Below are 55338 nucleotides of genomic sequence, written 5' to 3' on the forward strand. Positions count from 1 at the left end.
CGGGGATACGACTTCGCTGTCGGTCGCTGCCAGCGCCGTGATCAGACGTTCGGCCCGACGCGAAATGGTGCGAGACAAATGCAAATAGGCTGAAGCGGGGGATCCTCCGGGCAGAACAAAACTTTTAAGGGGCTCCAGATCGGCATTCAGGAGATCAATCTGGGTTTCCAACCGGTCCACTTGTTCGCTGGTCATCCGCAGGGGTTCATAGGGTAATTCTTCGCCCGTATCAGGGGTGCAAAGATCCGCGCCCAAATCGAACAGGTCATTTTGGATCTGTGCCAACATGGCATCCAGTTGGGCAAAGTCCGGCGTATGCAAACGGGCAAGGCCCACTGTGGCGTTGGTTTCATCCACTGTGCCATAGGCTTCCACACGTAAGTCATGTTTGACGCGGCGTTCGCCGCTTCCCAACATGGTGGTGCCTTTGTCGCCAGTGCGTGTATAGATTTTGTTGAGGCGAACCATGAGTCGGAGTTTCCTGCTGTTTGATGGAGGCATAAAAAAAGTGCGACTGAATTCAGGCGCACTTTAAACAGATTTGTTACCAATGGAAATTGCGTCCTTAGGCATGGGAGCAATTATTAAGGTGTCTGGATCAGAATTTGTAACCGACGCGGCCACCAACATTGGTCAGACCATGATTCCATGTGCCCAGACCGGCGTTGGACATATGCTCAACGGTGACCATGAAACGGAAGCGGTCATAGTCAAAACCGAGGGATGCGGTCTCGCGGAACAGGGCGCGTGTTCCCAGCGGTTCGCGTTTGGGATCGACATCATTGAGCTTGCCGTTATGCACCATGCCGCCAAAGCTGGTTTCGAAAAAGACGGGACCAAAAATCGGGAATAACCAGCTGGCACCTGCATAGGCGTAGGAGGTGTTCCCTTCGGTATTCACGGATACGCCGATGTGAGGGCTTGGAGCCAGAATGCGGTTCCAGAAGGAAGGCTCTTCGGCTAGGCCACCAAACGGTTGAAACAGCACTTCAGCTTGAATATCCACATTGCCTTTTTCGCGGCGCTCAACGTCGTGGGCCATAACACCCATGCGAAGCTCGCTTAGAAAGCTTGTTCCTGTGTCAGACAAATAGCCGTTGTTATAGTCAGCAGCAAACGCTGTACTGCAAGACAATGCAACGACAAGACTGCAAATCGAAAATGTGGTTTTCATATGAATATCCGTGCGCACCTAAATTACCCGCTGCAAACCTAGCTGAATTGCTGACAATATTCCACCGGAAAAGCCGTCCATTTTAGCATTGTACCACAAGCGTGCTGTTTTGATCACGGTAGGCAACGCGTATTACCCCATGAAATAGAGGCTTGCCATTACCAGAATGATCGCGACAAGTTGCAGAATTATCCGCCAGCGCATCAAAGATTGCGAACGACTGGGGGAGCCGCCACGCAGCATATTGTAAAGGCCAAGGGCCAAAATGATCACCACTGCAACAAGAGCAATAGGAACCAAGGCGGGGAGGATCGCTGTCATGGAGTATTCTGCTTTCATTATTGGGTCGCTGTCACATAGATCACACCCTAACAGCAATGGGGTATAGGCGAAAAGCCATATGGGAGATGAACTTTTGTCGTGCAAGACCCAACGAAGCCTCTAAGCAGCTGCAGCAACAGCAATAGTGGCCTTGCTCCTTGGGTGGTGGTGTCAGTCACCTGATTTACGCAGCAAGGAATCCAGGGGGGTGACGGGTAATATTCGCTTGAGAAATGCCATCAAATGGGTGGGAAATGTAACGGGATAACGGGCCTTTGCCTGTTTTGCATCAAGCGCTTTGATCAGTTTATTCAACACCGCTTCTGGCGGTAGTTCAAAGCGGTCAGGCTTGTCTGATTCCATCTTGGACAGGCGGTTCTGGTAGCGATCTTGAAAAAAGCTGTGTTCGGTATTGATGTGTTTAAGAAATTTTTTGCGTGCAGTTTTGCGAAAATCACTGGTAATCGGCCCCGGTTCGATCAGGCTGACATTTATATTGCTGCCATGCAGCTCCAAGCGCAACGTATCGGTTAATCCTTCCAACGCGTATTTTGATGCGACATAAGCCCCGCGGAACGCCAAGGGAATGATGCCCAGCACGGAAGAGCATTGCACGATCCGGCCATGGCCCTGTGCGCGCATCACCGGGATGATCTGTCGGGTTAGCTCATGCCAGCCGAAAAAATTGGCTTCGAATTGTGCGCGCAGAATGTCGGTGGGTAAGTCTTCAACCGCACCGGGTTGGCCATAGGCCCCGTTGTTGAAGAGCGCATCCAATTTGCCGCCGGTATGGTTGAGCACTGCCTCAACGCAGGCGGATATGGATTGCTGGTCGGTATAGTCCAGATAAACTGCCGTCAGTCCGGCGCTGCGCAAGGATTCAAGGTCTTGCGGACTGCGGGCTGTGGCAAATACCAGCCACCCCATCTCATGCAGGCGTAGGGCACAATGGCGACCAATGCCGGTCGAACAACCGGTAATAAGGATCGAACGCTGTGTCATGACCTGTCCTCTGATATTTATTGTTCGGTTTGATTTAGCAGACACAACAAAAAAGAAAAGGGCGGTCCACGCAGAGCCGCCCTTTTTTTCGATGTGGATTTAATTAATTGCACGTCTTTGAGCCGCGCGGCTGGCTATTTGTCCAGCAAACGTCGTGCGATGACCTGCGCCTGAATTTCGCCCGCGCCTTCAAAGATATTGAGGATACGTGCGTCACACAGCACCCGAGAGATGGGATATTCCAGCGCAAAGCCGTTGCCGCCATGAATTTGCAAGGAATTATCAGCTGCGGCCCAAGCGATCCGAGCACCCAAAAGCTTGGCCATGCCTGCTTCCAGATCGCAGCGTTTGTCGTGGTCTTTTTGGCGGGCCGAGAAATAGCTGAGCTGACGGGCGATCATGATCTCGACGGCCATCATCGCAAGCTTGTCGATGACGCGCGGGAAGTTGATCAAGGACTTGCCAAACTGCACGCGGTCCTGCGCATAGCGCAAACCAAGGTCAAGAGCGCTCTGGGCAACGCCGATGGCGCGGGCCGCGGTTTGAATGCGGGCGCTTTCAAAGGTCTGCATCAATTGTTTGAAGCCTTGCCCTTCGACGCCGCCAAGCAGGTTTTCTTTTTTGACCGCAAAATTGTCGAAAGACATTTCATATTCTTTCATACCGCGATAGCCGAGCACTTCAATTTCACCGCCGTCCATTCCCTCTGCGGGGAACGGGGTGGCGTCATCCCCGCGTGGTTTTTCGGCCAACAACATGGAAAGGCCTTTGTATCCGGGCTCATTTGGATTGGTGCGGACCATCAGTGTCATGACATCGGCACGGACAGGATGGGTGATCCATGTTTTGTTGCCGGTCACCTTGTAGGAAGCGCCATCAAGTACAGCGCGGGTTTTAAGGCTGGCAAGGTCCGAGCCGGTGTTTGGTTCGGTAAAGACTGCCGTGGGCAGTATTTCGCCGGATGCGATGCGTGGTAGCCAGTGTTCTTTTTGTTCTTGGGTGCCGCCGCAAATGATCAATTCAGCGGCAATCTCGGAACGGGTGCCCAGAGAACCGACGCCGATATAGGCGCGGGATAATTCTTCCGACACCACGCACATGGCTTCTTTGCCCAAGCCCATGCCGCCAAACTCTTCAGGGATGGTTAGGCCAAAGACGCCCATCTCTGCCATTTTGTCGACAACATCCATCGGGATATATTCGTTTTTGAGATGCCATTCATGTGCATGGGGGCTGACTTCTGCTTCGGCAAAGCGGCGCATCTCATCGCGGAAGGCTTCCATCGTTTCATCCAACCCTGCATCTCCAAAAGACGCGGTGCCCTCAGCCGCTTCCATCAAGGCGACGAGGCGGGTGCGGATGGCGGGCGTGTTGCCTTGGTCTATTAGATCTGTCACCGTCTGGGTGTAGGCGGTTTTGATGGCTGAGGCGGGTATGCCAAAATCGGACAGGCGGATGATTTCGCCTTGGTTCATGGGAATGCCGCCGAAGATCTGCGCCAGATATTCCGAGAAGGCTATGCGGGTGATCAGGCTTTCCATCTCGCCATAGCGGCCTTCGCTCTGCATCGTCTTTGCGTGGCCGCGCATTTCTTTGAGCGCTTCTACATATGTGGCGACCCACGCTAGCCCGTGAGTGGCGCGCTGTTCTGCCTCGATTTTCTCAGATTTGATGCGGCCATCAACAACGACCTTGGCGCGGACCGATTCAATAAGGACGCTGAGTAAGTCTTGAACCGAGGTTACGGCGGTATCCATATCCGCAAATAGTGTTTTCGGTGCTTGGATGATTTCTGTTGGAATGGTCAGCGACATGGATCTTCCTCCTCTTCCACTTGACGGTTTACAGATGTGTTTGTTTGGGCATGATTTTGGTTTCACGCCTTCTCAGAGCCAGATCTGGACCGTCGAAAATCCGATTTCAACACACATCAAAGGCACGATTGCAGGCACGGGTCCTCTTGCCTGTGGTGTCGTGCTGCTACGCCGGAGTCTGATGACTTGCGCCTGTGATGGTTGTGCTATGTTGCAGTGCACAGTGAGGCCCTTGGCCCTATTTTGCAATAAGCCAATGGATTAAGTCGAGCACTTGCTGCGCTGCATCATTTTATTTTTGATGCGTATGACATCGGAGAGCATGCTTTAGGTGCGGGTTTTGCTGTGGCTTGCACGGCTGGCAATAATCACGCCGGTTGCGGTGATGGCGATGCCGACAATCTGCGAGAGTGTGATCGGTTCGTTGAACAGGAGGTATGAGATAACAGCGGTGACTGCTGGTATCATGTAAAACAGGGCCGCGATGTTGGAGACTGCGCCAAATTCAATCAGCCAGAGCAGCAGGAAGATGGCGCCAATGGAAAGGACCAACACCAACCACGCAAGGGCAAATAAGAATTCGGATGTCCATTCAATGGTTTGAGTTTCTGTCAATAGGCTGAGGCCACCGCATAGCAATGTTGCCGCACAATATTGCCAAACCGTGGCAGCACGCATATCCAGATTTGATGCGAAGCGCTTTTGGTAGATGGTTCCCAACGAGATTGTTATAACCGCGCAAATGGCTGCCGCAATCTGAGTGGGGGTCACGGAAAAAGCGCCGCCCTGTAGACGTGGCAATAAAACAAGTGAAATGCCGATCAATCCCAATATAAAGCCGAAAATGTGGTTGCGGGTGATCGATTCTTTCAAAATGGCGCGTGCAAAAAAGGCGGTTAAAACAGGTTGGAACCCCATTACCAATGCCGCCAAACCGGCAGGCATGCCATCATCAATGGCCCAGAAAACACAGGCCAAATAGATACCGTGAATCATCAAGCCGCTGACAAAGGCATGGAACGCACTTTTGGGGTTTGGCCATCTGGCTTTGGCCAGCAGCGAAAAAGGTAAAAGCAATGCCAGCACGATGCCAAAGCGCAAGGTCAGAAAGGTCATGGGTTCTGAGTATGGAGCACCCATGCGCGCGCCGATAAAGCCGGTTGACCACAAAAGCACAAACAATGCAGGGACAAATTGTCCTATTGAGACACTGGATTTGGGAGACATCGTATGGCCTTTGGCACTTAAGGATGGCAAAGGCTCTGTCTATCGGGTGGCGCTTGTTCTGTCCATCACTTCATTGGGTTTCGTGATTATGTAAGCAAGACCAATCAAATGGTTTGCTCCAGGTGTCCGAGGTGTTGGTTGCTTTTTTACCATCTGGAGCTATATAGGGGGCGTAAATGCAAAGGCGCGTTTCGCCTTTTGGGTCTCGTATCTGGCGTCAGGTTGGCTGAGAATGAACCTTCTTTGGGAATGGGTGATGATGCCGGTCCGTATCTTTTGGCGGTTTTCCGATAATCACGGGTTTGCATTGGCAAGCAACATCGCCTTTTCCATGCTGCTTTCGATTTTTCCTTTTTTGCTGCTGGTCACCGGCATCACCGTTTGGGCCGGTGGTGAGGCTCTGGGTCGATATCTGCAGGATTTGATTAGCCTGCTATTGCCGGATGCGATTGCGGGTATCCTGCAGCCGGATGTGGATGCGGTGATTGCACAAAGCACGGGGAGCTTGTTGTCGCTGACGGCGGTAATCTTCTTGGTCACTTTGACTTCGATGGTAGAGAGTCTGCGTGAGGGGCTCAATCGTGCCTATGGTTATTATGAACGCCGTTCCATTTTGTCGCGTCGCGCGATGGGGCTATTGGGTGTTCTGGGGGCCTGTATCGTGATGATTGCGGTGGCTGCCGGATTGTTTGCGGCTCCGATTGCCTGGAGGCTTGCAAGTCCGCATTTGCCCTGGCTCGATGATTTTAAAGTCACGTTCGACCTTGTGCGGTTTGGTATTGCTTTGCCAATATTGACCGTATTCTTGGTCGCTAGCCATCGCTGGTTGCCTGTGCGGGCGATTGACTGGGCCGATATTTGGCCCGGCGTGGCCTCGACCTTGGTGCTGTGGTGGGCCGTGGCCGAGGGATATTCTTATTATCTCTCTCATTTTGCTCAATATGCGCGGGTTTATGCCGGGCTGGCTGGTGTCGTTGCAACACTGATTTTCCTACAAATTATCTCGATGATTTTTCTCTATGGGGCCGAGGTGAATGCGTGGCGTATTCGCTGGCGACGCATTGAGCAGAATAGAGTGAGCAAACAGGATCTGGAGCGGCCAAAGCCGGTGTCTGAAGTCTCGGCGGACGAGGAATAGATTTGCGATCTGTGGAAGAGTTTGAAAAGGCCGAACATATCCGGCCTTTTGGTTGGTTAAGCGCGATGCAATGCCAACCTTAAACTTCTTCACCGCGGCTGTTCAAGATCACATCTTCAAGCGTACGCAGGCCTGTTTTTGTGGTGCCGACTAAACAAGCCATGTTGCCCGGTTGATGTTTGTTGTCGAGCATGAGCCCATGGGCCTTGGGAATTTGGTCCCAGCTGAAGACCTCGGACATGCAGGGATCAACATGGCGGTCGATGACCATCTGGTTGGCGGCCATGGCTTGCTTGAGATGCGCAAAATGTGATCCTTGGACGCGCTTTTGGTGCATCCAGAGATAACGGGCATCCATGGTCAGGTTGAAGCCGGATGTTCCCGCGCAAATGACCACCATCCCACCACGTTTCACAACAAAGGTAGAAACGGGCATGGTTGCTTCGCCGGGATGCTCGAACACCATATCAACATTGTTGCCTTTGCCGGTGACATCCCAGATGGCTTTGCCGAACTTGCGGACTTCCTTGAACCAAGTGTTGTATTCCTCGGAGTTAACTTTGGGCAGTTGGCCCCAGCAGTCAAAGTCCTTGCGGTTTAAAACCCCCCGAGCGCCGAGACTCATGACAAAGTCACGTTTGGATTCATCGGAAATAACACCCACGGCATTAGCCCCAGCTGCCGCTGCGATCTGCACACCAAATACGCCAAGGCCGCCGGAAGCGCCCCAGATCAGGACATTCTGCCCGGGTTTGAGTTCATGGGGATTGTGTCCAAACAGCATGCGATAGGCCGTGGCCAGGGTCAGCACATAACAGGCGCTTTCTTCCCACGTCAGATGTTTGGGGCGTGGCATGAGCTGTTGGGCCTGAACGCGCGAGAATTGAGCAAATGATCCATCGGGGGTTTCATACCCCCAAATACGCTGGGTAGGTGAGAACATTGGATCGCCACCATTGCATTCTGCGTCGTCGCCGTCGTCCTGATTGCAGTGAATGACAACCTCGTCGCCAACCTTCCAGTTTGTGACCTTGCGCCCCACCGCCCAGACAATGCCGGACGCATCGGATCCTGCAATATGATAAGGGCTTTTGTGGACGTCGAACACGGAAATCGGTTCGCCAAGACCAGCCCAAACGCCATTGTAGTTGACGCCTGCGGCCATGTTCAGAACCAGCACTTCATGGCTGTCCAATTCCCATGTGGGAACGATTTCCACTTGGAAAGATTGCTCTGGCGGTCCGTGCCGCTCGCGGCGGATCGCCCATGCATACATTTCTTTTGGCACATGCCCCAGTGGTGGGATCTCTCCGATTTCATAAAGATCTTTTTTCTCGCCTGTGGTGCCCTGTGTAAGGAGTTCCTCAGCCATTTTTTCTCCTCCGGACATACATGTCCTAAAAATGGATAACTGTTGCACTGCAGCATATTCGAGGTTCAAATTGATGTTTATGACGCAGTTGCGAAACTATCTGAAATTATTTTGGGTAAGGATATACGTCTTATTGCCAATTTGCATTTTGCGTGTGCGAAGGGGACACTTGCCCTTGAACAAGTGTGGCCTCATGGATCGGTGGAGTAAGAGTGTCTGCGGTCCCTTGAGGCGGAAATTCAGAAGCGCTGTAGGGTGTTGCGGCATTTGCTGGTCTTGCAAGGGCAAATTGACGAGCCCTAAGAAGGCCGTGCCAAAGCGGTTGAAGTGGGAGGATGTGCTATGAGTGATCATGGAACCATGAACCAAAGTATGAAGGGGCAGCGTGTGGATGGAGGCCTTGACGTGCGACAAAAGGACCGGCCCTGGATCTTTCGTACCTATGCGGGTCACTCGTCGGCACGGGACTCCAACAGCCTGTATCGCAACAATCTTGCCAAGGGGCAGACGGGGCTCTCCGTAGCGTTCGATTTGCCTACCCAGACCGGTTATGACCCTGATCACTCTCTTGCTCGCGGCGAAGTGGGTAAGGTTGGCGTGCCCATATCGCACATTGGGGATATGCGGGCCCTGTTTGAGCAGATCCCGTTGGAACAGATGAATACCTCGATGACGATCAATGCAACGGCTGCTTGGTTGTTGGCGCTGTATGTTGCTGTTGCGGACGAACAGGGAGCAGACCGTTCCAAACTGGCAGGCACCACGCAGAATGATTTGATCAAGGAATATCTGTCGCGCGGAACCTATGTGTTTCCGCCCAAACCATCTTTGAAATTGACCACCGATATCATTGATTTTACCTACCGCGAAATGCCGAAGTTCAATCCGATGAATGTCTGTTCCTATCATTTGCAGGAAGCGGGCGCGACGCCGGTGCAGGAATTGGCCTATGCACTTTCAACGGCCATTGCTGTGCTTGATGCGGTTAAAGAAACCGGTGCCGTTTCGGAGGATGATTTCCCACAAGCGGTCGGACGTATTTCCTTTTTTGTCAACGCGGGCATGCGGTTTGTGACCGAGATTTGCAAAATGCGCGCCTTCGTTGATTTGTGGGATGAAATTTGTCTGGAGCGCTATGGTGTTACCGAGGAGAAATATCGCCGGTTCCGCTACGGGGTGCAGGTCAACTCCCTCGGGCTGACCGAACAACAGCCAGAAAATAACGTTTATCGGATTTTGATTGAAATGCTGGCGGTCGTTTTGTCTAAAAAAGCCCGGGCGCGGGCTGTGCAACTGCCCGCATGGAATGAAGCGCTCGGTTTGCCGCGGCCTTGGGACCAGCAATGGTCGTTGCGTATGCAGCAGATTATGGCGTTTGAATCCGACCTGCTGGAATATGGCGATATTTTTGACGGCTCCAAAGAGATCGACGCCAAAGTGGAAGCCTTGAAAGCCGAAGCGCGCGATGAGATGGCCCGCATCGAAGAGATGGGGGGAGCGATTTCAGCGATAGAATCAAGCTATATGAAACAAAGGCTTGTTGAATCCAACGCCAAACGCCTTGAGGGCATTGAGGTGGGGGATCAGACCTTGGTGGGTGTGAATAAATATTGCCAAAGTGAAGCGTCCCCTCTTGCTGCTGGTGAAGACAGTGGCATTTTAACGGTTGACCCTGATGTTGAAAGCGAGGCCGTCACCAAGATCAAGGCGTGGCGAGAGGCGCGTGATCAAACCGCAGTCGAAGCAGCGCTGTCGGCCTTGCGCTCGGCTGCTCAGTCTGGTGCCAATATCATGGAGCCGTCCATTGTTTGCGCCAAAGTTGGTGCAACGACAGGAGAATGGGGGCAGGTTTTACGCGATGTTTACGGAGAATATCGCGCGCCAACCGGTGTTGGAAAAGCTGCTCGTGTCGACAATGATGATCTGTCCGATGTGCGTGCGGCGGTCAATGCAGCGTCTGAAAAACTGGGGCGCCGATTGAAAATTCTGGTTGGCAAACCCGGTTTAGACGGTCATTCCAATGGAGCCGAACAGATCGCGGTGCGGGCGCGCGATAGTGGCATGGAAGTCGTCTATCAGGGCATTCGGCTGACACCGGCACAGATCGTCAACACCGCTTTGGAAGAAGGGGTGCATGTGGTGGGGCTATCCATCTTGTCTGGCTCGCATTTGGCGTTGGTCGGTGATGTGATGGCGCAGATGAAAGCGGCCGGGCTTGATGATGTGCCATTGGTTGTTGGTGGCATTATACCACCTGCCGATGAGGCGGTTTTGAAGGGCTATGGTGTCGCTGCGGTTTACACACCCAAGGACTTTCAGCTTAACGAAATTATGAAAAACATCGCTGGGCTCGTGGCTTAGTTAGCTTTTGTTTGGCCAAGCAATTGATAGAGTCTGGCTGGGGCGAGGGGGCGCTGGACCCAATCATCGAATGGTGCGATCTGGGCTGGAATAGGATCTGATGACAGGGCGATGAGTGGAAAGTCTCCATAAGAGTCTGTGTTGCGTATCCGCGTCGCAAGCTCCCAACCGTCCATCTGCGCCATTCTGATGTCAATGATTGCCAGATCCGGTCTCGTTTGGCGCAACAACTGCAAAGCTTGGTGCCCGCTTGAGGCGTGGAGGCATTCGCAATCCATCGCCTCAAGCATCTCTCCCAGAATGAGATGATTGGTCTGATTGTCATCCACCAGCAATATGTGCAGCGGTTTGCTGGTGGATGCTTGCTCTTTTGCAGAGGGGCCGTCAGGAGCTGTCTGTTCGGTTTCGAATGGCAGATCTATGGTGATCTTGGCCCCCGAAGGTGTGTTCTCCTGCGCTTGGATTTTTCCTCCCAGAACAGAAATGATGTTTCGTACGCTCCAAAGACCCAAACCGGAGCCGGCGATAGAAGGCTCAGCTTTGCCCCGATGATAGGGTTCGAACAACAGCATTGGGTCTTGGTCGCCAAAACCGGCGCCGGTGTCGGAGAATATCAACTCAATTTGGCTCTGTGTTTTGTGATATTTGACAGCTGCGGAGAGCTGAATTGGTGCTCCGTCTGCATATTTGATGCTGTTATCCAAGAGCAGCATGAGCACACGGTGCAGATAGGTCGGTTCGGGAATGGCCGGGGCTTGATCGCGCAACTCATCAGAGATGTGCAACTCAAACCGAGTGTTGTGGGCTTGGGCCAATCCTTTTGCCAATTGGTCAAAATTACCAAGCAGTCTTAGCAATTGTTCCGGTTGGTGCCCAAGAGGGGATTGCAAATCGGTTCCCCCTTCGACTATGGCCATAGCATTGTCGGCAGCTAAATGCAGAGCATCCAACAAGGGTGCACAATCCTGTGGAGACGGCGTCTGCCTGATCAGGTCGGTTAAAGAAACGATCGCGCCCAGATGGGTGCGCAAATCGTGACGAAAACGGTCTGTTTTCTGAGTGTTTTCAGCGATTTCATTGCTGTTCAGTTTCATTTTATATGCTATAGGCACTTTTATGGTGTGCTAATCGGGGCGTCGGTTCTTTTGTATGATGCCTTTTTCCTATCTTTCCCGCCACCTCCAATATTGATTGCATCGGAATTTTCTGTGTTGGGCCAATAGGGTGTTTGTATTGTCCTAATGCTCAAGCTCTTTTCTTCCAATTGATTTTTGCAATTTCTCACTGCCCACTGGAGTCCTGCATGGTTGATATTTTCTCCCTTGTCTTTCCCATTTTTGCTCTGATTGCCCTTGGATATATTCTCGTTGTCAGCGGTTTGATTCCGAAAGAAGTGGGGGCAGCGCTCTCGAAATTTGTATTTTCCGTTCCTTTGCCGCTTCTCATGTTTCGCTCATTGGCGACCAGCAATATCGGGGATCAGGCGCCATGGTCTCTATGGGGTGCCTATTTCCTGTGTGTGTTTTCCATCTGGGCTTTGGGCATGCTGGTTATTCGTTTTGTGTTCGGACGCGAAGGCAGTGTTTTGGCCGTCGCTGGCATTTCATCCGGCTTTTCCAATCTCGTTTTGCTCGGTATCCCCATAATCTCGGGGGTTTTTGGTGAAGATGCGTTGGTTCCTCTGGTGATGCTGTTAACGATACATCTCCCGGTGATGATGCTTGCCAGTTCGCTGATGGTGGAAACCTACGGTCGCGAGAAGGATACAAAACTTGATATTGGTGCTGCCCTGCAAAAGGTATTCAAGGGCTTGGTGCGAAATCCGATTGTCGTGGGGATCTTGGCAGGGGGGCTTTGGGGGCTAATGGGGTTGCCCATCCCCACTTTGGCAGCGGTTGTGATTGACAAAATTGTTCCGGTGACTGTGCCCTTGGCGCTGATCTCTATGGGCATGAGCATGCGTGAATATGGCCTGCGCGGTGACGTTGTCCCTGCTCTTGTCTTGGGACTTCTTAAAACTGTGGCATTTCCTGCGCTTTTCTTGCTCGTCTCCACCACCATCTTTTCACTACCCGCCGAATGGGTTGCCGTTATTATTCTGGGTGCTGCGTGTCCAACAGGGGTCAATGCTTATTTGCTAGCCGATCATTTTGGCGTTGGCCATCGCCTGTCGGCCAATACCATTTCTCTGTCGGTTCTGATGGGCTTTATCACATTGCCCTTCTGGATTTCAGTCGCTAGAGACCTGATGGTGCAATGATAAAGGCCTTGAGATCATCCTCTGACCAGTGAACAAGCTGGCGAATGTCTTGGGGCGATGCACCGCGCGTGCGCAGGCTTGCCAAGCCCAGATCTCCCCGTGATTTTGACAATTTCTGCCCCGAACCATCGGTCAGCAACCGGTGATGATGATAGAGTGGAGCAGGAAGGTCTAAAAGGGTTTGCAACAGCCGGTGCAGGCTAGTGGCACAAAAGAGATCCTGACCGCGCACCACATGCGAGATGTCTTGCGCGGCGTCATCTATCACCACGGACAGGTGATAACTGGTTGGCGTATCCTTGCGCGCCAGAATCACATCACCCCACGCGTTTGGTTGGGCCGGGATGATCTCTGGTTTTGGGTAGGATTGGCTTTTGGGGCCGGTTTCTGTCCAAGTCAAAGACGAGCCTGCAATCTCCAATGCTCTATGCATATCCAAACGCCAAGCGACGGTGCCTTTGCCTATTTCTGTGTCTGGAAGCAATGCACGGGGGAAGAGATGAGCGCCGTCCGGATCGCGCGGCCATTGTTTTTGGGTGTTAGTCTCCCACTTTAAGACAGCTTTCTGGATGTCTTTTCGGCTGGCGCTGGATGGATAGATCAGCCCCTTTTGACGAAGGACTTCGAGCGCGTCTTGATACAGGGAAAGCCGCTGAGATTGGCGCAGAACCGGTTGGTCCCATGTAAGGCCCAGCCAACCGAGATCGTCCAGCATCTGTTCGATCTTGTCTTGGGTGCAGCGCATGGTATCAATATCTTCAATGCGAAGGTAAAAGCGCCCACATGTGCGCTTTGCCGCTTCGAAATTGATTATGGCTGAAAAGGCATGCCCGAGATGCAGGGCGCCGTTTGGACTGGGTGCGAATCGAAAGACTGGCGTCATGGATAAAAGTTCGGTTTAGGGGAAACAGGATTGCATCTGCATTGATAGCCTTTTGAGCTAGGTTTCGTCTACTGGTCCATGTCAGTCTGCATTTCGTTCGAATCCTTAAGGAGCAAGCAATGGTCAAATTGCAGTCTCAAGATGATTTAAATGCAGCCCTTGAGCGCTTGGTGGCGCGCGATCCACGGCTTGCGCATTATGTGGTTTCCTGCCAGCCAATTCCGCTTCGGCAGAGGCAAAGCGGGCTTTCGGGGTTGTTGCAGATTATTTTGGCGCAGCAGGTCTCCGTCGCATCGGCGCGTGCGATCTGGCAGAAGTTTGAAACGCGCTTTCCTGAGTGCGACCCTGCTGAATTGGCCCAAGTGGGCGAGGAAGGCCTGCGCACGTGTTCTCTTTCACGGCCCAAGATTAAAACCGTGCAAAGCATCGCGCAATCCATGTTGGATGGGTTTGATTTGAATGCCCTGGGCGAGCGCAATGCGGGCCATGTTAAAAAAGCCCTTATTGGCTTGCATGGCGTTGGTCCGTGGACTGCGGACGTGTATTTGCTGTTTTGTCTTGGAGAGGGTGATATTTTTCCCGCAGGAGATTTGGCTCTTCAAGTGGCTGTCGCACATGTGTCTAAGATGGATGTGCGTCCCAAAGAAAAGGCTTTGGCCGCTTTGGCGCAAAATCTTTGGGCACCAGAACGCAGCGCAGCTGCACATTTGTTCTGGGCGATTTATCGTGACCTTAAATCGGGTCGCGACGGGGTGATTTAGTGGGCTTGTGCGGGTTTGCTGATGGCAGTCATCCATTGTCCCAAAAATGGCAGGCGTTTGAACAGCGGAGCCAATGCATCTTTGCTAGCAAAAGCACCGATCAGAGCGATGGTGACCAAGCCAGTTGAAAGCACGACGTTCCAGCCGCCAAAGGAAAGGCCGAGGATGCGCATTTGTGCAACGGAGCAATTGATCAATTTGGTGCTCTGCAATTGTGCCATTAGATTGGTGGCGTCTGGTGTAATTGTAACGGAATTGGTGCAATCGTTTGGCCCTAGCCAAAATTCCCATTCAGCTCCGGCCTGATAAAAGCCGACCACAGCACCATAGGCTAGCACACCGGCCAACCCCACAAACAACAGCCGGACCATCGTCGCAGGCGCCCCGCGCATAATGATGATAATGGAGATTGCCGATAACGGTATCATGGCATAATGCACGTGCCGCTGGACGTAGCACAGCTGGCAAGGTTGAAAACCGCCAATATGCTCAAACCCTAGGGAGCAGGCTGAGATAAAGAGTGCACCAAGCAATAGGAGAGAGGCCGCAAGGCTTTGTGTGTTTCCGATAGGGGCTGTCAATTTCATTGATCGTGTCTTTCAATTCAATGCTCTTGCGATGGTCTGTTAAAAGCCAACCGTGACCAAAGTTTGTCAGTGCTGAAAAAGCATGTGCACAAGACCAATCAATAGCGTCATTGCTTTTTTAGATCAAATATTTGACTGCGACAAACCCGCCGACCAAAACCACCATTGCAACCGTGAATACCAGACCAAGGCGTTTTTCGATGAAATCGCGAATGGGAGGGCCAAGCCAGTAGAGCAGCGCGGCTAGAATAAAGAATCTTAGACCGCGGGCCACAACAGAGGCGATCATAAAGACCGGTAGCGCAAGGCCCGTTGCTCCAGAGGCAATGGTGATGACTTTATAGGGGAAAGGCGTTAGCCCCGCGATCAGGACAATCCAGACGCCCCATTCATTGTAGCGTTCTGTGAAAGATGCAAACTTGTCGGCATATCCGTAGAAAGCAAGGATCGGCAAAGCCAGTTGATCAAACAGCAAGGCACCGATTGCGTAACCGAACATGCCTCCCAATACGGACATGATGGTGCACAAGGCGGCATAGATCCATGCCTTTTGACGTTTGGCGATGACCATCGGGATCAGCAAAGTGTCGGGTGGAATCGGGAAAACCGAGCTTTCGATAAAAGAGACAGCCCCTAAGGCCCAGGGCGCGCGGGGACCGGCGGCGAGGTTCATGGTCCAATCATAGAGTTTGCGAAGCATTGGTAACCGTTCTGGTTCGTCGGTGGATAAAGGGTCAATTGTTGTCTCAATCGTGCGATCTTACGTCGGGTCTATGGCAGAACTGTTAAAGAGACCGTCAATTCGTGTTGAAGAGATGGGAATTGTGACGGTTATGTGTTGACGGCAGAAATTTTGCTTCTATATTCCCCCCTTACGTGCCCCCGTGGCGGAACCGGTAGACGCGGTAGATTCAAAATCTGCTGTCCATTGGGCGTGCCCGTTCGAGTCGGGCCGGGGGCACCATTTCTCTTTCCTTTTTTGATGTTTTGAGCGCATGGCCGTAGCAGGCCATTGAAAAACTGTGGTTGTCGGTTTTGTGTTTGAGCCAACTGTTGCCTTGCGCGAGCTATTAAAAAAATGACTGAGCGGCTTTTACAAGCATGAACACCGCCAGTGCCGTCAGGATCAGCTTGAACAACTTGCGGAAAAGTTTTTCATCCATCATATGCAGGATTTTTCCACCGGTGATCGTGCCAATATAGCCCGAAACAATCATGGCGATGATCAGGCCCAGCCATGTTGTGAAAGCAAATCCGACAAAGCCAAACGCCAGAATTTTGAGGCCATGCTGCAAGGTCATGGAAGCCGCGTGTGTAGAGACGACACCCTGACGGTCGTCGGCCTTACCCGCGATCATGGCTGCGACCAGCGGCCCGGTTGCTCCGACAAACATGCCAGCCAAAGACGAAAGTGCACCACCAGTGGCGATTGTGACGTTGCCACCCTTCATGAATTTTGGTTTTGGTGCCCAGACCAGAGAGAGCACAAACAGCGCGAGAATGATTTTCAGCAAAGCATCCGGCAGTGCGATGACCAATTGGGAGCCAACGGCGGTGCCTATGAGGGCTCCAAGGCCAAAGGGCACCAGAAACGACCATTTGATGTGATCGCGTAAATGCCATGCACGGCCTGCGTTGGACCCCATTTGCACCATGCCGTGCAACGGGATCAGTGTTGCGACGGGAATCACCGTGCTCAAGATCGCCAGCAGCGCCACGCCACCACCAATACCAAACGCAGCGGTGAGAGCAGAGGTGAAATAGCTGGCAATGATTAGCCCCCAAAGGGCCCATTCGCTCAGGCCGGTGTCCGCGAAAAAGGGGAGAGTCTCCAACATGATGCTTTGGCTCCTTGTGGCGGCTTGGTTGCGGGCGCACTCGTCAGGTTGGGGGCGCACTAGGCCCGCTATTTTGTGTTAGACGGCCAGTGACGATTCGATCAGTTTGACCCAATAGGACGCGCCAACCGGAATCAGCTCATCATTAAAGTCATACTCTGGATGATGCAGTGAGGCGCTGTCGCCATTTCCGATGAATATAAACGCTCCGGGACGTTCCTGTAGCATGAAAGAAAAATCTTCCGAGCCCATCGATGGCACCATGTCAGTGGTGACATTGCTCTCGCCCGCGATGGTTCTGGCGACTTTGGCGGCCTTTTGTGTTTCTGCTTCGTGATTGACGGTCACGGGATAATCGCGCGTGTAGGTCAATTTCGCTGTTGCGCCATAAACGGCCGCCGTGCCTTCTACCACTTCGCGCAAGCGCTTTTCTGCCATGTCTCGGACATCGGGGGCCAAAGTCCGCACGGTGCCTTCGATAAAGCCTGTTTGCGGAATGACATTGTCGGTAAAGCCCGCTTTGATGTGGCACAGCGATACGACCAGTGATTTTTGTGGGTCAGTGTTGCGACTAACCAGCGTTTGCACAGCTTGGATGATTGCTGCCATGACAACAATGGTATCCACGCCCTCATGGGGTTTGGCTGCATGGCAGCCCTTGCCTTCTATCTCGATGGTAATGGGATCGGCCGATGCCATGATTGGCCCTGAACACAGGGAAAAGGACCCCAGTTGATGGCCGGGCCAATTGTGCATGCCATAGACCTGATCGATTTCCCATCGGGTCATCAACCCATCCTGAACCATGGCACGGGCACCGCCTCCGCCTTCTTCTGCCGGTTGAAAAATGAGGGCAACTCTACCATCAAAGTTACGGGTTTCCTGAAGGTATTTCGCTGCCGCGAGCAACATAGCGGTGTGTCCGTCATGGCCGCAGGCGTGCATTTTTCCGGGCACTTTGGAGGCGTAGGGCTTGTCTGTGGCTTCATGCAGCGGCAGCGCATCCATGTCGGCGCGCAAGCCGATTGTTCTCCCCGACTTATTGGACTTGCCTTCAATAACCGCCACAACACCCGTTTGTCCTACTCCCGATGTGATATCCGAGATGCCATAGGACTGTAATTCTGCAACAACCCGTCCGGCGGTCTGCTGCACATCGAATTGTAACTCCGGATTTTGGTGTAGATCCTGACGCACCTTCTTTATAGCGTCGTGAAAGTCTGCAATTCGATTTATGATTGGCATAAAATCAGGCCTTGTTGATGATGGCTGGGAGGCGCGCGGAACTTTTCTGGTTGAACCTTAGCGGCTTCGAAAATGGCGCTGGGCATCGTTCGCGCTCTGATATGATATTGTGCATGGCAGCATAATCAGGTGGTCGGTGCGGAGCAAGCCGAATTGTGCATAAGGCATGAGGTCTACAGCAGCATTGAATATGTGTTCTGATGAGCAAGTTTGGCGGTTGGCGCTTGTTCCGTCTAACGGCATCGGCTAGAGAGAAGACTGTCGCGTTCAAGCCAAGTGATTTGCTCGGAGGTTCACTTTTTATGATCGATTTGCCCGCTATCAAGCTTTGCCGTTGGTCGGCTGGTCTTGTTGCATCTCGCGTTATCTTTTTGTCTCTTTGTTTTGTTGCATTGGGCGTTGGGTCCGTTGATGCGGCAAAACAAGCGCAGAGCAAGCCCAAGCAAGATCTGGTAATCTCCCCCAATCCTTTACTTTTGATGGATGTCGATACGGGCAAGGTTTTGTATCATCAAGGTGCCAATAAAAAATGGTATCCAGCTTCTCTGACCAAACTTATGACGGCCTATGTGACGTTTCGTGCGATTTCTGCAGGGGAACTATCTGAAGAGTCTGCTCTGAGCATTTCTGCTCATGCCTTGTCCTATCCTCCATCGAAAATGGGCTTTAAGGTTGGGACAAAACTGACCGTCGGCAATGCGCTGAAGATGGTGCTGGTCAAATCTGCCAATGATATTGCGGCAGCGTTGGGCGAACGTGTCGCAGGCAGCGAGCCTGAATTTGCCAAACGCATGAACCATGAAGCTGCGCGCCTTGGCATGAAGGCCAGCCATTTTGTCAATGCCAATGGTCTTTATGCCGAGGGGCAGACCAGTTCTGCGCGTGATATGGCCTTGTTGGCGCGGCAAATCCTTTTGGAATTTCCTCAATATCGCCCCTTGTTTCAAATCCCTGCCATTCGTCACGGCAAACGGGTGCTGCGTTCTTATAATAAACTGCTTGAAACTTTTCATGGCGCGAACGGTATGAAGACCGGGTTTGTCTGTTCATCCGGTTACAATCTTGTGGCTACTGCAACACGTGACGGGCGGCAATTACTGGCTGTTGTCTTGGGAGCGCCCAATACACAGGTGCGTTCGGAAACTGCGGCGTTTCTGCTGACCCAGGGTTTCTCACGCGCTGATATGGCGACCGGAGCGGGAGTTCCTATTCAAGAGGATGTTTTGTTTGGGAGTTATGACGCGCCTACCGATCTGCGTCCTGAAACGTGCCCCCAAGGGCAGCCAAAATGGGTGGCGACTGTTGATTATAAAGTCAGCTATCTGGAGCCGCGCTTTAAACTGATGGAGCCGGTCCGCGTTTATACCGGCATTCCGGAAAAAAAGATCAAGTTGCCAGAGCAGTTGGTTCAATTGCCTTTGCTGGCACCCAAGGCAAAAGAAGTGGTTTCAGTGTCTACCATCCATATAGGCAAAGACACGGGGCCTTCGCGCTTGCCCCGATCCAAACCCTGATGGCCGACTTGTTGGCTTAAATGATTTATTTCTCAATCAAAAACCATAGCGTCGATGGTCCGCGTTGCTGGGTATCGATGAGCAAGTGGTCATGCTCTGAGCAGAAGTGAGGCAAGTCAAGTGCCGCCATCGGGTCGGTGGTAAGGATCGCAATGCGGCTGCCTTTGGGCAGGTCCTTCAATGCCTTTTGTGTGCGAAGAACCGGCAACGGGCATTTGAGGCCGCTTAAATCAAGGTCATGCATCAGCAGTGTATCAGTCCGGTTGGAGTGTCAGGCTTTGGAAGCGCCTTTGCTTTTAAAGCATGGTGCTTTGATTGTTTCATAGCCTCTTCACATTGTTACTTCAACTCGCAGCTGAAGTGTGTGACATTGGTGGAAAATACGTATAAAAAAATTAGTAGCTTAAAGGAGCAAAGCCCATGGTGACGTCACAAGAAGTTCTTGATTTTTGGTTCAGCTCCGAGCCAAAGAAGTGGTTTTCAAAAATTGATGCTTTTGATGCCACCATTCGGTTCCGGTTTGGAATGACGCTGGAAGACGCGCGCCACCGTCGGCTTGCAGAGTGGGAGGGCAGTGCCAAGGGCCTTCTGGCGTTGATTATTGTGCTCGATCAGTTCTCTCGCAACCTTTATCGGGGCATGCCGCAGGCCTTTTCTCACGATGCCGTGGCTTTGTCCTATTCTCATGCTTTGGTAAAACATGCCGATTGGGATGGATTAAGCCCTGATGAAAAAGCGTTTGCTGTGATGCCGATGATGCATGCGGAAGATATCGGCGAACAACAGGCTTGCCTTAAGTGGATGGAGGAAATTGGTGGTGAGGGATATATCGATGCCGCCAAAACGCATAAGAATATCATTGAACGGTTCGCTCGCTTCCCACACCGCAATCGGGTTTTAGGTCGGTATACGACACCGGAAGAAAAAACCTTTCTCGATGAAGGCGGCTTTTCAGGTTAGGCTTGGTCGCGCATTCACTCCCCACCTATTCAATTCTTGGTTAACGAATGATTGATGTGAGGGGAGTGACAAAATGCCGCGAGAAATGCCGGTTTTTCGCCAATTTGTTTGAATCTTTTTGTCGGCGCGGTCTAGCCACATTCAGGTCCCGTGACGCTGCTTTGGTCATTGACTTAAGTTTTACAATCCCATTAACCCAAGCCTGACCAATTTGCCGTTTACTGTTGGCAATGGCTATGTTCGGGCAAAATTCTACTGAAACAATGGTGAGCCGAGGCCTTCGGTTCCCGTAATTGGTCGAATGATTGCGTTGGTTCTATGGGATTGGGTTCTATGTTGCTGAAGTCAGATACGGTAATGGAAGGCAGCACACTGGTCGATCAGTTCGACTCGCCGTTTGTTGACGAGGTTTTTGTAAGGGCCGGAGACGGGCGCATTTGTCAGGGACCTGTGATCACAGTTGCTTCACAAGGCTATCGTCTGCCTTTTGAAACCAGTCGCTCTGTTTTTGCAATGGGTGCCAAGATTGCGACTTACTGGGCGCATGGATACGGCCCTGTTGGAGCCGGTTTCCTTGATAGATACGGGCTGCACAGACGCAGCGAAGGCGGATTTCATGCTGCGCTGGACCAACTTTCGCAAACCGCCGGAGCTGACTTGCTGGTATGGCCCTATTTCCCCATGCAAGCACGTGAATATGAGTGGTTGATCTCGTGGTTAGACATTCAAGGTGGAGCAAGCCACCCCATCCTTCAAGCGCGCGTTCATAACCGTGCCTTTCTGAATTGTTGCGCAGAGAGTGACGATGCGTCCCTGCTACGAGAGGGGCTGTCAATCAGCAAGAACAAACGCAAGACTATGGGGCGACAGATCCGACGTCTTGGTGATCTCGGGCAGGTCGATTATGTTTCAACGCGAAGTGGCTATGATCAAGGCAAAGCGCTTGAGGCCTTTTTTGTCACGGAGGCATCTGGTTGGAAAGCACACAAGGGCACTGCGCTTGCGGTGAATAGCAATCTGAAACAGTTCGTTGAAGGGTTTCTGCCGCAGATGCTGACGGAAGGGACTGCGCAGATCGATCTTATGATGCTGGATGAGCGTTGCATCGGTAGTTTGATTTCGTTCCGTGCAGGACGCGGTTTGTTCACTTGGAAAACCGGCATGGATGAGGTTTACAAACGCTCTTCTCCAGGGGTGCACCTCCTGTTGGAGGTGAGCAAGCAGATGATTGCTGATCCGGATGTTGACTATATCGATTCTCTTGCCGATACCGGCCACCCCGTTGCCGAAAGTCTCTGGGATGGCCGTCGTGATTTTGCACAATTGTTTATTCCGCTCAGCCGGGTTGGAGTGATCGCTTGCTGCAGTTTGCGGGCTGGTTATGAAGGCAAGGCCAAGGCGCGTTATTGGGCAAAAAGAGCGCTTGGACGGGTTTGACTCAAAGGCTGTGCTGGTCTTGGTTCTGCTGGTTTAGCCAGCACCAAGGCCCAGAATACCTTATATTTGGCATTGCCACGAAATTGAGTGGCTATCCCCATTTGCGTCACACCTTTGCGTAGCATGTTTGCATTGTGCCCTTTTGAATCGCGCCAGCCGGAAAAAGCCTCAGCCAATGTCCAGTATCCCGCGCTGATATTTTCAGCGGCGATGGCTGCGTCATAGTTGGCCCGATCAAGGCGTTTTTTGAGCGTCTGGTTCCTTGTAAGCGAGTGGCTTACTTTATCAGCCGCAGCCATGGCATCGGCTTGTTCCTGAGCGGCAGCAGCAAGTTTGCTGTCCAGAGTGAGGGCATTGAGGCCGTTGTTTCGCCTATAGCTATTGATGATGCTGAGCGCTTCTTGCGGGTTTACCGTTACACCGTCCTGATTGAGATTTGTGTAGAGAGCCGGTTCTTGAAACGCTGGTCCCTGGGCACAGCTTGCCAGCGTCAGTGCCAGCAGCGCGAGGGCGAAAAATCGGTTGGGGTGCGCGTTAAACAATGTCGGCGTCTCCTTCTGTGTCGCCAGTCGTGTCTGTCAGCTCGGAGGCATCGGCCAGCTCGATTTCCTCTGCTTTGAGTGTGTCGGACGTCGTTTTGTTTGCGGTTTCTTTGATGTCCGGATTAAACGGTTGTATTGTTGATTCTTGCTGTTTTTCCGGAGTGGCGATAGAGCGGACATAGACATCTTGCTGCGGGAACGGGATTTCGATATTGGCGTCTTTCAGTGCCTTGAAGATGGCAAAGCGCAGCGCACTTTTAGCGGACAGGGAATTATTGATATCCTGAACATAACAGCGCAGCTCGAAATCGAGCGAAGACGCGCCGAAATCCATGAAATAAACGCTCGCCATAGGATAGCTGGTGACCAGATCTGAGTCTTGAGCAACTTTAAGAAGGATTTCGCGGACCTGTTCTGGATCCGCGTCATAGGCCACACCAACGGGGACAATAATCCGGCCCAAAGAGCCATTGTGCATCCAGTTCATTACCCGGTTTGAGATCAGGTCCGAATTGGGAACAATAACGGTTGCGCGATCAAAGGTTTCGATCTTGGTGGCGCGGACCGAGATTTTTTTTACATAGCCCTGATCCGCCCCGACAACCACCCAGTCTCCGGTTTTGATAGGGCGTTCGACCAGCAGGATAAGCCCTGATACGAAGTTGTTGACGATGCTTTGCAAGCCAAAACCGATACCGACAGATAGGGCACCTGCCACTAAGGCAATGTTGGACAGATTGACGCCCATATAAGAGAAGGCCAACATCGCCGCGATAATAAAGCCGACATAGCCCACGCTGGTCTGGATCGAGTTTTTGAGGCCCGTGTCCATGTTTGTCGCGGGCATCAACCGCTTTTCCATCCATCCTTGAATGCTCTTGACCAGGACAAGGGTGACTATGAAAACCACCAACGCCCCCAGAATATTAATTGGGGAGATGCTTAGGTCGCCGATTTGTATATTGAAGAGGGCCTGTTGCATCGCGGTCAAAAAGTCTGTTGATTCAACGCCCCAGGGTGCAAAGATCAACAAAGCTGCGCTGACATAGAGCAATATACGCAGCAGGCCGTTAGAGAGCACACCGATTTGCGCAATGGCTCGTGGAGCAATGCCGAAGGCGCGGGATAATTTCTGGGTGTTGGAATCTTCGGTCTCCAGATTTTCGCTGAGGAAATTGTCTACGAGTGCCGAAAAAATGCCGAGCAGGGCAAGAATGATAAAAGCGCGGCCCATCTGCACAGCAAGGAAGGAGCCCAGAGAGACATATCCCAACACAGGTGCAATGGCGATGACGATGCAGGCCAACCACACCAGCGGCTGTAACAGTTTGACAAAGCCGGGTAGGGAGAACCCCTGATGGGCTGGGCCATCTTTGGTAGCGGTTGTGTCTTGTGTTGATTTGGCTGCGATAATCATACGCATTCCCATCCATACAAGGATAGCGATGAGAATGGCTGCAACACCACGGATCAGAATTGTGGTTTCGAGCGGGATCAGCAAGGTTTCGGAAGTCTGATCAAACAGGGTATCAATCGCATAAACACTGAGCAACGCCAGTGCGATGCCATATAGCTTTCGTGCGGTTGATGTCTCGAAGTTGAGTAGACGATAATTGGATTTGTTGGGCGCTAAAAGAACGCGGATCAGTCCATATCCAAGAGAAACACTAAAAATGACGAAGGATATCTGATCTGCCAATAATTCGATGCGTGTGGGAAGCAGATCGGCGTTGCTCAAAATCAGCACAACAGCTATTAAAATGGCCACCGGTATGAACGTGTAGGAGACCAATGCCCAACAAGCATGCAGGCTGCGTTGCAGCAGTGTGGGTGCCTCTAGGCGGGCCAGTTTTCTCAGGCTGGAAAAGAGGAGATACCGTAAAGGTCCGAAAATAATGATCGCAACGAAGGTTATCATGGCGCTGATTTGCCAAAAGCGATCAGCTGCTTTGGTGGCCAAGAAAGACGCCCAGTCGGACATAAGAAAGTTTAGCGTTTTCCAAGCGGCGATTAGGCCGCTTAAACCGGACAACCAAAGCGCGGGATTGAACAAAGTGCCACTGCGGTCAAACAATTGTTTGGTAAAGCGATCTTGTCGCGCGACCGTGATTTTGTTGCTCAATTGTCTTGCCCGCAACAGGCTTGAGTTGATCAGTTTGACCTGTGCGTCCGTTTCGGCGATTTGCTCTTCAAGCTCCGCTCGGCGCGAAATTAACACCTCAGCTTCCGGATTGACTTCTTCCCCCTCTTTCGCCTGCGCTGGCTTGAGGGCTTCGATGCGGGCTTTGGCTTCGTCGAGGGACGGCTGCAAAAGGTTTTTTTGGGTGAGCGCGTTTTGTTCGATTATCACCAGTTCTGCGCGTAAATCATTGAAGGCTTTGTCGGAAAGGCTCTCCCGATTTAGCGTTGCTTCAATTTGATCGAGGCGGGCAATGAGCGATTCTGCAAGATTGGCGGTTTGCTCTGTTGTTTGATCCTTCGACTGAGCCATGGTGAGGGCACCAAGGACAAGACATATCGCGATAAGCGTTGCGGAGGCCATATGGCGCAAAGAAGGAAAATGGATCACGGCTGCTGTTCTCGCACAAATATTTGAAACCGGAAAAAGGCATAATTCTATAATTGGTCTACTGGAATTTACCTGACAACACAATCATGGTGATTTGCTTCCGTTAAGGTGCCTTTAGATATCCAGCCATTGTGACTTTATGCAGGCAGCTCTCTGGTTTCCCCGTGGTTTTACCGCTAGGCTTGGTGTTAAAAGTTCCTTAAATGGCCAATCAGAGAGAGAATTTCTATGTCCGTGCATTTTGATCTTGAGGATCCCGAGTTTCCGAAAGAACTCGAAGATATAATTATGGAAAGTGGCGGCTATCCATATGATAAAAAGCTTAAACGTTCAAAATATGAAGACGAGCTGGAGCGGCTGCAGATTGAGTTGGTCAAGGTGCAGGAATGGGTGCGCGAGACCGGAGAACGGATTGTGTGTGTCTTTGAGGGGCGTGATGCCGCTGGCAAGGGTGGTTCGATCAAAGTGATCACACAATATACCAATCCGCGCCATGTACGGGTGGTGGCTCTGTCCAAGCCCAGCGATGTGGAGCAAGGGCAATGGTATTTCCAACGATATGCTAAGCAGTTGCCAACAAGTGGCGAGATCGTATTGTTCGATCGCTCATGGTACAACCGCGCCGGTGTTGAACCTGTTATGGGCTTCAGTACCCAAGATCAGACCGATAAATTCCTCAAGGATGCGCCAAGGTTTGAGCAGATGATCCTAGATAGTGGAACGCGATTGTTTAAATTCTGGCTTAATGTTGGCCGCGAAATGCAGCTTCGGCGCTTTCATGACCGCCGCCACAGTTTGCTCAAACACTGGAAACTGTCTCCCATTGATCTCAAGGCTCTCGATAAATGGGACGACTATACCCAGGCGCGGGATAAAATGCTGATTTCAACCCATCGCGATAGATCGCCGTGGGTGGTTATTCGCTCTAACGACAAACGACGGGCGCGCATCAATATGTTGCGCTATTTCCTTGGTGCCTTGGACTATCCGGGCAAAGACCTCTCCGTCCTTGATCCGATCGATCCCAAAATTCTGGGGTTTGGATTGCCATTTCTGCATAAGGGTGAATAAGGCCGACAAGGCACAGAAGCCCAGTACAAGACTGGCAAGAAGGCTGCAGGAACGGCAAGAGAAAAGAGCGGACAGATTTGCCCGCTCTTTTGGAGTTTGAGAAGCGACAGGCTTGCGGTTGGCAAGGCTCAATCGTCAGATAGACAGTCGCTCAGATGGCGCGCGTTGTCCGCGATCAAGTCGGGATAAAGAGACGGGCCAAGTGTCAAAGATTTTCCGATTGGGTCCAACTCTCCCAGTTTGGTGTTGGTTCCTTCGGTCAGGGCTGGCAGGATTGCTGCGGAGAACTGCGGTTCCGATAATAGGCAAGCGGCATCCAGGGCTTTCAGTTTGGTCCTGATTTCCTTGACGCGGGCTGCTCCCGGGGTGGTGCCGGGTTGCAGCATGATTGACCCAATCGCTTCTACGCCAAATCGATTTTCAAAATAGTGATAGGCATCATGAAATACGATAAACGGTTTGTCGGATTTCCCCGCAAGCTGTGTCTTTGCCTGCGCCATGACTTGCTGCACCGAGTCGATGAAGGTTTTTTCATTTTTAGTGTAAAGCTCGGTGTTGTCTGGATCCTGCGCGATGAGTGCATTTTTTATCGCGGACGCCAACAGGATGCCGTTTTGCGGGTCTAGCCAGATGTGATTGTCGATGTGGGCTTCATCATCGTGCCCAGCGTCGTGATCATGATCTTCATGAGCCTCGTGGCTTTTGTGGTCATCATGATCTTCATGAGTCTCATGGCCTTCGTGGTGATCATGCTCTTCATCACCGTGGCTATGTTTTTCCCAGTTTTTCCCTTCGCGCAGGGGAAGGAGAGTCAAGCCTTTGGTTTGTATCAACTCAAGGGAATGCGCATCGCTTGCCAGAGTTTGAATCGGTTTCACCAACATGGGTTCTATGTCGGGACCAACCCAGATGACAAGATCTGCTGCTTGAAGTGTCTTGGCGTTTGAGGGGCGTAACGTGCTGGCGTGTGGAGATGCGGATTGCTCTATCAGTAAGTCCGGGGTGCCGACATTTAGCATAATGGCTGACGCGATCGAATGGATCGGCGCTATTGATGTGACAACTTTGGGAGCGGCTCCCGCAATGCTGGTGCTGCCAAGTGCAGCAAGGGCAATCAGGCTAACGAGGAGGGTTGGCTTTCGGCTGTTTCTGACCATGAAGACATCGCTTTATCTGTGTGTCTGACGACGTGAATAGGAGGCTATTTGCGTTGGAATAACCATTATTACGTTATGTTATAACATGTCAATTATCGACTCGTAAATGGGATGTCAAGCGTTTGACGGCCTCTTAGGAGTGCTGCGTAGTAATCCTGAAGGCAATACTCCTTAGACGAACGGCTGAATTTAGCCGAAAATCGACGAAATCAGTCGAATTTCTGCTGAATTTTTGGATTTGTTAACTTTAAAACTTCAGGCTCACTGCAACTTACATGCGCTGAGGCGCGGCACAGTGCTATATATGCGGGTGGAACCATGTTCAATTTTGCCAAATCAAGCAATAGGTCATTCAACGGATCTGATTTTGTAACGACAGATAAGAACCAACACTCAGATCAATTGACAGTATCGTCTACGACGGGAGAAACCGTGTTAGAGCAGACGGTCATTGATGAGCAAGTTATTACAAAAGTGGTACATGATCTGGGAGGCCTAGGACAGGAGATGGCCGATGTCGCAGGTGAAATCGAGCAGTTGAACGGGGAAGCCGGTGCTTGTTTTCAGTCCCTCTCTCATTTGGTATCTGTCTCGACAGAAGTCCAGACTTCCAACCATGGGATTCTGCAAGCGGCGAGCCATTCCTTTGCTATTGCAGATCAAACTTCGCAAGACGTTGCCCATAGCCGAGATATGGTGGAGGAAACCCTTGTTAAGGTGGCTGACCTGATGCAAGCCGTTTCAGGGATCAATAGCCAGTTGCAAGGATTGAAATCAGCTTTTTCGTCGGTGCGTGATGTTGCCAGTGCGATTGACGCTATTGCTCGGCAGACCAATCTTTTGGCGCTGAATGCGACCATTGAGGCGGCCCGAGCGGGTGATGCGGGTAAAGGTTTTGCCGTTGTTGCCGCTGAAGTGAAGCAGCTTGCATCCCAGACAAGCCAAGCGACTGAAACCATCGGATCTACTCTCACTGACTTGGACAATGAAGCGGAAGCCCTAATTAATTTGGGCGGTGAAGCACAAGTCTCGATGGCCGATGTTGAAACCAGTACATCCTCAATGCATGGCATCATTCAAGGGCTGGATCAGGCTTTTCAGACGATCCGGGATTCTTCACAATCCATTGAGAGAAAAGTGACGGAAAACAGGTCTTCCATTACTGATCTTGTGACTGAAGTCGAGTCGGTGCACAAGGCATTTGATGCGACCAATACAGGCCTGAGTAAAACCAGCAAACGTATGTTGGCAGCGGCAGCTGTCGCCGACCAGATGATCGCCAGCTCATCCGTTGCCGGGGTCGAAACCGAGAATACATTTGCAATCAAAACCATCCAGCAGTTGGGTCAAGACATTGGTCAGGCTTTTGAAGAGGAAGTTCGATCGGGCCGGATCAGCGAGGGTGACTTGTTCGATAGCACCTACACGCCCGTCCCCAATAGCAGTCCCGAGCAAGTCACAACTCCTTTTACTGCGATGACCGATCGTGTGATGCCAGAGTTTCAAGAAACGATCGTCGCAGAAAACGAGGCGATTGCCTTCATTGCTGCCGTTGACAAAAATGGGTATTTGCCGACTCACAACAAGGCTTTCTCAAAACCGCAAGGCCCTGATCCCGTTTGGAACGCTGCCAATTGTCGCAATCGCCGGATCTTTGACGATCGTGTCGGATTAGCGGCTGGCCGCAATACCAAGCCATTCGTGCTGCAGACCTATCGACGCGATATGGGCGGCGGAAAATTTGTTTTGATGAAGGATGTGTCCGCTCCCATCTATGTTAATGGTAAGCATTGGGGCGGCGTGCGTATGGGATATCGGGCCGATTAGAGCAGCACCATAGAGGCAATTGTTATCAGCGGTCCAATTGCCATCAATGGTTCGTGCAAGCAGCTATTGCCGTGGTTGAGGCAATGTATTGATTGTCTCTGACACGTCGGTTTGAGGTAGTATAATCGGCTGCTTTTTTTGACCGAATGGATTTGGGATCGCCGAGGTTAACTTGGAGAAAAAGCCGCCAGATGGCGCTTCAGTTTCAGGTTCTGCCAAGGCAATAGATGCTGAGGGAGCAGACTGTGCGGCTATGCCAGAAACCGGCAGCGCGGCTTGTGAGGCAGCTGTCGGTGCCGGATTACCCTTGATTAAACCGGCCAGAAAACCGTCGGGATTTTTGCCCTCAGATATTTTCTGTTTGCGTTCCAGCAGTTCCAGTTGTGATTCGACCATGGCATCAGCCGTTTCAACTTCTTTTTCCTGAACTTTTTGCTCCAGTTTGAGTGCGGCTTGCTGGAACCGTATATTTTCTTTCTGCCGCAGTGTTTTGAGCGATGCCAAAAGGCTGGGCTCTACCGTATAGTCGGGGCAGGGGCCCGTTGCATCGAAGTGACTTGCACCTTGTGGGTCGAAAATATAAGTCCGGTTACAAACTTCCACTTTGGGTGGTTTGTGTGTGATCTGAAAATGGTCATAGCCGTTTTTCAGATTTTGCCAGAAAGCAAAATGTTCGCTATTGCGATTGCGGGCCATATTTTCCGGCGTCATCCGGAACGGAAAGGCATGGACCTTGAAAGAGCGCTGGCCGCCGGAAAATGCTTCCCGACCAAGCGAATAGATCTCTGCAATTGGTGCATCTTCCATCGCATAACAGCCTCGGGATGAGCAGGACCCATGCACCATCAAATGCTTGCCTGTACGGCCGTAGGAACGGTCAAATTTGTTGGGATATCCCAGATTGAAGGAAAGATAATAGCTCGATTGCGGGTTCATCTGGCCGCGCGTGATGGCGTAAAAGCCTTCGGGCGCCTGACGATCCCCTTCTCTTTTCTTGGGGCCGATTTCGCCAGAATAGGCACAGATCGGATAGGTTTTGAGCAGCGCATAGGTGCCGTCTTTGCGTTCCTTCCAAGCTTCCAATACCGCTTCTTCCTTGAAAATGCGGATGTAGATCGGAGCCTTCTCTGTGGAACCGATCTTGCGGATCTTGTCTTTGATCTTGGCAGGGATAGGCTGCAAATGCTTGCCGTCTTCAAGCATGCCGGGGTTGCAGGCGGTAAGCGCGATGCTTGCCACGGTCAAAGCCAGAAGGGGGCCTAATCGGTTCATTTGCTTGATGTTGCCTGTTCGCACGCTGACGTCTGCCTTACTCATTCAAACCCTTTGATCATCAATCAGTAACCAAGACTTGTTGACAGTCGGTTACCAAACGGCTTTGGGACCATGATTCATAGATATGCGAGATGATGCGGCAAGAATAGGGCTGATAGCGTCGATCAAGTAAAATTGACCATTAACACACGACAATTGCAGAATTGATATTTGGATTTTGGAAGAGGCTGGTTTGCTCCAAGCGGCGGGGCTCCGCCACCTGGGTTGTTGTTCTATCTGTTTTGCGGAAGGCTATATCTTGGACCCGATGGCGAGGAATTTGGCGCGGCGCTGCTGACGAATCTCTTGCGCACTCATGCCATCAAACTCGGCCAAACAGTCTGCAATCATATTGCCGGTGCGCTCGAGCACGGTTTTTGCCGAGCGATGAGCTCCGCCGACAGGCTCGGAGATGATTTTGTCGATGATCTTGAATGCCATCAAATCCTGCGCGGTAATTTTCATGCTTGTTGCTGCATCCTGTGCGCGGGTGGAATCGCGCCAAAGGATGGACGCTGCCCCTTCAGGGGAAATCACACTATAGATGGAGTGCTCAAGCATCAGCACCCGATTGGTTGCGGCGATGGCAATCGCGCCCCCAGATCCACCTTCACCAATGATGGTCGCTACATTTGGCGTTCCCATGGCAAGGCATGCATCGGTGGAGCGCGCTATCGCCTCAGCCTGTCCGCGCTCTTCAGCGCCGATGCCGGGATAAGCGCCTGCTGTATCAACAAAGGTGATCAACGGCATATTGAAACGCTCGGCAAGTTCCATGATGCGGACCGCTTTGCGATAGCCTTCGGGACGCGCCATGCCAAAATTGTGCTTGAGACGGCTTTCGGTGTCGTTGCCTTTTTCTTGGCCAATAACAGCGACCGGTTTGCCGCGGAATCGGCCAAATCCAGCTTGGATGGCTTCGTCTTCTGCAAATTTGCGATCCCCTGCAAGGGGCGTAAATTCTTCGATCAATGCATTGATATAGTCAAAAAAGTGAGGCCGGTCCGGGTGACGAGCGACTTGTGTTTTATGCCATGGTGTCAGATTGGCATAGAGATCTTTCATTGCAGAGTCGGCTTTGGTCTGCAGACGGGAGATTTCGTCGGCTACATCGACGGCCTCACCTTTTTCCTGCATCGAGAGCAATTCTTGAACTTTGCCTTCGAGGTCAGCGACAGGTTTTTCAAATTCCAGATAACTATGCATAAGCGGTCTGATCCAAGTTGTGGTTCTTTTTAGCACTTTTTCGAGCCGGCGGCACGTTGAACTTTTGTGGCTCTTGTGTCAAGCAACGGGCGGCTGGTGTTTCAAGTTTGCTACCTAATCCAAAGCCTAAAGCAAAGGCGTTGTGTTGTTTTAAGTCAGTTGGTCTTTTTGTGTTTATTGGTCTCGAACTGGGCAGAAAGAGGATGGTGCTGTTCAACCAGTTCAATCAGGCGTTCGTCAAGTATATGGGTATAGATTTGCGTGGTTGAAATATCACTATGCCCTAATAATTTTTGAACAGCGCGCAGATTGGCCCCATTTTGCAGCAAATGGCTGGCAAATGCGTGCCGTAGCACATGCGGTGAAATTGCTGTGGCGTCCAATCCGACATCATCGGCAAGAGCCTTGAGTTCCCGCGCGAAAGCCTGACGCGTATAATGCCCGGATTCTCCGAATGAGGGGAATAGCCATTGACGCGCGGCTGTTACACCTTTGGTTCTGGTAACCATATCGGTTGATGTCAGCATCGCTCGATAGTCCTGCATGGCCTGTTTTGCCCGGTCTGACAGAGGAACCAGCCTTTCCTTGCTGCCTTTGCCAATGACACTCAGAAACTGACCGTCTTGATGGGCGGCGGATGCAGGCAAACTGACAAGTTCGGATACGCGCAGGCCCGTGGCGTAGAGCAATTCGAGCAGCACATACAGGCGCATTGCACGGATTTGCCGTTTGGGTGTGGGACCGTCAAGCGACGCATTAAAACGGGCCGCTTCGATCAGGCGGTCGACTTCTTGTTCGGTTAGGACTTTGGGCAAGGGGCGATTGCGTTTAGGGGCCTTGAGCGTGGTGGAGGGGTCTTCTGACCGATAGCCATCACTATAAAGGAAGCGAAACAGCTGACGGATGGAAGAAATCTTGCGGGCGATGGTTGATGCCGCCAGATCGCGTTCAGCCAATTCTGCCAAATAGGTGCGTAAATCATCCGCGATGCAGGTTTCAAACCGGACCTGTTGGGCTGACAGACTGTCCTCCAGATCGTCAAGGTCGCGCCGATAGGCATCCAAAGTATTACCGGAAGCGCCTTTTTCGGCGCTTAGGGAATCGAGGAAAAGATGGAGGGCCTGTTGATTGCTAAGTGGCACGTGTCCCTCACTTGCAGCCCTGCTGAGGGCTTTTGATCAGGTTATTTGAGATCTTTGGCAGGAACGCGAATGACTGTTTCGCGTTGGGTTGGCTCAACAAAATTGGCCAAGGCAAAAATTCCACCTGCAATCAGACCAGCCAAAACAAGGAGAAAGACTAGGGCTTTGATCAGACTAAGCATATATAGATCCCATTAGAAAACTCGGATTACATGAAAGGCAACCTAGCATCCTTTGAATGAGGTTGTCAGTTTTTTGCCGAAATTATAAAAGAATTTTCCAACTAATTCGCCCTATCAAATCTGCAATTGGGGACGGGTTTGGTCCATTTGAGGTCAAAATGCATTGCTGGCTTGACAGTTTGGTCTCAAATGGATCAAACCATGAGCGATATATTAGTGACAAGGACGCATATGGCGGTTTCAAAAAACAGTGAATGCGGCGCGCGTGAAACGCGGCTGGTTGAAGCACTGAACGGACGTCCGATTGTTTTGATCGGACTGATGGGGGCTGGTAAAACAACAGTCGGACGGCGTCTGGCCAATCGTCTTGCTATTCCCTTTCGCGATGCTGACCATGAGATCGAGGCCGCTGCCAATATGTCGGTGGCGGAAATATTTTCTCAACATGGTGAAACGCATTTCCGCGACGGTGAGAAAAAAGTGATTGCGCGGCTTCTGGATAAAGGCAATCAGGTGCTGGCCACAGGCGGTGGTGCGTGGATGAATGCTGAAACGCGAGACTTGATCGGTGGCAAAGGCATTTCCATTTGGTTGAAAGCCGAGTTTGATATTCTTATGGCGCGGGTTCGGCGCCGGTCGCACAGACCATTGTTGCGAGATCCCGATCCGGAAGGCGTGATGCGGCGTCTGATCGACGAGCGTTACCCAGTTTATGCTCTCTCTGATATCACTGTCATGTCTGTGGATTTGCCGCATGAAAGCATTGTTACGTCGGTTGTTGAAGCGCTGGAAACACATTTGAATGTTTCTGAATAGGCGGTGACACTGGCCATCGTTGATATCAAGTGACACCAAAATAGGGACGAAAGGGCAATGGAAGCCAGCAAAAAAGACTTGACCGAGACTGCGCGCCAAGTGCGGGTCGAGCTTGGGGACCGCAGCTACGATATTGTCATTGGTCGCTCTGTTCTTGGATCTTTGGGGACTCGTTTCACGAGCCTCTTTCCTGGTTCCAGAGCGGTGATTATCACGGATTGCACGGTTGCGGGATTTCATCTTGAAGCGGCGGAGGCTTCTTTGCGTGCGCAGGGCATTATTCCATCCGTGGTCGTTATGGAGCCCGGTGAAAAAACCAAAAGCTACAAGGGCTTGATTGAAGCTTGCGACGGCGTGCTTGATACGCGCTTGGAGCGCGGTGATCTGGTCGTGGCTTTGGGCGGTGGTGTGATTGGTGACTTGGCAGGATTCGTTGCTGGGATTATCAGGCGCGGTATGCGGTTTATTCAAGTTCCTACCACACTGTTGGCGCAAGTGGATTCGTCCGTTGGAGGGAAGACCGGAATCAACAGTGCCCACGGTAAAAATCTTATTGGCTTGTTTAATCAACCCCATCTGGTGTTGGCAGATACAGCCGTGCTGGACACGTTAACACCACGCGACTTTCGAGCGGGTTATGCCGAGGTTGCCAAATATGGCTTGATCAATCAGCCTGATTTTTTTGAATGGCTGGAGACTAACTGGCAAGGCATCTTTGATGGCGGCCCCGAAAGGGAAGAGGCGATTGCGCGCTCCTGTCAGGCCAAGGCTGATGTGGTTGCAGCTGATGAAAAAGAGGCCAATCAACGTGCTTTGCTCAATTTGGGGCATACCTTCGGCCACGCGCTCGAGGGCATGGCCGAATATGATTCCGAGCGCATCGTGCATGGGGAAGGTGTTGCCATTGGTATGGTGCTCGCCCATGAATTTTCGGCTCAGCTTGGTCTTTGTGATCCTGCTATAACAGATCGCGTGGTCGCTCACTTGCAAACCGTGGGGTTGCCTACCCATATAGGGGCTATCCCGGGCCAATTGCCGAAGGTCGATTTGTTGATGGATTATATTGCCCAAGACAAGAAAGTGTCTCGCGGCGCTCTCACCTTCATCCTAACGCGTGGATTGGGGCAATCCTTTGTTGAAAAGGATGTTGACCCGTCCGTTTTGCGTGCGTTCCTTGAGGAGAAATTGAACTGATGCTCGCCTCTCTGTGGTTGACTGCGTTGGCTATTTTGTTTTTGATTGCCCTGTCCGGCTTTTTTTCGGGTTCCGAGACCGCGTTGACTGCGGCGTCCCGTGCGCGCATGCATCAAAAAGAAAAAAGCGGCGAACCGGGAGCAAGCGCTGTTAATCAATTGCTGCAATCACGCGAAAGATTGATCGGATCGCTGCTTTTGGGCAACAATCTGGTCAATATTTTAGCCTCGGCGTTGGCGACAACCGCATTCCTTTCCTTGTTTGGCGAAGCCGGTGTGGTCTATGCGACCCTTACGATGACACTGGTTGTGTTGGTGTTTGCTGAAGTGTTGCCCAAGACATGGGCTATTTCCAACCCTGATGGTTTTGCACTCAAGGTGGCGCCCTATGTGCGGGTGGTCACGCTTTTGTTTGGTCCTCTGGTTATTGCTGTCGAGTGGGTCGTTGTTCGGTTGTTGCGTCTATTGGGCGTGGATACCAAAGAAGGGCAATTCCTGTCCGGCCAGGACGAATTGCGCGGTGCCGTTGATTTGTTGCATATGGAAGGCAGCGTGGTCAAAGATGACCGGGATCGCTTTGGCGGGTTGCTGGATCTGGAAGAATTGGATGTGTCAGACGTTATGGTGCATCGGACCAACGTGATGTCTATCAATGCGGATGACAGCTCGACGTCCATTGTGGAACAGGCCCTCAAAAGCCCCTTTACACGCATTCCTCTCTGGAAAGACGAACAGGATAATTTTGTTGGTATCCTGCATGCCAAGGATTTGCTCAGAGCCTTGGCACTGGTCAAAGGGGAGCCCGAGAAGCTGGATATCATGGCGGTTGCGTCAGAGGTTTGGTTCGTCCCTGATACGACAAGCCTGAAAGGTCAGCTCAATGCCTTCCTCAAGCGTAAAAGTCATTTTTCGCTGGTGGTTGATGAGTATGGCGAAGTCATGGGGCTGGTCACACTCGAGGATATTCTTGAAGAAATCGTTGGTGAAATTGCGGATGAGCACGACATCGATGTGAAGGGCGTGAAAAAAGAGCCTGATGGGTCGGTTCTTGTGGACGGTTCCGTGCCGATCCGTGATCTCAATCGTGTGCTTGACTGGAAGCTACCCGATGAGGAAGCAACCACCATAGCCGGGTTGGTGATTCATGAAGCGCGGCAAATCCCTGAGCCGGGGCAAGGCTTTACCTTCTACAATTTCCGCTTCCGGGTTCTGCGTAAAGATAGGAACCGAATCACCTCCCTGCGCATCACCCCTGTGAAATAGAGCGATTTGCTACTGTTTAAGGCTTTATTGTCTCTAGAGATAAAGCATGTATTGGACCTGAGAGCTCATCTTTGATAATATCATGCACCATTCGATGTGCCGCGATCCGAGAGATGTCGTTGAAGGCCGAACTTGCCACGCGTACGCGGAAGTGTGTTTCACCTTCTGGACGTGAATGTGCGTGCCCTGCATGCAGGGCAGATTCGTCAATCACCTCCAACAACGTTGGTTGAAGTTGATTGTTTAGCTTTTTTTCGATGTTTTTCTTGACGGTCATGGCTGAGAATGCTGAATTGTTGCACTTCCAAATTTGAGGTGATTTGAACACGTGTGTGAACCTTGGATCTGATTGCAGATGGGGATTTTGTTCCCAATGCGCAAGAGGATTTTTGCATTGGTATCTCTGATTACGTGAACATGTCCCTTTTTCGAACCCAAACACGCCTTTAAAAGCGTCCGGAGACAAGCGTAGATTCATGAAACTTGACTCGAAACTCTTCGACTCGATTCGCATCAAGCCTGATGTGGAACGTCGCAAAAAGCAACAGCATGGCGGGAAATGTGAATGGCCCGATTGTGACAAGCGTGGCAGCTGCAAGGCTCCCAAGCGTGGCTCAGGTGGTAAAGAATTTCACAATTTCTGCGAGGGCCATGCCCGAGACTTCAATCGCAATTACAACTATTTTAGTGGCATGGACGACGACGCTGCGGATACCGCAAAAGCGAGCACCGCAACTGGTGATCGCCCAACGTGGAAAATGGGCGTGAATGCTTGGGGCAACGAAACCGATAAAGCCGGTGCGACGCGCGGCCGTAGTTGGGAGGCCACCGGGTTTTCTGACGGCCACTCCCAGCGAGCCGCTGAGCGGGCCAAGCGTCGGTCTCGTCATCAAGAGCAAACACGCAAATTGCGCCCTCTTGAAGCCAAGGCCTTCGATACGCTTGGTTTGACGTTGCCAGCAACGGCTGATGACGTGAAAAAAGCCTATAAGCGCCTGCTCAAGGAAAATCACCCCGATCTCAACAAAGGGGATCGTGCCTGTGAAGAACGGCTGCAAGACGTGATCGCAGCTTATAATTCTTTGCGCGCGGGCGGTTATTGTTGAGCTGCTGGTTGATAGCCGTTTGGCTTTTTGCAGTTTGATATGAACTTGAAACGAAAGGCGGAGGGATCCGCCTTTGGTCTTTTTGGCCAAGCCTTTGTTCTGCCGACGATTGTGTCGGGACAAAAAAATCAAATCTTTCTTTCCTTTTCGCCTCGGATTGCTTTAAGTTGCCTTTCCGTAAGACCGAGCCATTCAATCGGGCCTTGATTAAGCGTAGATCGCTCCTCTTCGCACACTGTGTGTATGTGAGACAAGACAAGGCCTCATCCAGAGCAGTGCTATGAATGATATGAGCAACGAGAATTCCAATGTGCCGGATACTGAAGTGTCTGTGCGTGATGTGTTTGGCATAGATGCCGACTTTATGGTTCCGGCTTTCAGCCAGACCAGTGATCATGTCCCTGACTTTGATCCAGATTATCTGTTTGACAGAGAGACAACGCTCGCCATTCTTGCTGGCTTCTCCCACAATCGGCGGGTGATGATTTCGGGCTATCACGGTACGGGCAAGTCATCCCATATCGAGCAGGTTGCTGCGCGGCTGAATTGGCCTTGTGTGCGCGTCAATCTTGATAGTCATATTTCCCGTATTGATCTGATCGGTAAAGACGCCATTGTTCTTAAAGATGGCAAACAGATCACCGAATTTAGGGATGGCATCTTGCCCTGGGCGCTACAGAATAACGTCGCTCTGGTGTTTGACGAATATGACGCGGGCCGGCCCGATGTGATGTTCGTGATCCAGCGCGTGCTCGAGGTGGCTGGTCGTCTGACGCTGCTTGACCAGAATCGGGTGATCAAACCCCATCCTGCGTTTCGTTTGTTCGCCACGGCCAATACAGTTGGACTGGGCGATACTTCGGGGCTGTACCACGGCACCCAACAGATCAACCAAGGCCAGATGGATCGGTGGTCGATCGTTACAACGCTGAATTATCTGCCGCACGACAATGAAGTGGCTATCGTGCTGGCCAAGGTCAAATCGCTGGTTGGTGATGCAGGCAAGGATGTCGCGGACAAAATGGTGCGTGTAGCCGATCTGACCCGCAATGCCTTTATGAATGGCGATTTGTCGACAGTGATGAGCCCGCGCAGTGTTATCACATGGGCAGAGAATGCCGAGATTTTTGGTGATATGGGCTTTGCTTTCCGGGTGACCTTCCTGAATAAATGTGATGAGCTGGAGCAGCCACTGGTCGCTGAGTTCTATCAGCGTTGTTTTGGTAAGGAATTGCCAGAATCTTCTTTGAATATTGCAGTTAGCTAAGGGGCACGCGCGGCCTCTCAATCTCTCAGGCACAGTAGATACGACGGAAATACAGGCAAATGTCGAGCAAACCTCCTTCCAAATTGGGTGGGCATGTGGACCCAAACGAGCGGTTTAAGCATGCAATTGGCGGCACGCTGAAGGCGATTGCCGGTCATGTCGAGCTGGAAGTGCAGTTTTCGTCCGATCGGCCGATGCTGGTGTCGGGCCACGCGCGCTTGCCCGAACCACCCCGTGCGCTGACTCCTGAGAAAGCGGCTGTGTTGCGGGGGCAGGCTGATAGCCTTGCTCTGCGTGTTGCTTGTCATGACCCTCGCGTTCATGCCAAGCATGCCCCCGAAGGGGCACGGGCACGCGGTGTGTTTGATGCAGTGGAGCAGGCGCGGGTTGAATCCATCGGCTCCAAGCGGATGGTTGGACTTGCCGGTAATGTTTCGGCGATGCTTGAGGACCGATATTCAAAGTTTGTAACGGGAGATTCCAGTCGCGTAGAAGAAGCGCCGCTGGACCATGTATTGTCTTTGATTGTCCGTGAAAAACTCACCGGGACAGCCGTTCCTGAGTCTGCACGCCATTTGGTTGAGCAATGGCGTGACTGGGTTGAACAAACCGCCGGCGACAGCCTTGATAACCTTGAAAGTGACATTCAGGATCAGGCTAAGTTTGCCCGCCGTTTGCGCCGGGTCCTCGCCGATCTTGATGTGGCCGACGATATGGGCGGTGAAGCGGAAGACAGCGACGAAAATGCAGATGATAGCGACAGCGGCAACAATGACGATGCCGAAAATGATACGGACTCGGAAGATGCGTCCGGTGGTGAACAGCAGCAAGAGCAAGAAGCCGAACTGAGCGCAGATGAACTGGAAGCGGGAGAGTCCGAATCTGACGAACAGCAAAGTCAGGAAATGCAGGACTTTGATGAGTCGGATGGTGATGATTCTGGCGAGTCAATGTCGCCCAAGGATTACGGGCGTAATGAACCGGATGGTCGTTATCAGGTTTATTCCACCGCTTTTGATGAAGTCGTGCTTGCCGAAGATCTCTGCGATACGGCCGAGCTTGAGCGACTGCGCGGCCATCTGGACAAACAATTGCAGAATTTGCATCAGGTGGTGGCACGATTGGCCAACCGGTTGCAGCGCCGATTGCTGGCGCAGCAAAATCGCGGTTGGGACTTTGATCTTGAAGAAGGCATGTTGGATACCGCGCGTCTGACACGGGTGGTTACCGATCCAATGCGGCCGCTGTCCTTTAAGTGGGAACAGGATACCGAATTCAAGGACACCGTCGTTACTTTGCTGATCGATAATTCGGGGTCCATGCGTGGACGCCCTATTTCGATCGCCGCAACCTGTGCCGATATTCTTGCGCGCACGTTGGAGCGTTGCAATGTGAAGGTCGAAATTCTTGGCTTTACGACCAAAGCATGGAAGGGCGGGCAGGCACGGGAAGCTTGGTTGAAAGCGGATAAACCGGCCAACCCTGGACGACTCAACGACTTGAGGCATATCGTTTATAAGTCGGCAGACAGCCCGTGGCGCCGTTCACGGCGGAATCTTGGCTTGATGATGCGTGAGGGGCTGCTTAAGGAGAATATCGATGGAGAGGCCTTGGATTGGGCGCACAAGCGCTTGCTGGGCCGGCCAGAGCAGCGCAAAATCCTGATGATGATCTCTGATGGGGCACCGGTGGATGATTCTACACTTTCGGTCAACCCGGGTAACTATCTGGAAAAACATCTGCGCGAGGTGATTGAGGAGATCGAGACCCGGTCGCCGGTCAATCTGCTGGCCATTGGCATTGGGCATGATGTGACCCGTTACTATAAACGGGCACTTACAATTATCGATGCTGAAGAATTGGGTGGAGCGATGACAGAAAAACTCGCCGAATTATTCGATGATAATGCTACGCCCGCTCCAGAAAGATCGCAGCGCCGCAAGCTGCGGAGGCGCTAGGTTGGTCAAATTTTTTGACCTTATCGGTAAGGGGTGCTCAATTCGGGGTGACATGTTGCGCCCTGTGGTGTTTGCGTCCTGCCTGTTGCCTATCGGGTTGTTTTCTACGGCTGCTATCAGCGCATCCGAAGCCATCTCGGTCTTGCCACAGCCTGCGCCAAAGTTTCAGTCGATCCGTGTGAAGAGTTCCCCCATCGATAATTTTGCTGGTTTAGGGCCTTCTGGCCATCGACTGGGGAAGCTGATTTGGGTTGGCGGGCTTGAATTGTCCAGCTCTGAGCCGTTGTTCGGCGGGTTCTCTGATCTGGCCTTCCTTGATCAGCAACGCTTTATGGCAGTCGGTGATAAGGGAGCATTGTTTTCTGCGCGGTTGGTTATCGACAATGGCCGCCCTGTGGGGCTTGATGAGGCGCGTTTTCGCTTTATACCCGGTTTTTCCCTGAAGCAGCCCGCATGGCGCCGTGACGCAGAAGGCCTCGCTATTGTCGGCAACTCTGCCTATGTCAGCTTTGAGGGGGCTGCCCGTGTTCTGCGCTATGATATAGTGAACGGCGAACCAAGCCATGTCGGCAAAAAAATTGGTTTGAGTGAGGAAATACGAAAGGCCAATCGAGCCAATTCGGGGCTGGAGGCCATTGCTTTCACTCCTGCAACCAGTGCCCATGCCGGTTCTATGGTTTTAATCAGCGAAGCGGCCCGTAAGGGAAGGGTGCTGGGATGGATCCGGCAGGGGCGTCGATATATCGGCTTCTCCTTGCCTCAGCAAGATGGTCTGTTTGTCACCGCTGCGGCCTTCACCGCTGGCGGAGATCTTGTTATCCTTGAGAGAAAAGTTTCATTGTTGGGCGGTTTGGTCATTCAAATTCGTCGAGTCAGGGCCGTTGATTTCATTGCAGGGGACATCACACGTACCGATGTGCTTTTGCGTGGAACATTTTTGGATGGTTTTGACAATATGGAGGGATTGGCGGTGCAGGATCTGTCCGATGGATCCAGTCTGTTGTCGTTGATTTCGGACGATAATTTCAACTCATTTCAGCGCACTATTTTGCTGCAATTTTTGCTGCCTGCCGGAACATAAAGCATCACAAGTCGGCTTGAGACGTCTCAAGCTGACTTGTGATGCTGTTATGATGGTTGTGTGTGGCGTTTCTAGGCCGATGGCGCGATGGCGTCTTGGCGGCCGCGTAAGGCCTTATATGGGCCAAGCATGGCCAACGAGACACTCATCTTGACCAGATAGTCACCCATTGCCCAACTGACCCAGCGTGGAGCCTCGATATTGGCAAATCCCAGCAGGGGCGCTGCATCGGTCGCAAATGCGTCTGATGCCATGCCGAAGCTTGTGTCTAGAAACGCAAATTGCAGGGCGAAGGAAAGGCTGAAAAAGATCACTGTATCGATGGTCGACCCGAGGAAGGACGAGGTGAGGGGGGCTTTCCACCAGGCGTCATGACGCAATTGGTTGAAGACAAAGACGTCCATCATTTGGGCGACGAGAAAAGCCGAGCCTGAAGCAATAGCGATGCGTGGAGTGGCAAGCCATATGGACAATAGGATCGCGAAAAAGAAACCAACCAGTACGATATGACGCGCGGTTCGTGGGCCAAATTTGCGATTGGTCAAGTCTGTGACCAGAAAAGCCAATGGGTAGGTAAACGCACCCCATGTCAGTAGATCTTGCAATCCGAAAGACCGAAACGGGAATTGGACCAGATAATTGGACGCAACAACGATGCAGATCATGGCCAAGATGGCCAAGCCGAGAGACTTACGAGCAGCAACCATATGTCGCCCTCCTTCTGTATGCCGCAAACGGGAGGATAGCCCATCGCGGTTGTTTGAAACAAAAACAGCGCCCAAAAGGCGCTGCTTGTTATTTTTAAGCATGACTGTTTGGGACCAAGCCCAACCCTGCATTAAGCAGCAGCCTGTGCCTTTTCGATTTTGCGTTTGATCTGCAGCGCATTGGTTGACAGATCAGCGTCTTTGGCTTTGACCAGAAAGGCATCAAGGCCACCACGATGTTCAACAGAACGCAGTGCATGAGCGCTGATGCGCATCTTAACACCGGTGCTGAGAATTTCACTCAGCAGCGTCACTTTTACCAAGTTTGGCAGAAAACGACGGCGGGTTCTGTTTTTAGCGTGGCTGACGTTGTTACCGGACTGGACGCCTTTACCGGTCAGTTCACAGCGACGTGCCATGGAAAATCCCTCACAAATTAATAAGGACGCCGAACAGCGTCCGCTCATTTCAGATTTTGTATACAGCCAGCATGCAGATGCAGCTGGGCTGAAAAGTCGCCTCGGTATAGTGACCCTAGCGCCGCGCGTCAAGCATTTCCGAGACATGAGACCCCTTCTTTTCAGGATTCTCTGCGGAAAATGTGTGATTCAATCGCTTCGATCCCCATGTTCGCAGACTGCAACGCGCAAAGATAGTCGTTTTTACGCCTTATTCGATCTTGGTTGAGGCTGTCTTCAAGGCCCTTAATTTGCCTTAATTCGCCATTGTATATGGGTTGATTGTAGTTTGTTAACCATATTCCGTGAAAGTGACGGAATATGGCGTGCTTGAGAGTAATGCAGAGACTGTGTCTTGCATTGTCTCGGTTGGCGGCTTTTCGATGCGCGTGTTTGCGTATGGGCCAAGCCTTTGTTTGTGTATTAGGGAAAGACGATGCTGACTTGGAAGCATATTACTCCGCAGATATCTAACTTTCTGCCCGGCTTGGCTGGAGCAAACAGGATGCGCCTTGTCTTATTGGGCGCAAGTCTTATCGTCGGGATTGTCGGAGTGATGCCACGGGCGCAAGCCACAGATATCGATGCGCGCTTTGGTATCTCTATTGCTGGCATTCCAGTCGGCAAGGGAACCGTTAAGGCGAGCGTCAAGGGCAGCAAATACACGATCGACGGCTTTGCCAAAACCTCGGGGATTTCCAAGCTGTTTATTGACAGTAAAGGCCGTGCTATCAGCAGTGGTGCTCTGCGGGGTGAAAAACTGTTGCCGTCGATGTATGCGCTCAATTCCAAGGAAGATAAAATCCACAACGTGGTCCAGATTGCTATGCGATCGGGCAATGTGAGTGACTTTTCTGCGTCCCCACCCGTTTCCAGACACGCCGACCGAGTGCCCCTTAAACGGGTTCACACGCGTGGTATTGTTGATCCTCTGAGTGGCTTGATTCTTTCTGTGAAGTCTAACAAAGATAAAGACAGGGTCGGTAAGTCGGTCTGTGATCGCACTATCCGGATGTTTGACGGCCGTTGGCGATATAACATTGAGTTGTTCTACAAAGGCACCAAGCAGGTTCGATCTGGCAACGCCAATCAATATAGCGGTCCTGTGACCCGTTGTGGCGCACGGATGCGCTTTGTTGCGGGCCATCGGCCCAACAAAAAGAGCACAAAATATATGGAGAGCAACAAGGATCTCGAGGCTTGGTTTGTTCCGGTCGGCGACGAGCCAGTGGTTGCGATCTATCGGTTGCAAATCGGGACCATGGTTGGCCGCCTTGTTTTGCAGGCGAGAGAAATGATCGTCAATTGATGGCTTGATTGTTTTCAGAAGTCTTGTTTTTAAGAGAGAGGGTTTTGGCCCTCTCTTTTTTTTCGCTTCCGTTTCAACCTGAAAGCCCTACCTCCGCTCCGTTTGATCTCATCTCATTGAGTTTGGGATGTCGCGGGGTATGGATGGTCTTCATCGTTTGGGGCGGGGGGTATCGCTTGCCATATTGCAAAGGCTGCGCCGACCTACAAACTGTACCCGGTTGAATCTATGATAAATGCTTTGCAGACTGGCTATCTGATTTGAAGTGAAATGTGTTTCATATTGGGGCAATTGGTTAACGCCACGCCCATGGCGCTGTTGCTGCGCTTTTCAGCTGAATTCAGTGTTATCAAAATGTGGGATGCACTGGCAAACAAATGGGCAGATGTAGATGGAACAAAGCGGGAATTCTGTTTGATGTCTGATTCGTGCTGACTTTGTTCCGCCTGTGTTCAAGTGGTTAATGCGGCGCCTATTATTTGACTCTGTCTATTAACGATTTGAAAATCTGACAATGTCTCATATTGGACCGAATTGTTTAAATATTCGACGGATTATATCCATTCTGTGTCTGTTGTGGTTTTTACGGGGAATAGCAAAGCACAAAATATAGTGGCTTTGTGGTGCTCGGCATCAACCTGTGCTGTGAACAAAAGGGGAATATTGAAAAGTCAGCGATTCGGCCATGATTCGTTCTAGACTCGTTCTATTTATTAATGCTGCCGCTCGAACGGATCGGCGAGGGCCCCTGTCGGCTCTGTTGCAAGGATGCCTGTTTTGGCAAGAAATTCAGCATGGCATTTTCATTGGCGCTTGCCAGTGGCCCCATCAATCTGAAATAAAGGTGAGCACGAGGCGCTGAAAAGCGCTTTGATGCATTGATAGACGCTGAGTCGGCACCATTTGGGTTGTTGGCTCCCAGTGATAGGCCATCGGCACGTCCATGACCAAGAAACCCGTTCCTGATTCTCCTTTTGCCTCATTGGCCGGTCTATCGGATTCCCTCAAAGTCGAAGCGGAAAAAAAATCGCAAGCTGAGCAAGCGGCGCGAAAAGCATCAATCAAGGCAAGAAAAGAGGCCTCAGGCGGATTTGCCGGCATCGAGGCAGAGCTGATGCGCCATGCCAAAGCAGAGGCGCGGCCAGGTGCCAAGGCTGTGACTGGCACACATAAACTCCAAAAAGCACCGGAATCTAGCTTGCCGGAGCCTAGCTTGGAAGAGCAATTTCTCGATCGACTGTCACAAAAAGGATATGCCGATTCTCAGAGGCAGTCTTCTGACGTTGCTGCTGGGGAGATCGAAGCAAGGGCCGCCAAGACGCAGTATGGTCGCACCGCATCCAAACTGTCAGAGGCCGCGCCAGGTTGGGCCGATGATTTTGGTGTCACCCCCGGATCGAAGCCTGTGATCGGTCGGGTCAATGCGCTTCTGGGCCCGACCAATACCGGCAAGACCCATATGGCGATCGAGCGAATGGTGCGCCATTCTTCTGGTATCATCGGATTGCCGTTGCGGCTTTTGGCACGCGAGGTCTATGGCAAGCTGGTTGAAAAGGTGGGAAAAGATCTGGTTGCTCTTCATACCGGTGAAGAGCGGATTGTGCCCGCTTCGGCGCGGTATCATGTCTGCACGGTGGAGGCTATGCCCGCCAAGGCTGATGTCGCTTTTGTCGCCATAGACGAGGTCCAGCTGGCCGCAGACTTTGAGCGTGGACATGTGTTCACCGACCGTTTGCTGCATTTGCGCGGTCGTGAAGAGACTTTGTTCTTGGGTGCCGCGACCATGCAGCCAATGATCGAACAATTGTTGCCCAATGCGACGATCACCAGTCGGGTGCGGATGTCGCAACTGACCTATGCTGGCTCCAAGAAACTATCGCGCTTGCCGCGCCGGTCAGCTGTGGTCACCTTTTCGGCCAATGATGTTTATGCCATCGCAGAGTTGGTGAGACGCCAAAAGGGGGGGGCCGCAGTGGTGATGGGCAGTTTGTCCCCTCGTACGCGCAATGCTCAGGTCGAAATGTTTCAAAATGGCGATGTGGATCATTTGATCGCAACCGATGCCATCGGAATGGGGCTCAATCTCGACCTTGATCATGTGGCTTTTGCTGCGGAAAAAAAATTCGATGGTTTTCAACATCGTCGCCTGACGGCGGCAGAATTGGCGCAGATTGCAGGGCGCGCAGGGCGTTATACACGCGATGGTACCTTTGGTGTGACCGGACGGGTGAGCCCATTTGAAGATGAATTGGTCGAGCAGCTGGAATGTCATGTGTTCCAGCCGATCAAAATGTTGCAGTGGCGCAGTCGGTTGCTTGATTTTTCTAGTTATTCGGACTTGATTGCGACGCTTGAAGTCCCACCTGATAGAGCGGGTTTGACCAAGTCTTTGCCAGCAAGTGATCTTCAGGCGCTGGAGTTATTGTTCAAAGACAAGGATATTCAGCGACGGGCCAACAGTCCGGAGCGCCTGAAATTGTTGTGGGAGGTGTGTCAAGTTCCGGACTATCGCAAGATCGCTCCAGCCAATCATGCTGATTTGATTGGGATTATCTTTCAGCAGCTGGATGACTGGGGCGTTTTGTCGCGAGATTGGCTGTCCGCACAAATAGGCTATGCGGATAGAATTGATGGTGATATTGACACACTAGCCAATAGAATTGCACATATCCGCACTTGGACCTTTATTGCTAACAAAAAGGGGTGGCTAGATGATCCTGTTTTGTGGCAAGAGAAGACAAGGGCCGTCGAGGATCGGTTATCCGATGCCTTGCATGAGCGGCTAACCAAGCGCTTTGTTGATAGGCGCACAAGTGTTTTGATGAAACGTCTGAGAGAAAAAGCAATGCTCGAAGCGGAAATAACTGCTACCGGTGACGTACTGGTGGAAGGCCAGCTTGTTGGACAGCTGCAAGGGTTTCGCTTTGCGCCCGATGTGAGTGCTGAAGGCAATGATGCCAAAGCCATTCATGCCGCCGCGCAGAAGGTCCTATCTGTCGAATTCGAAAACAGATCGGAGAAAATAGCGGGGGCCGCCAATGATCAGTTCCTGTTATCTGGCGATGGCTTGTTGCGTTGGCTGGGGGCTCCTATTGCCAAGCTTGTGGCTGGTGATTCGGTGCTGAAACCGAGGCTGATGGTGCTGGCCGACGAGGGCTTGAGCGGACAGGCTTTGGAGTATGTCCAATCCCGAATCAATCTATGGCTCAATAATCACGTCAATCTGCTGTTGCAGCCGCTCGTGGATCTGGCTGAGTCTGAAGAACTAGAGGGTGTCGCCAAGGGTATGGCGTTCCAACTTGTTGAAAACCTTGGGATTTTGGATCGTCGTTCGGTCTCGGAAGACGTGCGATCTCTGGATCAGGACGCCCGTGCTTCTTTGCGCAAATTCGGCGTTCGGTTCGGCGCTTATCACATCTATATTCCCGTTTTGCTCAAACCTGCTCCCAGCTCGATGCTGGTGATGATGTGGGCTTTGCACAACGGTGGTCTCGATCAGGACGGTATCGTTGAAGTGCCTTCCCTGTCTGCTTCAGGGCGCACATCCATTCCTGTGAATGAAGGGATTTCTCCTTCTCTTTACAAAACCGTGGGCTTTGGTGTGTATGGCAAAAGAGCTGTGCGTATCGATATTCTCGAGCGGTTGGCAGATCTCATACGTCCGCTTCTGAGTTGGCGTGCAACCGAAGAATCACCTGAGCCACCGGAAGGTGTTATGGAGCGTGGCTTCACGGTCACCGTTGCTATGACCTCTTTGCTTGGGTGTGCTGGCGAAGACTTTTCAACCATTTTGAAGTCACTCGGTTATCGTGTCGAGCGTCGCAAAATTGAAGCTGAACCTGCTGCGAAAAGTGAAGATTCGGGTGAGACAGCTGCTGTCGAAACACCGGCTTCTGACGCAACAGACGCGGCCAATGCCTCCGAACAGAGCGAAGCGGTTGTGGCTGACGTGACTTCTCCACAGGAAGATGCAAAGGCCGGTGAGGGTGTGGATGCCGACCCTACAGCTGCAGTTGTTGAAGAAGAAAAGTGGCTCGAAATCTGGCGCCCGGGTGGTCGGGGAGATCGTAAACCCAATCGGTCTGGAGCCCGCAACAAGCCGACTCCGAAAGAACCCAAGGCCAACACCGGAAGTCGTCAAGCCCAGCGTCTGGAAGGGGGCTATAAAGGCTCTAACCGTTCAGGCAATGGCAATGAGGGTGGCAATAAAAATGCCAACCGTCAGCGCAATGGCGAAAAGGGACGCGGTAAGCCACGTGAACAGGCTCCTCGCAAGCCGCAGAAAGTGGCGGATCCCGATTCCCCGTTTGCTGCACTTGCGGCTCTTAAGGCAAGTTTAGACAAGGGCAAGTAGCCCTTGTCACTTTCTTTGGCGCGATGATCCATGAACGAAAGAACTGCCAAACTCCGCATAGACAAGTGGTTGTGGTATGCCCGCGTGGCAAAGACACGAAGTTTGGCTGCCAAATTGGTCACTTCTGGCTGTGTGCGGCTGAACAAAGATAAAGTGACCTCGGCCAGCCAAGGGATCAAAGTCGAAGATGTCTTGACTGTGACCCGCGCTTCCCATGTTTTGGTTTATAAGGTTGTTCAGCTTGGTTCGCGTCGGGGGCCTGCTCCCGAAGCGCAGTTGTTGTTTGAAGATTTGACGCCCAAACCCGAGCCAGGGGCAGACAAATCTGCCCCTGTTTCGCTTGAAGCCGGGCACGGTCGTCCAAGCAAGAAAGATCGTCGGGATATCATGCGTCTGAAACGTAGCTTTATGGATGAATGAGACGCGAAATACCCAAAAAGGCAAAATTTTCTCTTGAGTGTCTGGTGAATTTATTAAATAAGTATGTTCTATACCTGTTTCCAATTCGCGTTTGCGATTGATCAATGTCGGCCTGCAAATTGCCCTGATATGAGCAAGATGAGGGGCATTGTGGAGGACAGAGGATAAGAGACGGTTTTGAACGTGTTTCTTGGAAATTTGTTCTGCTTGCCCTACCGAATTTGCAATCTTTACCGCTTGAAACAAATGTGTAAAAGCGATAGCAAACGGTAGTTGAATTCTGGCGGATTAACCGCTTGAACGAAGTCGATGGTCATTGCCGCTTTTTGGGCGGATCGATGATCAAACAAGAGCCGGAGCGCTCGCGGCATTGCTGGACTGGCCCTGATTTGCCAAGGTCCAATGCTGCTGCCTCTACTGCGGAGAACGCAATGACCTATGTCGTGATGGATAATTGCATAAAATGCAAATATACGGACTGCGTGGAAGTATGCCCAGTTGATTGTTTCTATGAGGGTGAGAACTATCTCGTTATCCATCCCGATGAATGTATCGACTGTGGTGTTTGTGAGCCAGAATGTCCTGCTGAAGCAATCAAACCTGACACTGAGCCCGGTCTTGAGAGTTGGATAAAGCTCAATGCGGAATACGCTGAAGTGTGGCCCAATATCACAGTGAAAAAAGATCCATTGCCTGATGCCAAAAAATGGGATGGGGTTGAGAATAAGCTAAAAGATCTCTCTCCTAATCCAGGTACAGGCGACTAAAAATATTGCTATGCAGCATTTGAATGGTGGTCCGGGTGCGTATTTGTGGCGCATGCGGGCCTTTTTTTGTGCCCAAGTTAACCAAAATACGCGTTATAAAAATGGCTAAATTCCGCCACTATCACGATAAATTTTGAATTCTGGGAAGAGGGGAATGCTGTTAGAATGCCATTTGCTGACATTCAAACGTTGGAAATAGTGCAAAAATATGATATGCTCCCTCAATCAGCTGATAAAGGAAGGTTCGCAATGCTCCTATCTAGGAGTTTTTTTATGCGCATTTTGAAGTTCATGCAATGTCAAAGTGCGTAATACACAGGTGCGTGCCTAAATCAGTTTAGATGCATTACGGTATGTTTGGAAGATTAGATCGAGACGGTGTCGATGTCCGATCACATTCTTACTTACCAAAGAACCGATGAATGGGCTTTGCCTTTTATTCATTCGGAAATGGGCGGGCAACAGGTGCCCCCTTCAAATACGTGACGCGGGAGTTTCAAGCGTATGGCCATCAAAAAAGCCACCCAACGTCAGGGCTTTAAGATCAGTGAATTTGTTGTCTATCCGGCTCACGGTGTGGGCCAAATTGTCAATATTGAAGAGCAGGAAGTCGCTGGTCTCAGCCTCGAGCTGTTCGTCATCAATTTCGAACAAGACAAAATGACACTGCGGGTACCAATCGGGAAAATTACGTCTGTAGGTATGCGCAAATTGTCAGATGATGAAAGCGTTGAAAAAGGACTGGTGACGGTAACTGGTCGCGCTCGAATCAAGCGCACTATGTGGAGCCGCCGCGCACAGGAATATGAAGCAAAGATCAATTCTGGTGATTTGCAGTCCATCGCTGAAGTCGTGCGCGATCTCTTTCGTTCCGACACACAGCCGGAACAATCATATTCCGAACGTCAGCTTTATGAAGCAGCTCTTGATCGGATGGCACGTGAAGTGGCGGCAGTGCGTAAACTGTCCGGTACTGAAGCTGTGCAGTTGATTGAGAAAAATCTCGCTAAAGGTCCGCGCCGCGGTGTGGCAAAAGACGAGGAAGCCGCCGCTTAATTGCTGCCGGTTTTCAGTTGCTCTGGCTGATTAGTGATTTAAAACCCCGATAGAGATATTCTCTCTGTCGGGGTTTTTCTTTGGGCGGACTTCCGGGAGCGAATGATCAATGGATCGGACGCTTATTATTGCTGTGCGATGATTTGCTTGACCATCTGTCCGCGCTTGACCTGAGACCCCTCTTTGATGTCATTCAAAATGCTGAACAGTTCGACCTTGTCGGTGGTGCCCTGCATTTGTTTGGCAAGGGATTGAAGCGTATCGCCCCAACCAACCGTGTTGATTTTGATTGTCAGTGGTTTAAAAGCCTGAGCTTGTTGGAAAGACAGGGTCTGGAAACTATTGATGGTTTCTGTAACCGCACTCTCATAGGCAGCGTTCGGCTGTGTCGTGGCAAAAACAAACCGATAGGTGGCTGACTGTACACGAATGACCGCTATGCGGAAGGTCCATCCCTTTGCCTTGGCCGCAGCTATGACGGCTGGTTGTCCATTGATCGTTTGTTCTCGGATGGAGCCGGTCAACAAGCCCGAGACCCAGCCTGATGTGAGATATCGGGTGAGGGGAACATCCGGGCTGACGCTCACCCCATCAAAGCGCATGGCTGTTCCATCTTTGGCGACAGCAAGCACGGCCTTGGAGGTGTTTTCCAGGCGATATCCTTTTGGCAAAGTGAATCTGATCCGCAAATGCGGATGAATATAAGAGCGTTCGCGAACGAACCCTTCATCTGGCGCATCTCCAAACAACATGCCATCGATTGCGGCAAGATAGTCTTCTCGCTCTCTGTCGCCAACATCGGGGCCGCCAAACCGGCGGGCCGTATAGATGGCGGTGTTTATGCGCTGGGGCGTGGTTGGATGCGAAGACAGGAAATTCGCTTTCGGGTCATTATCTGCCTGTCCGGTGAGAAATTGCGCATATTTTCCCATTGTTGCAAGAAAACGGCTCGCAGCGAAGGGATCTAGTCCCGCTCTGAAGGTGGTTCCAATGCCTTCCTTGTCCGCTTCTAGCTCTTGAACTTGGGAGAAGCTGGCCAGAGTGACAAGATTTTTGGCCTTGATGGAGGCGGTCTTGGACGTTTTCCCGACCATATTGTCCATAACTTTGGACATCAGTTGGTTCTTCTGTTGCGCCCGGGCGCGAGCCAGCGCGTGGCGCGCTGTTACATGGGCCATTTCGTGGGATAGAACAGCTGCAAGTTCAGCTTTGTCATTGGCCAGAGCCAGTAAGCCACGGGTGACATAGAGATAGCCACCCGGTAATGCAAAGGCGTTTACGGCGGGAGAATTCAAAATCGTAATGCGATAGGGTCTATTGGGCTCATTAGAGGCGGCGACAAGGCGGCCTGCCAATTTGGCCACCATAAGTTCCAACTTGTCATTGTTATAGATGCCGCCATAGGCTTTGACGATTTTGGGATGCTCTTTGCGCCCGATTTCACGCTCGACCGAGTCAACAGAAGACGTGCCGGAAGGGGCCACACCAGAAATGGTAGGCTTTTCTCCGCTGGTCAGAATACTGTTGCAGCCGGTGAGTAGCGCAGTGGCTAGACACAGAATGGCTGCTGTCATCAAGTGGCTCAGGCGCGTGTTGCTCACACTATTGTCCCCATCTGATTTGCTTGAGCAATGCGGTCATGGTTATTTATCATCTATATGTCTTAACAAGTTTCTATCTGTGCCGGCTTGCAAAGCGTCGGTTTCAATCTGTTTTACCCAAAGTTGTTGCGGGCGGAGCACACGAATCAAAGGTCCTCCACGATCTTCCACCCACCCCCGGACATATATATGGGCTTGTGACAATTCATCCAGCGATTTGTTTTTCTCTTCCCAAGTCGCAAGACTTTTTTTGCTCAAGCTGACGGTGAAGTCTGACTGCCAATTACGGCCAAAATTAAGATAGCTTGTTCGGTCTTTGTTGCGACTGATGGATTTAACTGTTCCGTGGATGATTTGATAACGTGAAACAATATTGGAGAGGTCGAGTTTGGTTGCGTCTTTGGCTTGGTAGCGAGGTATCCGCCATATTCCTTTTTCTGCGTCGCGCGCTTGATTTTCAATAGCAAGCAATCGGTCTGCGCATGCCGCTGATACTGATTGTGGATCAACACGGGCCAAACCATCGTTCAGCAGTGCTTCCTGCAGCAGGGTTGTCTGGCTTTCGTCTTGATTTTCAGGGATGCCAGATTTAGCGATAAAAATACTTTGGCGACCATATCGGTCACGTTTCGCTATTTTTGTGGCAACCATTTCGCTTGTCGTCGTTTGGTCGCTGAGAAACGTCTCGATCCGTTGTTTTTTTGCTTTGGCGAGAGGAGGGGGCGTTAGTCTCTCCACGATCAAGCCATCCAGTTTAAAAGAGCCATCGGGTGCATCAAGATTTGCGGGTGATGTATAGGTCAGTGCTTGATAGGGTATGGTCGAAGTGTTTTGCATGCATGGGTGTAGGGCGCGCGTCGTATCGGCCTGTGCGGCGCTGCCGTATATCCACAGCGTTAGGCCAGCTCCAAATACTCTAAGGACCGATCTCTTATACATGGAATCGCATTGCTCCCTTCGTCATTGGCGATCCGCATGAATTGTTGGGACCGATTTCAGGATGGCCTGTTGATCTGTGATGGGTGAAATGATACAGAGCCTTGACGATTTTTGTCAGTCAAATTTTTCTTTCTTGCTGTCTTTGGTTGAACCGTGTTGGGTTTCCCCTTGGGAGGAAGACAGATTCTCTGGCCCCGTAGCTCAGACGGATAGAGCAACCGCCTCCTAAGCGGTAGGTCGCGCGTTCGACTCGCGCCGGGGTCACCAAACTCATTCGCAATCAATCCTGTCCGGCTTAAGCCTTTGGAAATGGAAACTGGCCTACTCTCATCTTTATGCCTTGGATAGAGGAGAGTGCAATTCATAGCACATCAGGTCCGCTACCATTCACTCGGTCGGCGATAGATAAAGTTGAGGCGGCTTTAGCAAAAGTTGGTGCTCCTAACGGGCATTCAGCAACGACCAGCCATGTCTTTTTTACCCTGATACTGTGTCTTGCGATCACTGTCATTCCCATCGCTGCACATTTTGTGAGTCCAGCATTAGCGATTGCGTGTCACTTTTTGTTGGTGTCCGGCACCGCGCTTTTCTTGACACCAATGGCGCCGCTGGTGGTGGTTTTTTCCCTCATATTTCAGAATATGTTTGTTTCGATTTTCTCGGACTTTCTGGTTGATCAAAATGACTATAATTTTGTCAGGGGCTATAATTTTCTAACGATGATGATCCTTTGGCTCTGGCTGTTTGGGCAGTATGGGCTCAATTGGCGGTCATACGGGCGCACTGTGAATCGTATCATGGGGGCGGGTCTGATCGGTTTTGGCTTGATTGGGGTCTATTTTTTGTTGGGCATGGCAAAAAACCCATCGGGTGCAATCATTTATTTGCGTAACATCATCAGTCCATTGGTGATCTTTCAGATATTTTTCCTTACTTCTTTACGGAGCCGACAGCCTTTAACGCCATTTTTTGTAACGATAACGATATTGGTGATCATTCTCGGGTTCATCGAAATGTTGGATCGAGAGCTGTGGCTTGATATGGTGAATGGGTGGCGTCTTTGGGAAGTTGGCAATAGAGAAGCCGTTTTGGGGTTGGTGGCGGATAAATCGGCGAAGGAAACCGGGCTGATTGTACGCAATATTCTCGATACAATGCGAGTTGCTTTCCTGAATACGCCTTTGTTGGGGGAAAATAGCTTTGTCATCTTGCGTATGAGTGGCCCCAATATTCATGCGATCAGTTATTCCTATGTCTTGGCCTTTCTCTCCATTCTTATGCTGATGAACCGCCGCTGGTATCTGACTTTGCCCATTATCCCTCTGTTGCTCTTGGCCAGTGCCAAAGGCTCTATGATTATGATGCTGCTTGCTTTCAGTGCATTGTTGGCGCGCAAACTCTTTGGCGCGGTGTTTGCTATTGGGGCTTTGCTTTTTGTCCTAGCTGTTTATATCGGCTTAGGAATCATCACGGGGCTCAATATCGGTGATTTTCACGTGCTTGGGTTTATGGGTGGTGTCTATAATTTCATAGGCTATCCATTTGGTAATGGCCTTGGGGACGGTGGTAACCTGGTATCTAACTTTAACAATTTAGATTGGCCTGCATATCAGGCTGCCGGACGAACGCCGATCGCGATGGAGAGCGCTGTCGGTGTTATGTTGCATCAAATGGGGATTGCGACCTTCGGTTTGTTGGCGGTTTACGCTTGGATTGCCGCGCAAACTTACAAAGTCTCTCTGGAGAGCCGGATCAACCTGCATTCCATTGCCAGCTTTATCCTGATCATTGTTATGGTGAATGGCATATTTCAGGAAGAAGCGATTTTCTCGCCTCTCGCACTTGGGCTCATTATGGGGTTGAATGGTCATATATTGGGCCAAGCCTCTGGCCGAGATGACACATCGCAATAAAGTAAACTGGTCGCCCGCTCAGTTTGCGGCATCATCCTATTATCGACATCTCTTGGATTTCCAGTCGCAGTGTTGGACGTGTGGCCCATCGAACGCTTGGGTATTTGCAAACTTGCAAGGCTGGTAGCGTTCAATACCATAATAAACGAGTTGTAAGCGCCACCGGCTATCTTTTGAGGGTTTGGTATTTTGCGTGCTTTGGGCCTTATAACGATTGAATGGTGCC

49 protein-coding genes and 2 tRNA genes (1 of these 51 cut by a window edge) are annotated in these 55338 nt (G+C 51.4%); 25 read left to right on the top strand and 26 right to left on the bottom strand.

From position 1 onward, the window contains the following. The 6 genes from C0081_RS06335 to C0081_RS06365 form a co-directional block, all read right to left on the bottom strand. Positions 1-468 carry the 5' portion of a cob(I)yrinic acid a,c-diamide adenosyltransferase gene (locus C0081_RS06335; RefSeq protein ID WP_101532974.1) on the bottom strand. 111 nt of this gene lie to the left of the window's left edge, so 468 of the gene's 579 nt are visible here — the first part of the coding sequence; it begins with the start codon at positions 466-468; its stop codon lies beyond the left edge, outside the window. A gap of 130 nt (positions 469-598) precedes the next feature. After that, on the bottom strand, positions 599-1174 hold the full coding sequence (locus C0081_RS06340) for an acyloxyacyl hydrolase (RefSeq protein ID WP_101532975.1): 576 nt from the start codon (positions 1172-1174) through the stop codon (positions 599-601). A 132-nt stretch (positions 1175-1306) separates the two neighbouring features. After that, positions 1307-1495, bottom strand: coding sequence for a twin transmembrane helix small protein (locus C0081_RS06345; protein ID WP_101532976.1), 189 nt, complete (start codon positions 1493-1495; stop codon positions 1307-1309). A 171-nt stretch (positions 1496-1666) separates the two neighbouring features. Then, positions 1667-2497, bottom strand: coding sequence for an SDR family oxidoreductase (locus tag C0081_RS06350; protein ID WP_101532977.1), 831 nt, complete (start codon positions 2495-2497; stop codon positions 1667-1669). 134 nt (positions 2498-2631) lie between these two features. Then, entirely contained in the window at positions 2632-4311 is a 1680-nt protein-coding gene (locus C0081_RS06355; RefSeq protein ID WP_101532978.1) for an acyl-CoA dehydrogenase family protein, read from the bottom strand. 327 nt (positions 4312-4638) lie between these two features. Further along, positions 4639-5451 (bottom strand): DMT family transporter, encoded by an 813-nt coding sequence (locus C0081_RS06365; protein ID WP_245417868.1) that lies wholly within the window; start codon positions 5449-5451, stop codon positions 4639-4641. Between C0081_RS06365 and C0081_RS23185 the strand changes: the two genes are divergently transcribed. Both C0081_RS23185 and C0081_RS06370 read left to right on the top strand, forming a co-directional pair. Further along, positions 5450-5632, top strand: coding sequence for a hypothetical protein (locus C0081_RS23185; RefSeq protein ID WP_180966790.1), 183 nt, complete (start codon positions 5450-5452; stop codon positions 5630-5632). The two genes, C0081_RS06365 and C0081_RS23185, sit on opposite strands and share 2 nt — an antisense overlap. 138 nt (positions 5633-5770) lie before the next feature. Beyond that, on the top strand, positions 5771-6676 hold the full coding sequence (locus tag C0081_RS06370; RefSeq protein ID WP_101532981.1) for a YihY/virulence factor BrkB family protein: 906 nt from the start codon (positions 5771-5773) through the stop codon (positions 6674-6676). Between the two features lie 79 nt (positions 6677-6755). Here C0081_RS06370 and ccrA read toward each other — a convergent pair whose 3' ends face one another. Continuing rightward, on the bottom strand, positions 6756-8048 hold the full coding sequence (gene ccrA, locus C0081_RS06375) for a crotonyl-CoA carboxylase/reductase (RefSeq protein WP_101532982.1): 1293 nt from the start codon (positions 8046-8048) through the stop codon (positions 6756-6758). A 372-nt stretch (positions 8049-8420) separates the two neighbouring features. Between ccrA and C0081_RS06380 the strand changes: the two genes are divergently transcribed. Continuing rightward, positions 8421-10409 carry a protein meaA gene (locus C0081_RS06380; RefSeq protein ID WP_101533022.1) on the top strand — a complete coding sequence of 663 codons (1989 nt, stop codon included), beginning with the start codon at positions 8421-8423 and terminating at the stop codon, positions 10407-10409. Here C0081_RS06380 and C0081_RS06385 read toward each other — a convergent pair. After that, positions 10406-11503, bottom strand: a complete 1098-nt coding sequence (locus tag C0081_RS06385; protein WP_101532983.1) for an ATP-binding response regulator — start codon at positions 11501-11503, stop codon at positions 10406-10408. The two genes, C0081_RS06380 and C0081_RS06385, sit on opposite strands and share 4 nt — an antisense overlap. 209 nt (positions 11504-11712) lie before the next feature. Here C0081_RS06385 and C0081_RS06390 point away from each other — a divergent pair, with 209 nt between their 5' ends. Then, positions 11713-12669 carry an AEC family transporter gene (locus tag C0081_RS06390; RefSeq protein ID WP_101532984.1) on the top strand — a complete coding sequence of 319 codons (957 nt, stop codon included), beginning with the start codon at positions 11713-11715 and terminating at the stop codon, positions 12667-12669. Here the strand turns inward: C0081_RS06390 and gluQRS are convergent. Then, on the bottom strand, positions 12647-13552 hold the full coding sequence (gluQRS, locus tag C0081_RS06395) for a tRNA glutamyl-Q(34) synthetase GluQRS (RefSeq protein WP_101532985.1): 906 nt from the start codon (positions 13550-13552) through the stop codon (positions 12647-12649). The two genes, C0081_RS06390 and gluQRS, sit on opposite strands and share 23 nt — an antisense overlap. 119 nt (positions 13553-13671) lie before the next feature. Between gluQRS and C0081_RS06400 the strand changes: the two genes are divergently transcribed. Beyond that, positions 13672-14313, top strand: coding sequence for a DNA-3-methyladenine glycosylase family protein (locus tag C0081_RS06400; protein WP_101532986.1), 642 nt, complete (start codon positions 13672-13674; stop codon positions 14311-14313). Here C0081_RS06400 and C0081_RS06405 read toward each other — a convergent pair. Together C0081_RS06405 and C0081_RS06410 are read right to left on the bottom strand one after the other, a co-directional pair. Further along, the gene (locus C0081_RS06405; RefSeq protein WP_101532987.1) at positions 14310-14900 is read right to left on the bottom strand and encodes a disulfide bond formation protein B; all 591 of its coding nucleotides are present in this window, start codon (positions 14898-14900) and stop codon (positions 14310-14312) included. The two genes, C0081_RS06400 and C0081_RS06405, sit on opposite strands and share 4 nt — an antisense overlap. A 118-nt stretch (positions 14901-15018) precedes the next feature. Further along, the gene (locus C0081_RS06410; protein WP_101532988.1) at positions 15019-15600 is read right to left on the bottom strand and encodes a YqaA family protein; all 582 of its coding nucleotides are present in this window, start codon (positions 15598-15600) and stop codon (positions 15019-15021) included. A 178-nt stretch (positions 15601-15778) separates the two neighbouring features. On the opposite strand from C0081_RS06410, the gene C0081_RS06415 reads away from it, so the two are divergent. After that, positions 15779-15864, top strand: a tRNA-Leu gene (locus C0081_RS06415). A gap of 106 nt (positions 15865-15970) precedes the next feature. Here the strand turns inward: C0081_RS06415 and C0081_RS06420 are convergent. After that, positions 15971-16738, bottom strand: a complete 768-nt coding sequence (locus C0081_RS06420; RefSeq protein ID WP_101532989.1) for a sulfite exporter TauE/SafE family protein — start codon at positions 16736-16738, stop codon at positions 15971-15973. A 78-nt stretch (positions 16739-16816) separates the two neighbouring features. Beyond that, positions 16817-17983 carry a M20 aminoacylase family protein gene (locus tag C0081_RS06425; RefSeq protein WP_101532990.1) on the bottom strand — a complete coding sequence of 389 codons (1167 nt, stop codon included), beginning with the start codon at positions 17981-17983 and terminating at the stop codon, positions 16817-16819. A gap of 200 nt (positions 17984-18183) precedes the next feature. Between C0081_RS06425 and C0081_RS06430 the strand changes: the two genes are divergently transcribed. After that, positions 18184-19497, top strand: a complete 1314-nt coding sequence (locus tag C0081_RS06430) for a D-alanyl-D-alanine carboxypeptidase family protein (RefSeq protein WP_101532991.1) — start codon at positions 18184-18186, stop codon at positions 19495-19497. 25 nt (positions 19498-19522) lie between these two features. On the opposite strand, the gene C0081_RS06435 is transcribed toward C0081_RS06430, so the two are convergent. Beyond that, on the bottom strand, positions 19523-19741 hold the full coding sequence (locus C0081_RS06435; RefSeq protein ID WP_101532992.1) for a sulfurtransferase TusA family protein: 219 nt from the start codon (positions 19739-19741) through the stop codon (positions 19523-19525). Positions 19742-19917: 176 nt separating this feature from the next. On the opposite strand from C0081_RS06435, the gene C0081_RS06440 reads away from it, so the two are divergent. Further along, positions 19918-20457 (top strand): DUF924 family protein, encoded by a 540-nt coding sequence (locus C0081_RS06440; protein WP_101532993.1) that lies wholly within the window; start codon positions 19918-19920, stop codon positions 20455-20457. 333 nt (positions 20458-20790) lie between these two features. After that, on the top strand, positions 20791-21894 hold the full coding sequence (locus tag C0081_RS06445) for a GNAT family N-acetyltransferase (protein ID WP_180966783.1): 1104 nt from the start codon (positions 20791-20793) through the stop codon (positions 21892-21894). Here C0081_RS06445 and C0081_RS06450 read toward each other — a convergent pair. Both C0081_RS06450 and C0081_RS06455 read right to left on the bottom strand, forming a co-directional pair. Beyond that, complete coding sequence (locus C0081_RS06450) at positions 21861-22436, bottom strand: CAP domain-containing protein (RefSeq protein ID WP_101532995.1); 576 nt, start codon at positions 22434-22436, stop codon at positions 21861-21863. The genes C0081_RS06445 and C0081_RS06450 overlap by 34 nt on opposite strands. Then, positions 22429-24927: a DUF3772 domain-containing protein gene (locus tag C0081_RS06455; RefSeq protein ID WP_180966784.1), complete on the bottom strand. Its 2499-nt coding sequence runs from the start codon at positions 24925-24927 to the stop codon at positions 22429-22431. The genes C0081_RS06450 and C0081_RS06455 overlap by 8 nt, the downstream gene beginning before the upstream one ends. Positions 24928-25233: 306 nt before the next feature. On the opposite strand from C0081_RS06455, the gene ppk2 reads away from it, so the two are divergent. Continuing rightward, a complete protein-coding gene (ppk2, locus tag C0081_RS06460) occupies positions 25234-26076 on the top strand; it encodes a polyphosphate kinase 2 (protein ID WP_101532997.1) in 843 nt (280 codons plus the stop codon). 128 nt (positions 26077-26204) lie between these two features. Here the strand turns inward: ppk2 and C0081_RS06465 are convergent, their stop codons facing one another. Continuing rightward, the gene (locus C0081_RS06465; protein WP_210200414.1) at positions 26205-27233 is read right to left on the bottom strand and encodes a zinc ABC transporter substrate-binding protein; all 1029 of its coding nucleotides are present in this window, start codon (positions 27231-27233) and stop codon (positions 26205-26207) included. 432 nt (positions 27234-27665) lie between these two features. On the opposite strand from C0081_RS06465, the gene C0081_RS06470 reads away from it, so the two are divergent. Continuing rightward, positions 27666-29060, top strand: coding sequence for a methyl-accepting chemotaxis protein (locus C0081_RS06470; RefSeq protein ID WP_180966785.1), 1395 nt, complete (start codon positions 27666-27668; stop codon positions 29058-29060). Positions 29061-29123: 63 nt separating this feature from the next. Here C0081_RS06470 and C0081_RS06475 read toward each other — a convergent pair whose 3' ends face one another. The 4 genes from C0081_RS06475 to C0081_RS06490 form a co-directional block, all read right to left on the bottom strand. Then, entirely contained in the window at positions 29124-30377 is a 1254-nt protein-coding gene (locus C0081_RS06475; RefSeq protein WP_101532999.1) for a L,D-transpeptidase family protein, read from the bottom strand. Between the two features lie 249 nt (positions 30378-30626). After that, on the bottom strand, positions 30627-31580 hold the full coding sequence (locus tag C0081_RS06480; protein WP_101533000.1) for an acetyl-CoA carboxylase carboxyltransferase subunit alpha: 954 nt from the start codon (positions 31578-31580) through the stop codon (positions 30627-30629). A gap of 155 nt (positions 31581-31735) precedes the next feature. Then, entirely contained in the window at positions 31736-32722 is a 987-nt protein-coding gene (locus C0081_RS06485; RefSeq protein ID WP_101533001.1) for a site-specific tyrosine recombinase XerD, read from the bottom strand. Between the two features lie 41 nt (positions 32723-32763). Beyond that, complete coding sequence (locus C0081_RS06490; protein WP_101533002.1) at positions 32764-32904, bottom strand: histidine kinase; 141 nt, start codon at positions 32902-32904, stop codon at positions 32764-32766. A 201-nt stretch (positions 32905-33105) separates the two neighbouring features. On the opposite strand from C0081_RS06490, the gene C0081_RS06500 reads away from it, so the two are divergent. Genes C0081_RS06500 through C0081_RS06510 form a run of 3 tightly spaced genes read left to right on the top strand, consistent with a single transcriptional unit; the run spans position 33106 to position 36176 of the window. Beyond that, positions 33106-33720 (top strand): shikimate kinase, encoded by a 615-nt coding sequence (locus C0081_RS06500; RefSeq protein WP_373236360.1) that lies wholly within the window; start codon positions 33106-33108, stop codon positions 33718-33720. A 57-nt stretch (positions 33721-33777) separates the two neighbouring features. Beyond that, positions 33778-34914, top strand: a complete 1137-nt coding sequence (gene aroB / locus C0081_RS06505) for a 3-dehydroquinate synthase (protein ID WP_101533005.1) — start codon at positions 33778-33780, stop codon at positions 34912-34914. Beyond that, a complete protein-coding gene (locus C0081_RS06510; protein ID WP_210200415.1) occupies positions 34914-36176 on the top strand; it encodes an HlyC/CorC family transporter in 1263 nt (420 codons plus the stop codon). Before aroB ends, C0081_RS06510 begins: the two co-directional genes overlap by 1 nt. A 16-nt stretch (positions 36177-36192) precedes the next feature. Here the strand turns inward: C0081_RS06510 and C0081_RS06515 are convergent, their stop codons facing one another. Then, positions 36193-36453: a BolA family protein gene (locus C0081_RS06515; protein WP_101533024.1), complete on the bottom strand. Its 261-nt coding sequence runs from the start codon at positions 36451-36453 to the stop codon at positions 36193-36195. 199 nt (positions 36454-36652) lie between these two features. On the opposite strand from C0081_RS06515, the gene C0081_RS06520 reads away from it, so the two are divergent. The 4 genes from C0081_RS06520 to C0081_RS06535 all read left to right on the top strand — a co-directional run bounded on the left by C0081_RS06520 (position 36653) and on the right by C0081_RS06535 (position 41588). After that, complete coding sequence (locus C0081_RS06520) at positions 36653-37282, top strand: J domain-containing protein (RefSeq protein WP_101533007.1); 630 nt, start codon at positions 36653-36655, stop codon at positions 37280-37282. 289 nt (positions 37283-37571) lie between these two features. Beyond that, positions 37572-38549: a cobaltochelatase subunit CobS gene (cobS, locus tag C0081_RS06525; RefSeq protein WP_101533025.1), complete on the top strand. Its 978-nt coding sequence runs from the start codon at positions 37572-37574 to the stop codon at positions 38547-38549. Between the two features lie 59 nt (positions 38550-38608). After that, positions 38609-40507: a cobaltochelatase subunit CobT gene (gene cobT / locus C0081_RS06530; protein ID WP_101533008.1), complete on the top strand. Its 1899-nt coding sequence runs from the start codon at positions 38609-38611 to the stop codon at positions 40505-40507. A gap of 1 nt (position 40508) precedes the next feature. After that, positions 40509-41588 carry an esterase-like activity of phytase family protein gene (locus tag C0081_RS06535; protein ID WP_180966786.1) on the top strand — a complete coding sequence of 360 codons (1080 nt, stop codon included), beginning with the start codon at positions 40509-40511 and terminating at the stop codon, positions 41586-41588. A 71-nt stretch (positions 41589-41659) separates the two neighbouring features. On the opposite strand, the gene C0081_RS06540 is transcribed toward C0081_RS06535, so the two are convergent. Beyond that, entirely contained in the window at positions 41660-42295 is a 636-nt protein-coding gene (locus tag C0081_RS06540; protein WP_180966789.1) for a queuosine precursor transporter, read from the bottom strand. A gap of 131 nt (positions 42296-42426) precedes the next feature. Further along, complete coding sequence (rpmB, locus tag C0081_RS06545) at positions 42427-42714, bottom strand: 50S ribosomal protein L28 (protein ID WP_101533010.1); 288 nt, start codon at positions 42712-42714, stop codon at positions 42427-42429. A 475-nt stretch (positions 42715-43189) separates the two neighbouring features. On the opposite strand from rpmB, the gene C0081_RS06550 reads away from it, so the two are divergent. The 5 genes from C0081_RS06550 (at position 43190) to C0081_RS06570 (ending at position 50659) form a co-directional block, all read left to right on the top strand. Further along, positions 43190-44062 (top strand): DUF3108 domain-containing protein, encoded by an 873-nt coding sequence (locus tag C0081_RS06550; RefSeq protein ID WP_101533011.1) that lies wholly within the window; start codon positions 43190-43192, stop codon positions 44060-44062. A gap of 943 nt (positions 44063-45005) precedes the next feature. Further along, the gene (locus C0081_RS06555; protein WP_425349450.1) at positions 45006-48416 is read left to right on the top strand and encodes a helicase-related protein; all 3411 of its coding nucleotides are present in this window, start codon (positions 45006-45008) and stop codon (positions 48414-48416) included. Positions 48417-48446: 30 nt separating this feature from the next. Further along, complete coding sequence (locus tag C0081_RS06560) at positions 48447-48836, top strand: RNA-binding S4 domain-containing protein (RefSeq protein WP_101533012.1); 390 nt, start codon at positions 48447-48449, stop codon at positions 48834-48836. Between the two features lie 431 nt (positions 48837-49267). Beyond that, the gene (gene fdxA, locus C0081_RS06565; protein ID WP_101533028.1) at positions 49268-49603 is read left to right on the top strand and encodes a ferredoxin FdxA; all 336 of its coding nucleotides are present in this window, start codon (positions 49268-49270) and stop codon (positions 49601-49603) included. Between the two features lie 504 nt (positions 49604-50107). Then, positions 50108-50659, top strand: a complete 552-nt coding sequence (locus C0081_RS06570) for a CarD family transcriptional regulator (protein ID WP_101533013.1) — start codon at positions 50108-50110, stop codon at positions 50657-50659. Positions 50660-50784: 125 nt separating this feature from the next. On the opposite strand, the gene C0081_RS06575 is transcribed toward C0081_RS06570, so the two are convergent. Both C0081_RS06575 and C0081_RS06580 read right to left on the bottom strand, forming a co-directional pair. Further along, complete coding sequence (locus C0081_RS06575; RefSeq protein WP_210200416.1) at positions 50785-52260, bottom strand: M48 family metalloprotease; 1476 nt, start codon at positions 52258-52260, stop codon at positions 50785-50787. Positions 52261-52302: 42 nt separating this feature from the next. Beyond that, a complete protein-coding gene (locus C0081_RS06580; RefSeq protein WP_101533014.1) occupies positions 52303-53199 on the bottom strand; it encodes a thermonuclease family protein in 897 nt (298 codons plus the stop codon). 190 nt (positions 53200-53389) lie between these two features. On the opposite strand from C0081_RS06580, the gene C0081_RS06585 reads away from it, so the two are divergent. After that, positions 53390-53466 (top strand) — tRNA-Arg (locus C0081_RS06585). 263 nt (positions 53467-53729) lie between these two features. Further along, a complete protein-coding gene (locus tag C0081_RS06590) occupies positions 53730-55112 on the top strand; it encodes a hypothetical protein (RefSeq protein WP_146006418.1) in 1383 nt (460 codons plus the stop codon). Positions 55113-55338: the final 226 nt, after the last annotated feature.

Origin of the sequence: Cohaesibacter celericrescens (assembly GCF_002866925.1) — a bacterium.
In the GTDB taxonomy this organism is placed as follows: domain Bacteria; phylum Pseudomonadota; class Alphaproteobacteria; order Rhizobiales; family Cohaesibacteraceae; genus Cohaesibacter; species Cohaesibacter celericrescens.

Bases quoted from the DNA above. Each gene is read 5' to 3' on its own strand.
- C0081_RS06455 (WP_180966784.1), bottom strand. From the start codon at position 24,927: ATGGCTCAGTCGAAGGATCAAACAACAGAGCAAACCGCCAATCTTGCA.
- C0081_RS06555 (WP_425349450.1), top strand. From the start codon at position 45,006: ATGACCAAGAAACCCGTTCCTGATTCTCCTTTTGCCTCATTGGCCGGT.
- C0081_RS06440 (WP_101532993.1), top strand. From the start codon at position 19,918: ATGGTGACGTCACAAGAAGTTCTTGATTTTTGGTTCAGCTCCGAGCCA.
- C0081_RS06520 (WP_101533007.1), top strand. From the start codon at position 36,653: ATGAAACTTGACTCGAAACTCTTCGACTCGATTCGCATCAAGCCTGAT.
- C0081_RS06510 (WP_210200415.1), top strand. From the start codon at position 34,914: ATGCTCGCCTCTCTGTGGTTGACTGCGTTGGCTATTTTGTTTTTGATT.
- C0081_RS06540 (WP_180966789.1), bottom strand. From the start codon at position 42,295: ATGGTTGCTGCTCGTAAGTCTCTCGGCTTGGCCATCTTGGCCATGATC.
- rpmB (WP_101533010.1), bottom strand. From the start codon at position 42,714: ATGGCACGTCGCTGTGAACTGACCGGTAAAGGCGTCCAGTCCGGTAAC.
- C0081_RS06580 (WP_101533014.1), bottom strand. From the start codon at position 53,199: ATGTATAAGAGATCGGTCCTTAGAGTATTTGGAGCTGGCCTAACGCTG.
- cobT (WP_101533008.1), top strand. From the start codon at position 38,609: ATGTCGAGCAAACCTCCTTCCAAATTGGGTGGGCATGTGGACCCAAAC.
- C0081_RS06365 (WP_245417868.1), bottom strand. From the start codon at position 5,451: ATGGGTGCTCCATACTCAGAACCCATGACCTTTCTGACCTTGCGCTTT.
- C0081_RS06435 (WP_101532992.1), bottom strand. From the start codon at position 19,741: ATGCATGACCTTGATTTAAGCGGCCTCAAATGCCCGTTGCCGGTTCTT.
- C0081_RS06500 (WP_373236360.1), top strand. From the start codon at position 33,106: ATGAGCGATATATTAGTGACAAGGACGCATATGGCGGTTTCAAAAAAC.
- C0081_RS06480 (WP_101533000.1), bottom strand. From the start codon at position 31,580: ATGCATAGTTATCTGGAATTTGAAAAACCTGTCGCTGACCTCGAAGGC.
- C0081_RS06390 (WP_101532984.1), top strand. From the start codon at position 11,713: ATGGTTGATATTTTCTCCCTTGTCTTTCCCATTTTTGCTCTGATTGCC.
- C0081_RS06420 (WP_101532989.1), bottom strand. From the start codon at position 16,738: ATGTTGGAGACTCTCCCCTTTTTCGCGGACACCGGCCTGAGCGAATGG.
- C0081_RS06410 (WP_101532988.1), bottom strand. From the start codon at position 15,600: ATGCTTCGCAAACTCTATGATTGGACCATGAACCTCGCCGCCGGTCCC.
- ppk2 (WP_101532997.1), top strand. From the start codon at position 25,234: ATGTCCGTGCATTTTGATCTTGAGGATCCCGAGTTTCCGAAAGAACTC.
- C0081_RS06350 (WP_101532977.1), bottom strand. From the start codon at position 2,497: ATGACACAGCGTTCGATCCTTATTACCGGTTGTTCGACCGGCATTGGT.
- C0081_RS06380 (WP_101533022.1), top strand. From the start codon at position 8,421: ATGAAGGGGCAGCGTGTGGATGGAGGCCTTGACGTGCGACAAAAGGAC.
- C0081_RS06430 (WP_101532991.1), top strand. From the start codon at position 18,184: ATGAGCAAGTTTGGCGGTTGGCGCTTGTTCCGTCTAACGGCATCGGCT.
- C0081_RS06490 (WP_101533002.1), bottom strand. From the start codon at position 32,904: ATGCTTAGTCTGATCAAAGCCCTAGTCTTTCTCCTTGTTTTGGCTGGT.
- C0081_RS23185 (WP_180966790.1), top strand. From the start codon at position 5,450: ATGCGCGCGCCGATAAAGCCGGTTGACCACAAAAGCACAAACAATGCA.
- C0081_RS06370 (WP_101532981.1), top strand. From the start codon at position 5,771: ATGAACCTTCTTTGGGAATGGGTGATGATGCCGGTCCGTATCTTTTGG.
- fdxA (WP_101533028.1), top strand. From the start codon at position 49,268: ATGACCTATGTCGTGATGGATAATTGCATAAAATGCAAATATACGGAC.
- C0081_RS06475 (WP_101532999.1), bottom strand. From the start codon at position 30,377: ATGAGTAAGGCAGACGTCAGCGTGCGAACAGGCAACATCAAGCAAATG.
- C0081_RS06385 (WP_101532983.1), bottom strand. From the start codon at position 11,503: ATGAAACTGAACAGCAATGAAATCGCTGAAAACACTCAGAAAACAGAC.
- C0081_RS06355 (WP_101532978.1), bottom strand. From the start codon at position 4,311: ATGTCGCTGACCATTCCAACAGAAATCATCCAAGCACCGAAAACACTA.
- ccrA (WP_101532982.1), bottom strand. From the start codon at position 8,048: ATGGCTGAGGAACTCCTTACACAGGGCACCACAGGCGAGAAAAAAGAT.
- cobS (WP_101533025.1), top strand. From the start codon at position 37,572: ATGAGCAACGAGAATTCCAATGTGCCGGATACTGAAGTGTCTGTGCGT.
- C0081_RS06465 (WP_210200414.1), bottom strand. From the start codon at position 27,233: ATGGTCAGAAACAGCCGAAAGCCAACCCTCCTCGTTAGCCTGATTGCC.
- C0081_RS06400 (WP_101532986.1), top strand. From the start codon at position 13,672: ATGGTCAAATTGCAGTCTCAAGATGATTTAAATGCAGCCCTTGAGCGC.
- C0081_RS06560 (WP_101533012.1), top strand. From the start codon at position 48,447: ATGAACGAAAGAACTGCCAAACTCCGCATAGACAAGTGGTTGTGGTAT.
- C0081_RS06405 (WP_101532987.1), bottom strand. From the start codon at position 14,900: ATGAAATTGACAGCCCCTATCGGAAACACACAAAGCCTTGCGGCCTCT.
- C0081_RS06425 (WP_101532990.1), bottom strand. From the start codon at position 17,983: ATGCCAATCATAAATCGAATTGCAGACTTTCACGACGCTATAAAGAAG.
- C0081_RS06345 (WP_101532976.1), bottom strand. From the start codon at position 1,495: ATGACAGCGATCCTCCCCGCCTTGGTTCCTATTGCTCTTGTTGCAGTG.
- C0081_RS06550 (WP_101533011.1), top strand. From the start codon at position 43,190: ATGCTGACTTGGAAGCATATTACTCCGCAGATATCTAACTTTCTGCCC.
- C0081_RS06445 (WP_180966783.1), top strand. From the start codon at position 20,791: ATGTTGCTGAAGTCAGATACGGTAATGGAAGGCAGCACACTGGTCGAT.
- aroB (WP_101533005.1), top strand. From the start codon at position 33,778: ATGGAAGCCAGCAAAAAAGACTTGACCGAGACTGCGCGCCAAGTGCGG.
- C0081_RS06340 (WP_101532975.1), bottom strand. From the start codon at position 1,174: ATGAAAACCACATTTTCGATTTGCAGTCTTGTCGTTGCATTGTCTTGC.
- C0081_RS06515 (WP_101533024.1), bottom strand. From the start codon at position 36,453: ATGACCGTCAAGAAAAACATCGAAAAAAAGCTAAACAATCAACTTCAA.
- C0081_RS06570 (WP_101533013.1), top strand. From the start codon at position 50,108: ATGGCCATCAAAAAAGCCACCCAACGTCAGGGCTTTAAGATCAGTGAA.
- gluQRS (WP_101532985.1), bottom strand. From the start codon at position 13,552: ATGACGCCAGTCTTTCGATTCGCACCCAGTCCAAACGGCGCCCTGCAT.